Genomic DNA, 57,671 nt, shown 5'->3' with positions numbered 1-57,671 from the left:
CTAGCATAACCAAAATAAGGAATAACAGCGGTAATACGACCTGCAGATGCTCGACGCATTGCATCAATCATAACAAGCAATTCCATTAAATTATCATTGGTTGGTGCACAAGTTGATTGAATGATAAAAACATCCTCACCACGGACATTTTCATTAATTTGAACGTTCACTTCTCCATCGCTAAAACGACCAACAACAATATCACCAAGAGAAGTATAAAGACGATTAGCTATACGCTTTGCTAGCTCAGGTGTAGCATTGCCAGCAAAAAGCTTCATATCAGGCACGAGAAATCCTCAAGCATGTAATCATGATTACGTATCCGTAATCGGTTAAATCGGAGTGACAATTATATAATCATTTGGTGATCATGCTCAACCACATTATAAAAAATTATCAAAATAATTTAACCTGCCTAGCAAAATAGTGTAAGAGTCCATGGGTAATCAATATGTTTTTTGACGTCAACTTAAAATCGAGTAAACTAAGTAATCATCGCTATTTTAGGGTAGCTTTCAATTAGTTTAAATCAATTTTACAACACAAGTAGATAATCTAATGGCAGAACAATTACATACAGATATTGAAGAACAAAAACCGAAACGAACAATACGCAGTTTTGTGCTACGACAAGGTCGTTTGACCAAAGGTCAAGAACAAGCATTACAAAATTTATGGCCCGTCTTTGGTGTCGAATATAATGCGGGATCGCCCATTCACTTTGAACCTAATCAACACGTCGTTTTAGAGATTGGATTTGGTATGGGCGCATCACTCATCGAAATGGCAAAAAATGCCCCCGAGAAATCTTTTTTAGGTATTGAAGTACATAAACCGGGTGTCGGAGCTTGTTTAATGGCGATCGAAGAAAATCAATTATCAAACTTAAATGTGATGTGCCATGATGCAGTCGAAGTTTTAGAAAACATGATTGCAGATAATTCATTAGATAAGGTGCAAATATTCTTCCCTGACCCTTGGCATAAAGCAAGGCACAACAAGCGTCGAATTATTCAGCCTGCTTTTGTCGAACTTATCAGACGTAAATTAAAAGTTAATGGTATTTTACATCTAGCAACAGATTGGCAACATTATGCCGAACATATGCTTGAGCTGTTAAATCAAGCGACAGGTTATAAAAATTTATCATCAACAGGAGATTATATTCCAAGACCAGCAGACCGACCTATTACCAAGTTTGAAAAAAGAGGTCAAAATCTTGGTCATGGTGTTTGGGATTTACAGTATCAAAAACAATAACGTTATTAAGGAGCCGTTATGGAAAATCAAACTCTTGATTTCATTTATCATCGTCGTTCAATTCGTGCTTATAAACCCACCCCATTGACGCAAAAGCAAATAGCATCGATGATTCAAGCAGCACAATCGGCTCCGAGTTCTAACTTTCTTCAATGTTCAACCATTATTCGTATCACAGACAGTGATAAGCGAAAAAAATTAGCTCACTATTCAGGTGATCAAAATTATATTTATCAAGCTCCCGAATTTTGGGTGTTTTGTGCCGATTTTAATCGACATTTTCAAATTGATGCAACGATTCCTCTTGAACGAGCCGAACAACTTTTAGTCGGTTGTATTGATACCGCCTTGATGGCGCAAAATACGGTTATTGCAGCGCAATCGTTAGGATTAGGTACAGTCTATATTGGTGGTTTACGTAATAATATATCTGAAGTGACACAATTACTAGCCTTGCCAAAATATGTTATCCCCCTTTTTGGTCTCTGTATTGGGTATCCAGATCAAGAACCCGAAATGAAACCAAGATTACCGAGTGAATTAATCTTTTTCGAAAATCAATATCAACCAATCAATCAGACATTATTGGCACAGTATGATGAGCAAATAGAGGATTATTATCAAACTCGTAGTTCTAATCAAAAAGAAGGCGGATGGAGTAACAAAATAGCTGAAACGATCTACAAAGGACAACGAGAATTTATTCTCAACTATTTACATCAACAAGGCTGGGTGAAACAATAATGAACAATCACTATCAATTGGATAAAGTCGTCATATTAAGCCGACATGGAATCCGTACACCATTACAAAATACACTTGAATTTTTAGAACAAGCCACGCCGTTTAAATGGCCTAAATGGGATCATCCTTATGGTTATCTAACTACCCGAGGCGGTGCGCTAGAAGTTTATTTTGGACGATACTTAGCGACATGGCTTGAAAATCAACATATTCAATACCAAGCAACTTCTTCTGATGTGTTTGTGTATGCAAATAGTTTACAAAGAACCGTTGCTACAGCTCAATTTTTGACAGCAGGTGCTTTTGCCGGATATGACATCCCCATCAATCATAAATACCCTATTGAAAAAATGGATTCCATGTTTGATCCTAGTTTACGTAACGATTCTGACGAATTTAAACAAGCTGTTATTAAGGACATTGATGAAACTGTTACAGCAGAATCAATCTATAAAAATTTAGCGCCTGCTTATGAAATTTTAGCCGATATTTTAGACTATAAACATTCTAAATTTTATGCACAATATCAATGTGATTTAGCCGATATTCCTGTTGAAGTTTATTTGAAAAAGCATGAAGAACCTGCTCTGTTAGGTGCATTAGCGATTGGTGTTAGTGCAGTAGATGCATTTTTATTACAATATTATTCGGGCTTTCCCAAAGAACAGATTGCGTGGGGAAGAATCAACAGCCAAGCACAATGGCAACAACTTATTCAGATACGTAATCAATATCTAAACTTAGTCTGTCGAACTAAAACGCTTGCCAAACATTCCGCTGCAGAATTGATTAATATGATAAACAATCTTATGCATCATGATGATCGAAAAATTCATTTACTTGTGGGACATGATAGTACCATCGCTTCATTATTCGGCGCATTAGACTTTGAACATTATCAGTTACCGAATCAATATGAAACAACACCAATCGGTGGTAAGGTAATTTTACAACGTTTTCGTCATTTAGAGTCTGGAACACACTATTTTAAAGCCGAATACGTTTATCAAAGCTTTGAACAACTATTTACCGGTGCTCAAATCAGTATGAATAACCCACCACAACATTTTACGTTGCAGCTTAAAAATGCCATGCAAAATCAAGATGGATTTTATGACTGGCATGATTTTGAGCAGCGTTTAAACATGTTTAAAGGATGATTTAATCAATTCACTTCTCACGTCAGCATTTATCCTACATGGCGTGAGATGATTTTAACATTTAGCTCCCTGTTATGGTTAAATACCTCTGTTATATTATCTCACCTAATCACTAGCCCCTACCTTATCTTCAAGGAGTGGATAAAATAGATAAAAACGGCTTCTTGTTTGCCAATGTAATCGATACCATAAAAGTTATCTTATTTTCGCTCAACATGTAAACTGCATATTAACGCTATATTTCATTTCGTTATAAGCAGAATCGCCTCATGAATAAATTGATAATATTAAATAGAATAGAGTTATCTTCTTGGATTCTTTGAGTTGAATTAAAACATCGTCATCAACAAAACATCTTACTCATAAACAACAAAAATAATGTAATCGATTTCATAAAGTGTTATCTAGATCACTTTTTTCATTATTTTATGGTGATACTATCCACCATAAAAGAGAAGCAAGTTCATCCATAAAAAAATATGTAAACGATTTCCTAATGAATGAAGGTTCATTCAAATTCGATTAAAGGAAGTAAATTATGAATCAAAATACTAAGTCAGCAAGGCATAATAAGAATTATTGGATTTTCAGTTTTTATTTCTTTCTCTACTTTTTCATCATGGGTGCCTATTGCCCATTCTTTCCCGTTTGGCTGAAAATGAACGGGCTTGATGAAGCAAAAACTGGCTATGTTTTTTCGTTTATTTCATTTTTTGCACTACTCTTCCAACCTTTATTCGGTTTAATTTCAGATAAATTAGGACTAAAAAAACATCTCCTTTGGCTTATTACTCTACTGTTAGTCTTGTTTGGACCATTTTTTATTTATGTGTTAGGGCCACTTCTACAATTTAATGTTACTGTCGGTGCGATAGCTGGAGGGTTTTATCTTGGCATGGTTTTTAGTGGTGGTGCGCCTGCTATTGAAGCCTTAGTTGAAAAAATAAGCAGACGCAGTGGATTTGAATTTGGGCGTTGCCGTATGTTTGGCTGTTTTGGTTGGGCAATTTGTGCATCATTTGTTGGAATTATGATTTCGAAGAACATTAATGCGGTTTTTTGGCTCTGTTCTGGTTTTGCATTATTTCTACTTATTTTAGTGAAATTAGCCGATCCCGCTAAAACTTCCACCACCGATATCGTTGAACAAATGGGATTAAATAAGCCTGAATCCTTTAATTTTAAACTCGCAGTCGATTTATTAAAAATGCCGAAACTTTGGTGTTTTATGCTTTATATAATTGGCGTCGCCTGTACTTATGATGTTTTTGATCAGCAGTTTGCAAACTTTTTTACGTCGTTTTTTTCCAGTGAACAAGTCGGTCAAGAAGCCTTTGGTTATGTCACAACTCTCGGTGAAATTTTAAATGCAACCGTCATGTTTTTTGCTCCATGGATTGTGAAAAAAATTGGTAGCAAAAATACGTTATTAGTTGCCGGTGCTATTATGTCAATTCGTATAACTGGCTCAGCATTTGCCAGCAATGCAGTTGAAGTTATTATTCTAAAAACCTTACACATGTTTGAAGCGCCACTATTACTTGTCGGGGCATTTAAATATATTACAAAACACTTCCCTCTACGATTATCGGCAACCGTTTATTTGATTGCATTTTGTTTTGCTAAACAACTTTCAACGATGTTTATGTCCACACTTGCAGGTCTAATGTATGTCGAAATTGGATTTACAGGAGCCTATCTGGTGCTTGGTTTGATTGCATTTAGTTTTACATTTATTTCATCTTTCACTTTATCCGGACGAGGACCTTGGGATCTATTCATACCTAAAAATAAACACCCGTCTGAAATACAACAATAACCAAATTTTTAACAATTTAAGATAAATTGAGGTTTCTATATGAAAGTATTCGTTACTGGTGGTTGTGGATATATAGGAAGTCATACCTGTGTTCAATTGATTAAAGCAGGTTATACGCCAATTGTGATAGATAATTTATTCAATAGTAAAGCATCGGTATTAAAAAGAATCCAACAAATTACGTATCAGCCAATCAATTTTTATCAAGGTGATGTACGAGATGCCAATTTATTAGCGCAAATTTTTAATGAACATGATATTCAAGCAGTGATCCATTTTGCGGGTTTAAAAGCCGTCGGTGAGTCGGTATATAAACCACTTGAGTATTATGAAAATAATGTCTATGGTAGCATTGTGTTAATGAAGGCAATGCGTGATGCAGGCGTCAAACAATTAGTTTTTAGTTCATCCGCAACCGTTTACGGTGAATTAGCCCCCGTACCTTATGTTGAAACCTTGCCACAAGGTTTACCAACCAGCCCTTATGGAAAAAGTAAGTTAATGGTCGAACAATGTATTATGGATTTGGCTATTGCCGAACCTGATTGGTCATTGACTTTACTACGCTACTTTAATCCTGTGGGGGCTCATCCTAGTGGATTAATAGGCGAAGATCCTCTTGGTATTCCTAATAATCTTATGCCATTTATTACCCAAGTTGCTGTAGGAAAAAGAGAATCATTGGCGGTGTTTGGAAATGATTATCCGACGCAAGATGGAACGTGTGTTCGTGATTTTATTCATGTTGTTGACTTAGCTGATGGTCATATCGCCGCATTAAAAGCTGATCATAATCAACCCGGTGTCCATATTTACAATCTAGGATCAGGTGTTGGGTATAGTGTTTTACAAGTCATCGAAGCATTTGAGAAAGCGTCAGGAAAACCGTTAAAGTGGCATTACGCACCCCGACGTGCGGGCGACCTACCCGCATTTTGGGCAGATGCAAAAAAAGCAGAACAGATACTCGGGTGGAAAACCCAATTAACGCTTGATGATATGGTCAAAGATTCTTGGAATTGGCAATCGAATAACCCACAAGGTTATCCTCAAGATTAATGAAAAAGATGAATACCAGCAATATGTTAAAAGAGGCAAACATGCAAATATTTAATCCTGTTGATCATCCCCACCGTCGTTATAATCCATTAACGGCTCAATGGGTCTTAGTGTCACCGCATAGAGCCAAGCGACCTTGGCAAGGTCAACAAGAAACACTAAATCAAGAACAAAAACCCAGTTACGATCCTAACTGTTTTTTGTGCCCCAGCAATAAACGGGTCACGGGTGATAAAAATCCGGACTATACAGGTACTTTTGTATTTACTAATGATTTTGCCGCATTAATGGATGATACCCCTGATTCGCCGCCAGCTGATGATCCTCTTTTTCAAATGCAAAGCGCCAAAGGAACCAGTCGAGTAATCTGTTTTTCCCCCGATCATAGTAAAACCTTGCCAGAATTAGACTTAAAGGCAATTGAGGGAGTAATTAAAACTTGGATATCACAGCAAAAAGAACTAAGCCAAAATTATCCTTGGGTGCAAATATTTGAAAACAAAGGTGCAGTAATGGGATGCTCTAATCCTCATCCACACGGACAGATTTGGGCAAATAGCTTTATACCGAACGAAATTAAACGTGAAGACGAGAATATGCGTCATTATTTTGAAACTTATCACCGAAATTTATTAGTTGATTATGTTGAAAAAGAATTGATCTATCGTGAGCGAATAGTCGTTGAAACTGAACATTGGCTTGCTGTCGTGCCTTTCTGGGCAATATGGCCTTTTGAAACGTTATTATTACCCAAAACGCATATTGCACAATTAACGTTATTAACCGAAAACCAACAAATTGATTTAGCGGTTGCGCTGAAAAAATTAACAAGTCGTTATGATAATTTGTTTAATTATTCTTTCCCTTATTCTATGGGATGGCATGGCGCGCCATTTGTGAAAGATAAAACTGAATACTGGCAAGTACATGCACATTTCTACCCACCTTTACTCCGTTCAGCGACAGTCAAAAAATTTATGGTCGGTTACGAGATGTTAGCTGAAGTGCAGCGGGATTTAACACCTGAACAGGCAGCTGAAAGACTGCGCAATGTCAGTGATGTTCATTATAAAGATAAAAAGGATAAATAGATGAAAGCATTAATCGATAAAACTAAACAAGCTTTTGCAACCCTATTTGGTTATCAACCCGATATCACTGTGCAAGCACCAGGACGAGTCAACTTGATTGGTGAGCATACCGATTATAACGATGGTTTTGTATTACCTTGTGCGATTAATTATGGCACAGTAATAAGCTGCCATAAACGTACCGATAAATTAATACGTGTAATTGCCGTTGACTATGATAATCAACAAGATGAATTTTGGCTAGATTCCCCTATTGAGAAACATTCACAATATCAATGGGCTAATTATGTTCGAGGTGTAGTAAAACATTTAAAAAACTATGCAAATACACTTTATGGTGTTGATTTAGCAATTAGCGGTAATGTCCCCCAAGGTGCAGGATTGAGTTCATCGGCTTCGCTTGAGGTGGCTATCGGCAAAATGTTTCAAGTTCTAAATAATTTACCTTTAGATGGCACTAAATTAGCATTAATCGGTCAGGAAGCGGAAAATCAATTTGTTGGTTGCAATTGTGGAATTATGGATCAATTAATATCGGCACTTGGACAAGATCATCATGCTTTACTTATTGACTGCCGTACGCTCTCTGTTCATCCGGTTTCAATACCCGATGATTTAGCTGTTGTTATTATTAACTCAAATATTAAACGTGGATTAGTCGATAGCGAATATAATACTCGTCGTAGGCAATGTGAAGCAGCAGCAACAGCGCTGGGCGTAAAAGCATTACGAGACGCCACATTATCAGATTTATTGAAAATTAAACCAACGCTTGATCCTACCGTTTTTAAACGTGCACATCATGTCATTACCGAAAATGAACGGACTTTACTGGCATCTCATGCACTTGCACGTCGTGATTACAAATTACTATCGACATTAATGGCGCAAAGTCACAATTCAATGCGTGATGACTTTGAAATTACAGTACCTGCTATCGATTATCTGGTGAACATTATCAACAAGGTTATTGGTGAACAAGGTGGAGTTCGTATGACAGGTGGCGGTTTTGGCGGCTGTGTTGTTGCACTGATAAATAAAAATAAAGTTGATGCAGTAAAAACCGTTGTAAGCAATAATTATCAGAATAAATTTGGTATTAAAGAAGATATATATATCTGTCAACCAAGTGAAGGAGCGCACGCCATATGTCTTTAACAACGATCATTACACTATCTAATAAGCAAGGGATGCAGATTAAATTATCTAACTGGGGAGCGACTTGGCTTTCTTGCTTAATACCGGTTGATAATAAAAATCGTGAAGTACTTCTTGGTTGTAGTTCGTTAGCGCAATATCAACAACAACAGGCTTATTTAGGTGCAACTATTGGGCGTTATGCTAACCGTATTGCTCATGCATCTATTGAATTAGGCGATAAACGCTATCCGCTTGTGGCCAATGAAGGTAAAAATCAGCTTCATGGCGGAAAGTTAGGCTTTGATAAGCAATTATGGCAAATTGATGATCAATCTAATCAACAAGTCATTTTCAGTTTAATTTCTTGCGATGGTGATCAAGGTTATCCCGGTGAACTGAAAGTTCAAGTGACCTATCAACTTACCGATAATAATCAAGTTATCATCATGTTCAATGCCTCTACCACGCAAACTACTGTGGTAAATTTAACCAATCATGCTTATTTTAATTTAGATGGCGAAATAAGTAACACTATCCTCAATCACACTTTACAAGTCAATGCTAACCAATTTTTGCCCGTTGATAATCATGGCATACCTGATGACAATTTAGCTAGTGTCGCTGAATTTGATATGGACTTACGCCAAGCAAAACGATTATCAGACCGATTAGTTGAAAGTTCTGAACGACAAAAAACAGGTGGCTATGATCATGCGTATTTACTGGACAAAACCCAGACAATTGCCGCGCAATTAACCTCATCCGATAATAAAGTGACCATGAATGTCATAACGACCAAACCAGCGTTACAAGTTTATACCGGTAATTTTCTGCAACATACACCTAACCGTCATAATGGGGAATATGACAATTATGCAGGTATCGCGCTAGAAGCACAATTTCTACCAGATAGCCCACATCACCCCAAATGGCCACAACCTAGCTGTTGGTTAACACCTGATGAAACCTATCAATATCAAACTATCTATCAATTTTTAATTGAATAATATTATATCAATTGAGTATGTAAACGGAAAAATGAACACTTAATGCTATATGAGCTAACACCAATGAAGTTAAGTCCAACTGGATTTAATGGGACTTACTTCCACGGTAACACCTCAATTTTATTCAATGCGCGTTTATAACCAACGATGAATATTCCGATAAAACCATCAAAGCTTTTTGTCAAGTTACCCTAACAATTTTGATAAGAATTCGGTATGATAGAGCTATCATGGCAAATGGACATTATGATTGATGAAAAGTAAAATTTTAACTGCAATTTTTCCGGGAACGTTCGATCCAATTACTAACGGGCACATCGATTTGATTACTCGAGCTTCGCTGTTGTTTCCTCGATTAATTGTTGCAATTGCGGAAAATCCGAATAAAAAAACGTTATTTAGTTTGAAAGAACGGGTCAATTTAGCATCCAGTTCAGTTGAACACTTACTTAATGTGCAAGTGATTGGATTTGATAATTTAATGGCAGATTTTGCACAAACTCATAATGCAACGGTCATTGTTCGAGGTGTTCGAACCACTCAAGATTTTGAATACGAAAGACAATTAGCCGAAATGAATCGCGCATTAAAACCGGATTTAGATACTTTATTTTTAATGCCATCAATGACTATTGGTTTTATTTCTTCAACCATTGTGAAAGATGTTGCTTATCATGGTGGCAATATTACCAATTTAGTTCCTTTACATGTCAAAACAGAATTGTTAAAACGGTTAACATAACGTTGAATTTATATGGTTATTTTTTATACTCCACCTTCAAAAAAACAAGCTCCACAAAAATTAACGGTCACCATCTCAGCGATAGATGCCTTCGGACAAGGAATTGCAAATCACAAAGGCAAAACTATTTTTGTTAAATCAGCCTTACCCGATGAAACTGTTGATATCCAGTTGACAGAAAATAAAAAAAATTATGCTAAAGCGAAGGTCATCAAATACCACAATCAAAGTGCCCAACGGGTAAAACCATTATGTGGCTATTATCAAAAATGTGGTGGCTGTGAATTGCAGCATATTTCAACGGATTTGCAGCAAAGTGCAAAGTATCATGCGCTCATTAATCTGATACAAAAAGAAAGTGGGCAATCGTTAACCCATATCACTCATTCAGCACCGCTTATTATTGCTGATCAACCTTATCATTATCGCCGACGAGCCCGACTTTCAATAAATATTGTAAAAGGTGAATTATTTATTGGTTTTCGTCAGGCTGAATCAAATCAAATTATCAATATTGAACACTGTCCAGTGTTGGTCGAAAGCTTGGATCAGTTACTCGCTCCTTTGCAAAAAATATTACGTCAAATTAAATCAAGAAAATCGCTTGGGCATATTGAATTGGTTGCTGTTGATAGTGGCATTATCATGGTATTAAGGCATACTTTGCCTATGACCAATGAAGACACTCAGTTACTATCAAACTTCGCTGAAAAAAATGGTATTTCACTCTACTTTCATGGCATAGATTTACAGCACATTACCGGCCATACGGAACATTATTATCTAATCAATCAGTTAAAGCTTACTTTTAGTCCTTTGAATTTTATTCAAGTCAATAGCAACGTTAATCAAAAAATGATTGAACAAGCGCTTGATTGGCTAACATTAACATCAACCGATAAAGTTTTAGATCTCTTTTGTGGTATGGGTAATTTTTCATTACCTATGGCTACCTATTGTCAATCATTAACGGGCGTTGAAGGCGTAGAAGAACTAGTTGAAAAAGCGAAATTAAACGTTATATTAAATAGCAACAAGGTTTGTGCCGAAACTCATTTTTTAACGAGTAATTTAGAGGATAATCAACAATTTTTTACATGGAATCAATCACAATTTGATAAAGTTTTATTAGATCCTGCCAGAACTGGGGCATTTAATGCAACGTCAGAAATTGTTAAAATGGCTCCGTCAAAAATTGTTTATATCTCATGTAATCCCGCAACATTAGCGAGAGATAGCAAAGTGTTAACTCAAGCGGGTTATAACATTGCTCAAGTAGCAATTTTAGATATGTTTCCACAAACTAAACATATTGAATCAATGTTGTTGTTAACCAAATCAGGATCATAATTATGGTATCAATTAGAGGAGCACACCAACATAGTGAAGAGCATTACTCTCTTGCACAGTTTGATGTCGAACAATGGGCAAAACAAGAATTACAACTGACTAACGCGGATAGTTATCAGACGTTTAAACAAGTCTGGGATTTTTGCTTTGAAAGCAGTGCCGGTGCAGCTGAGCAAGTCTACTGTTTTCAAAATGCCGTTGAAATGGTTGAAATACTATCCACACTTAATATGGATATCAACAGTTTATGTGCGGCTTTGTTGCTCCCTTTCCTTGAAACTAAGATTATACGTCGAGAAGATATTCCTGAAGATTTTGACCGTGAAATGATGCACATTATTTCTAGCATTGTTCGAATGAAAGAAATTCGTCAACTTCGCGCCATCCGCAATGGCAGTGCAACGTCTGAACAGATTGATAGCATCCGCCGTATGTTATTGGCAATGGTTAATGATTTTCGCAGTGTAGTGATAAAAATTGCCGAACGCATCACTTATTTACGTAATCTGTTAAATGCTCCACAAGAAGAACAAGTCCTAGCTGCTAAGGAGTGTTTTAACATCTATGCACCTCTTGCCAACCGTTTAGGAATTGGTCAATTAAAATGGGAGCTGGAAGATTTTTGTTTCCGTTATCTCTATCCGAATGAATATCGCTTTATTGCTAAAAAATTACACGAAAAACGCCTTGATCGTGAATCCTATATCAATCATTTTGTTAAGCATCTACAAGCGTTAATGAATAAAGATCATATTCGTGCAGAAGTTTATGGACGCCCGAAACATATTTACAGTATCTGGCGAAAAATGGAACGCAAACACCTTGAATTTGAAGATCTTTATGATATTCGTGCTGTACGGATTATTTGTGATCGTATTGAAGATTGTTATAACGCATTAGGTATTGTCCATAGTCATTATAAACATATTGCTAAAGAATTTGATGATTATGTTGCCAACCCCAAACCAAATGGTTATCAATCAATTCATACCGTAGTGTATGGCCCCGAAAATAAAACGATTGAAATTCAAATTCGAACTGAGCAAATGCACAATGATGCTGAATTAGGCATTGCTGCGCACTGGAAATATAAAGAAGGCAGTACTGATAAAATGACTGCTTATGATCAGCGAATTACTTGGCTACGAAAATTATTAACATGGCAACAAGAGATGTCTGAAAGCGGTGAAATACAAGAAGCCGTACGTAGCCAGATTTTTGATGATAGAGTCTATGTCTTTACGCCTAAAGGTGATGTGGTTGATTTGCCTACTGGTTCAACACCGCTTGATTTTGCCTATCATATTCACAGTGATGTAGGTCATCGTTGTATTGGTGCAAAAGTTGGAGGACGAATTGTACCATTTACTTATAACCTAAAAATGGGCGATCAAGTTGAAGTAATCACTCAAAAACAACCTAATCCAAGCCGAGATTGGTTGAATCCAAATACCGGATTTGTAAATAGTAGTCGGGCACGAGCTAAAATTCAGGCATGGTTCAAAAAACAAGATCGACATAAAAATATAGCAGCTGGTCAACAAATTTTAGAAGATGAGCTGGAACCTTTAAATATCAGTTTGAAAAGCGTTGAAAAAATGCTGATTGATAAATATAACGCCCATTCCTTTAATGAAGTTCTTGCAGGTATTGGTAGTGGTGATGTCAGAATAAATCAATTGGTCAATTTTGTTAATGCCCAAGTCAATAAACCTACCGCTGAAGAAGAAGACGAAGCGGCATTAAAACAAATTGTTCAAAAATCCAATTCACAAACGAAAAATACCCACAAAATCGGTAATAAAAAAGGAAGTGAAATTATTATTGAAGGTGTCGGTAATTTAATGTGCACTATTGCAAATTGCTGTCGTCCTATTCCCGGTGATCCAATTGTCGGTTTTGTAACTCAAGGGCGAGGCATTTCCATTCATCGGGCGGATTGTGAACAGTTACAGGATTTAAAAAATCACGCTCCTGAACGAATCACTAGTGCGGTTTGGAGTAATGAAACCAATTCAAGTTATACCATGGTGATACAGATCATCGCTAACGATCGGAGTGGCTTATTACGTGATATCACAACCATTTTAGCTAACGAAAAAGTCAATGTGCTTGGATTAATAAGTCGAAGTGATATGAAGCAACAATTGGCTAATATTGATGTCGACATGGAAATCTTTGATCAAGACTCGTTAAATCGTATACTTAATAAAATAAAACAGCTACCCGATGTCATTGAAGCAAGACGCCACCAAGGGTGAGCGATTTGCTAGGCTACCCTAAGTCTTGCTTAATAAAACATCATTCCGTTAGAAAGTTGAATTACGTTCTAACACTTCAAAGTAATAATCGTAAGAATTTTTATCATCAGCTTGATGATGTTCTTGGAAAACTGATTGCCAAGTTTCGGGGGCGTAATTAGGAAAATAAGTATCACCTTGTAAATCAGCATCAATATGCGTTAAGTAAAGTCTATTGATAAATGGTAAAACTTGCTGATAAATATTGCCACCACCAATGATAAAGACTTCCTGACATTGTTGACTATTGGCCACTACCAGTGCCTCATCAATAGATGTGACCCAACTTATATTAGGGTTTATATTTGATTCGGCTTCGGTTTTTGCTTGCCTTGAGATAACAATATTATGTCGATTGGGTAACGCTTTGCCGATAGATTCAAACGTTTTCCTGCCCATAATAACAGGTTTATTAAGCGTATTTTTTTTAAACCATGCCAAATCAGCAGGTAAATGCCAAGGCATCTGATTGTTAAAACCAATAACACGATTATGTGCCATGGCAACAATGATACTAAGTGTCATGTGAGTTTGTTTATACATAACCTAAAGCTTTAATTCGTTGATTTACATTTTCGGGAAAAACAGTTTGCGCCCAAAGTCGTTGACTTAAAGAAAGCAAAGACTCTTTTTGCCCATTAACAATCCAATTAGCAAGTTCAGTTGCAACATCAGGATAGACCGTTGGTTTTGGCGAAGGTAAATCTAACCAATACTTAAGTTTAATGCTATTTAAGGTTTCCATCACCGTTGCCATATCTAATGTATGTAAACATTGAGCATTATAGATTTGTTCAAACTGACCCGAGACAGGTTTAGTCAAAATCTTTTTACCCAAAACTAATGCTTCAGATATTAGTGCAAATCCCGTGTTAGAAATAATCCCCGAACAGCTTATTACCGCATCCATAAAACCGTCACGACAAAGAGGGTGCAAAGTAACATTATCGTTTTGTGATAATTGCTTTATATTTGGATGAAAACAGATAAATTGATGTTTAGGAAATTGTTTAAGTAATTCAACAATTTCAGCCATATTTTCAAATGGCAAATAAACAACAATGGAACCATTTTCGGTAGGCGCTACTTGAAATGAATCAATCATGGGTGGCAATAATTTATGTCCAAAATGAAACCAGTGTAAACCAATTGGCTTGGTTACTGGCGCATAATACTTCATGATCACATTTGCAATCAGTCCATATTCTTTGGGTTTTAAATACTGACAAACCGCCTGATTACTGATACCTAAGCATTCTCGATGCTGATGATGAGCAGCCCAAGCGCTTACCGGCTCAAAATCACTAATAATACAATCATACTTTGATAAGTCCAGTTCGCGAACATCTTTAATTAACCGAAAAGCACGGATGCGTTGAACCGTTTTACGAAAATTTATCTTTCCATTGACTGTTGCAAAGGTAACACCCCGAAAAGTCTTATAATGACCAAAAACGTCCATATCAAAATAATCTTTTGGATCACGCCCACTAAAAATATACTCAACATCAGCGCCTGCCTTTTTTAGCGCTTTGGCTAAAGTTCGACATCGGCTAATATGACCATTTCCTGTTCCTTGAACACCAAAAAGAATTTTCATATTGTAATGATTAGTCAATTAAAATTACTGCATATCATACCAGAAGCCTAAACAATTATCTTGCTTATTTTAAACAATAAAGGGGAATTTTGAGACAAATTTGAAAATGAGTTTAAGGGTCAATCGCAATACGAATTTCATTAATTCGCCAAACTTAAAAAAAGTCTATATCTTATTTATCTAATTAATAAATTTATTCAATTTGTTAACTATCAATTATGTTGTTTAAAAATAAGAAATGTTTAAAAAACGTGCTATATAGTGACGTTTGAAGTACAATACTGCTTATTAGCGATTTGATGCGTTGTGAGATTGTAATATGTCAGTAAGGATCCTCAATATACAATTTAAAGGCATCGTTGTATTAACAGCGGTTTTGTTGCTGTTTGGTTATTTTTTACTACCATTATCAAAAATGGGAAAGTCTTTTGACTCGACTTGTTATTCAACGACTCATTCCATTTTAACATTCGATCAAAGCTCGGATCCTCATCACGCTAAATCTTTATCATCAAAAATAAATTGTTCATTAATCAATCATTGTGCTGTATGTGGTGCAATTGTTTCAAGCTATGCCATTAACCTCGATAGGCAAATCAACTTTACACATTTTTTGTCATTTAAATTCATTGCAAATGATAATGAATTTATTCCTGAATTAAGACCACCACGAATTGCTTAATAAGTTATCGCTATTAGATAGTAGTTGTTAATCACTATCAGTTATAAATAAACGTTATCTATCGTTATGTTTGCTCACATCACGATTTTCAGCGTTATTGTTAAATCAGTTAATTTATTATGGGAATATTATGAAACGTCGACATTTTTTAATGAATTTTACGGCTGCTGTAGGTGGATTAGTTGCAACCAAAGCCATTGCTAAAATGGAACATACCAAGATGACGGGTATGACCTGCGAACTCAATTCTGATGATTGTAACAAGGGGGATAATATGCACGAACATATGAATATGAACATGAATATGAATCACGATCAAAAACCACAAAAGCTTTTGCCTACTTCCTCACTAAAACAGAACGACAATTTACCCAGCTTGATCAATTTAAAAAATGAAAGTAATCAACCGGGAGTATTTGAAGCGACCTTACACCTCAAACCCGTCAAAATTGCCTTAACACCTGAAATTACGACGGAATTTTGGGCATATAACGGTATGATTCCCGGCCCTAAAATTGAAGTTAACGAGGGTGATCACGTTAAAATCACGGTAAAAAATGATCTGCCACAAGCCACAACCGTGCATTGGCATGGGTTACTTATTCCATCGAATCAAGACGGTAACCCTCAAGATGCCATTCCAGCGGGAAAAAGTCGTGTTTATGAATTTGACGTTCCTAAAGGAAATGCAGGCACATTTTGGTATCATCCTCATGGACATGAAACAGTAGCTGAACAAGTTTATCGAGGTTTAGCTGGAACATTCATTGTTCGAAGTAAAGATGATCCTTTAAATTCTCTTCCTGAACAACACTGGTTCTTTTCAGATTTAAAATTAACGGATAAAGGTGAAATTGCCGATAATACCATGGTTGATTGGATGAACGGTCGTGAAGGTCAATTTGTATTAATTAACGGGAGTTATCGACCTAAAATTAAAGTTGATTCAGCAACACGTGTAAGAATCTGGAACGCTTGTTCAGGTAGATACCTTAACTTATCCATTCCTGATTGTGATGTCTTTTTAGTGGGGACTGACGGTGGATTATTGTCTGAACCTGTATCACTAAATAAACCATTACTGTTATCCCCTGCCGAACGGGCAGAAATTGTTATTCTACCTAAAAAAACGGGGACGGTTTATTTGCAATCTATCGGTTACGATCGAGGCAAAATGGGCAATGTACCACCTGAACAAGATATGTTACTTGCAGAGTTAGATTTAACGCAGTCAAACTCAATCACCTTGCCATCAACACTTCGTACCTTACCAAAACTTGGACAAGCCACCGCACACAAAAAACTGGAATATACCGAAGTGATGGACATGAAAGAGCCGCGTGGCGGAATGTTATTTTTAATCAATGGCAAACGCCATGATATGAATCGTATCGATCTTGAAAGTAAAATTCACGAGGTTGAAGAATGGACTATTCATAATAACTCTCATATGGATCATAACTTTCATATTCATGGTGCACAATTTATGGTCGTTTCACATGAATTTAATGGTACCAAAATACCCCCCCAATACGTGGCATTAAAAGATACAGTAAATCTTCGACCCCATGAAACAATCACGATAAAGATTCAACAAAATATGCCCGGATTACGCATGTATCATTGTCATATCATTGAACATGAAACACTGGGTATGATGGGTCAATTGATGGTAAAATAGTTTTTTATCTTTATCTATCTTGTCATTAAACGTTCGACAAGATAGATAAATTTCCTTTTTAACTGAATCTTCATTTTCTTGATAACAATACAAGTAATAAATGTTTTTCATTTTGGCAAATAATGCTAACATATTGCCACTATGATCATGACTAATTTCTGGCAAATACTCAGTAAACGCTTAACAATCAAAACAGCTCTATCGCACTTATTATTAGGTGTAATTGCTACTGGGTTTAGTTTATGCCAGCAAGAAGCAATCCCCAATGAATCAACGGTTTCTCACGTTGGGATTATGGCGAACAATGAAATCGTTCAAGATCAACAAATATCAACCCGAAAGGTGTCACCATCGTTAACCAACCCCCAAAAATTCAGTACCAATACTGTCTTTATGGCGACTAATTACGATATTTTATCCACCAATAAACCCATTCAAATAACTTCACATAATGCGATAAGAGCAGGCCCTAAAAACACTATTTAATTTAAGAGTTTATTACTTAATTTTTATGTTTTTATCTAAGGTGTCGACCTTACATTCCCTATTAAAAGAAGAAAGAGAAATTTATGTTATTAAAATTATTAACTAAAGTTTTTGGTAGCCGTAATGAACGTGTGCTAAAAACCCTGCGTAAGCGTGTTGAAAGAATTAATGCATTAGAACCTGCAATGGAAGCATTAACTGATGATGAACTTAAAGCAAAAACAGTTGAATTTAAACAAAAATTAGCATCAGGTACCCGTTTAGATGATATTTTAGAAGAAGCTTTTGCCGTTGTCCGTGAAGCCAGTAAACGTGTTTTTGGTATGCGTCATTTTGATGTTCAGTTAATTGGTGGTATGGTTTTAAATGAGCGCTGTATAGCCGAAATGCGTACAGGTGAAGGTAAAACGTTAACCGCAACATTACCCGCTTATTTAAACGCATTAACAGGCAAAGGTGTGCATGTCGTCACGGTCAATGATTATTTAGCACAACGTGATGCTGAAAATAATCGTCCTTTATTTGAATTTTTAGGTTTAACCGTTGGTATTAACCTGCCCAATATGCCGCCAGCAATAAAACGAGAAGCTTACAGCGCTGATATCACTTATGGTACCAACAACGAATATGGATTTGACTACTTACGTGACAATATGGTGTTTAGTAAAGATGCGCGTGTTCAACGACCATTACATTATGCTTTAGTCGATGAGGTTGACTCTATTTTAATTGATGAAGCAAGAACGCCGTTGATTATTTCTGGGCAAGCCGAAGACAGCTCAGATAAATATGTGAGTGTTGATAAAATTATCCCTCATCTTATTCGCCAAGAAAAAGAAGACTCAGATCAGTTTCAAGGAGACGGTGACTTTTCAATTGATGAAAAATCACGTCAAGTTAATCTAACTGAACGAGGATTAATTAAGGTAGAAGAACTACTAATTAAACAAGGTATCATGAAAAATGATGAGTCGCTTTATGCGCCAAGTAATATTGTGTTAATGCATCATGTCAATGCGGCACTACGAGCCCATCATTTATTTCATCGTGATGTCGACTACATCGTTAAAAATAACGAAATTATTATTGTCGATGAGCATACTGGACGAACAATGGAAGGACGTCGTTGGTCTGACGGCTTACATCAAGCGGTTGAAGCAAAAGAACATGTTAAAATTCAGAATGAAAACCAGACGTTAGCTTCAATCACTTTCCAAAACTATTTCCGTCTATATGAAAAATTAGCCGGTATGACGGGTACTGCCGATACTGAAGCCTTCGAATTCCATCAGATTTATGGTTTGGATACCATTGTTATACCAACTAACCGCCCAATGCAGCGTAAAGACCAATCCGATTTAGTCTATATGACTGAAAAAGAGAAGATTGCAGCCATTGTCGCTGACGTACAAGATTGTGTAAAACGAGGCCAACCAGTACTAGTGGGGACTGCATCGATTGAAAAATCAGAATTGGTATCCAATGCATTTAAAAAAGTTGGCATTAAGCACAACGTATTAAATGCCAAGTTCCATGCCCAAGAAGCAGAAATTATTGCTAATGCAGGGAGTAAAGGCGCTGTCACTATTGCAACCAATATGGCGGGTCGAGGTACCGATATTATGCTTGGCGGTAACTGGCAAAGCGATTTAGCAAAACTTGAAAATCCAACTCAAGAAGATATCGAAAAAGCTAAACAAGCATGGCAAGTTAAACATGAAGAAGTTATTGCACTGGGCGGGCTTTACATTTTAGGTACAGAACGACATGAATCCCGTCGGATTGATAATCAGTTACGCGGTCGTGCTGGTCGTCAAGGAGATCCGGGCGGTTCACGTTTTTATTTATCGCTTGAAGATCCGCTGATGAGAATCTTTGCGTCAGAACGTGTTGGTAATATGATGCGTAAATTGGGTATGAAAGAAGGCGAAGCGATCGAACACCCATGGGTCAATAAAGCGATTGCGAATGCTCAAAAGAAAGTTGAAAGTCGTAACTTTGATATTCGTAAACAATTGCTTGAATATGATGATGTTGCCAATGAGCAACGTAAAGCAATTTATCGTCAACGAAATGAGATATTGGATAATACTGAAATTAAAGATACCATTACCGTAATCCGTGTTGATGTATTTAATGCGCTCATCGATCGTTATATTCCACGGGAATCAATCGAAGATATGTGGGATGTACCAGGACTTGAATTAGCGCTAAAACGTGATTTTGATTTGGATCTTCCAATTGCTAAATGGTTGGATGAAGAACAAAATCTTTATGAAGAGTCACTTCGAGAACGTATTATTCAAATTGCTCAACAAGCTTATGAAGAAAAAGAGCAAGCAGCAGGTTCAGAAGCATTTAGACATTTTGAAAAAACAGTTATGTTACAGACGCTTGATAACTTGTGGAAAGAACACTTGGCTGCGATGGATTATCTACGTCAAGGTATTCATCTACGAGGTTATGCGCAAAAAGATCCTAAACAAGAATATAAACGTGAATCCTTTAACATGTTTGAAGACATGTTAGAATCACTAAAATATGAAGTTATTGGGATATTAAGTCGTGTTGTTATTCGTTCACAAGAAGAAGTGGAAGAAGCAGAACGTCAACGCATTGCTGAAATGGAAAAACTATCAGCTAAGCAACATGCAAGTCATGAATCAGCTTCTAATATCGAAGGTGAAGGTGAAAGCGAAAACAATACAAGCTCAACTCAACCTAGAGTTCGCACTGAAGCCAAAGTGGGACGAAATGATCCATGTCCTTGTGGTTCAGGTAAGAAGTATAAACATTGTCATGGTGCTGTTCAATAAGCAAAAAATTTAGTATCATCAAACATTATTGATGATTTAATCAGCGATTATCATCGTCGTTTAAATTCAAGGGAAAGTGTTCACTTTCCCTAATTTTACGGATAGATAAACAGAATTATGAGAAAACATACTGAAATAGCAATAGGAATTATACGTTCGGAAAATTGTCAAATTTTTATTACCCAACGTGGAGAAGACTCTCATTTAGCGGGTTTTTGGGAGTTTCCCGGAGGAAAAATAGAAGTAGGTGAAACACCTTATCAAACTTTGCAACGCGAGATTGCTGAAGAAGTTGATATCCAAATCCATGATGCTCAATTTTTAAAAGTAGTGAAACACAGCTACGATGATCGTGATATTACCATTCACGCTTATTTAGTGGAAGAATGGGACGGCGTTCCATTTGCTAAAGAAGGACAACCCAGCCGATGGGTAGATCAAGAAGAATTGAATGCGGATGAATTTCCTGATGCAAATCGCCCTATAATCGAAATGTTAAAGAATCTCGATAAACAAATTTAAGAAGTAATTGCCATAAATTGTTAAAATCACATCATTTTCAAATTAGCTATGCGCTTTTTTAGACTTTTGGTGAATTCTTTGTTCAGCTAACGCTAAAAAAATAATCCCGATGATTATACTTATTGCGCCTATAAAGCGTGTTAATGTAATCTTTTCATTAAACACCATTACCGACACTAACATTACCGTAACAACTTGTAAATGCGAGGCTGCAAAAGCAGGGCCAACTGGTGCTTTTTTTAACAGTACCATCCAGGTCACGAACGCACCGGTATAACCTATCATGACTAAATAAGCCCAACAGTGGCTAAAAATACGTAATAACCAATCAACACTCAATTCGAAAGGCAAAGCCGATATTGCTGTCAGCTTAAAACTGGTTTGACCAAAAGTATCAAAAAAAAGCAGTAATATAAAACCAATTAAATAGAATTTTTTCATTCCGTGAGTCCTACTAAAACTACTCCTGCTGTAATAAAAAATATCCCTAACAACCGAAAACACGTTAGGTGCTCTTTAAATAAGATTCGTCCTGCTAACATGACCGTTATCATATTAAACGAACCCAATAAAATACCTTGTGACAAAGGCACTTCGCTTAAAAAAGCTAACCAGAAAATAAAACCAACAAAATAAGATCCAAAACCAATCCAAAGCCAAAAATTACCAAATAGTTTATGCCAATAATCCAAACCTTGATTATGCTTTGAGGTAATCGCTGCATATTTAAAGGCGATTTGACCGACCGTGTCACAGCCGATATTCAATAGCCAAAGAAAAATAATTAAGGTTGACACGACTGACACACTCCATGAATTTCCAACACGCTGTGTTTAATCAAAAATTGACTTTGTTGTGCCAGTTGTTTTAGTTGTTGTTCAATATTTGCTGAGTGTTTTTCAAAAATTTGTCGGCATTTATCACAAATAAAGAGAATTGAAAGATGATCGGGGTCTTGAAAATGTGGGCAAACAATATAACTATTGCTTGATTCAACTTTATGTATAAAGCCTTGCTCAAGCAGAAATTCAAGGGCACGATAAATAGTCGGTGGTTTGGCTTGAGGTTCACTGACTTTTAATAAATCTAAAAGATCGTATGCACTCATAGCCTTATTTGCCGTTAACATGATATCTAAAACTGTACGACGTTGGATTGTCAATTTAATACCGCGTTTTTTGCATAAGGTTTCAATCTTTTCAATTATCAGATTATGCATCGTGTTTCCCTTGCCAGTAATCATTATTTATTTAATGCTGCTCTTCTTCGTCTTATTTCTTTAGGATCGTTGATTAAAGGGCGATAAATTTCAATACGATCACCCTCTTTCACTAGTTCATCAAGCGAACAACGTTTTCCATAAATACCAATTAGATGATCATCTAATTGAATGCGACAAATAGATAAGATATTGGATTTTACTATTGCTTGCAAGATATTCGTCGACTCTTCAACCTGACAATCAATTATTGTCGGATTATTCGGTAACGCATACACAACTTGAACCGTTATCATATTAATAAATCTGCCTTGCTCGATTGGAAAACGCTTTAACCATATTTATCATCACATCTTTAAACATTGGGGTAAAAGTCATGTCTAATAATTTATTTTGAAATTCAAAATCTAAACTAAAACTGATTTTACTTTGGTTGTCAGAAAGTGTAGTAAACTGCCATTTGCCCGAAAGGTGCTTGAATGGGCCTTCTAAAAGGGTTAAATCGATTGAATTAGGTTCATTAATTTGATTTAATGTGGTAAATGATTTTTTGAAACCAAATTTTTCAACTTCAATAAATGCAGCAATAATATTATCCTGTTTTCTAATAATTCCCGTTGCGATACAATCGGGAACAAATTCAGGATATCGCTCAATGTCATTGACTAATGAAAACATTTGTTCAATTGAATACGGTTCAATAACTTCGTGAAATATATGTGCCATAACATTAATTAATTAAAAATAAAATTTGTGGCATATATTAACACGTAACTCTATAATAACGCACATTATGACTAAGAAAAAATCACACAAACCCGGTTCGGCAACCATTGCATTAAATAAACGCGCACGCCATGAGTACTTTATTGAAGAGGAAATTGAGGCGGGATTATCCCTACAAGGTTGGGAAGTTAAATCCCTGCGTGCAGGAAAAGTAAATATTAGCGATAGCTATGTACTGCTTAAAGACGGGGAAGCATGGTTATTTGGTGCAACCATTACACCATTAAATGTGGCTTCAACACATGTTGTCTGCGATCCCATGCGTAACCGTAAATTGCTTTTGAATGAACGTGAATTAAATTCGCTATTTGGTCAAATCAATCAAAAAGGTTACACAGTTGTTGCGCTTTCATTATATTGGAAAAATGCTTGGGCAAAAGTCAAAATTGGTTTGGCTAAAGGCAAGAAAGAGTACGATAAACGAACGGATATCAAAGAACGGCAATGGCAGGTTGATAAAGCGCGTATCATGAAAAACGCTAATCGCTAATCATCTTATTATTACTTTTGTCTCTCATCGTAAAAGCTATGGATGGCGTTTAATTTGTGGTTTGATGAAAATCGCGTTATGCTTTAGCGCTTTAAAATTAAGCAGATCATCTATAGTGTTTACACACGTCAGTGCCATAGTTTGAAAATCTTGTGCAATAGCATCAATCGGATAATAAGAGTAATCCAGATAAATATTATAATCATACGAACATAAGCAAATTTGGTCTGGATTAACTTTAACCTCGACTAAATAGCTCAACACTTCCTGCAATAAATTACCGGACGGAGTAAAAATAGCTTTCGGTAAACGCCCTAATTTTTGATGCAATCGTTTGAGTAAGTCATAACCTTTATTTGGGCAATAACTATCACAAATGATCCAGTCAGAAGCTGGCGTTAAGCCTGCATTCGTTAAACCTTGTTTAAATCCTTGTAACCGAGCACGAATTGAAGTGAGTTGTGCATCACAACCAATAAAATAAAACTCATTTAATTTTTTTGCATAAGGTTCGATTAATTCAGCTACCGATCCTATTGCCTCACTTGTAATAAATGGAAGTGTGGTATGCTCAATATAACGATCAAAAAATAACACCGGAGTATGTTGATTAATACTAATGTAAAACTCATCGCTATCTAGTGATGTGACCACTATCATTGCATCCACTTTTCGTTCAACCAAATTTTGCGCTACATTAATTTCAACCTCTTTATTATAGTGGCTACAAGTAATTAAAAGCTGAATATTTTTTTCCCGAAATGATGCTTCTAAATGGTGTAAAAACATCGAAAAAAACGAGTTCGACATATCAGGAACAATGACACCAATTGTATTGGTACTCTTCGCCTTGACTAAGTATCGACGAATATGCGATTGCTCTTTATACTGCTCAGCTATTGCAAGCACTTTTTGGCGTGTAAGAGATGAGATTCGATATTTTTTATCTCGTTTATTAAAAATATGGCTGACGGTCGTTGCCGAAACGCCAGCCAAACGAGCAATATCATTGATTCTTAATTTATTACTCGCCATATTTCACCTTCCAGACTATCGTGGTGTGCGTTGTTGTTTATTGGGAAAAGTCGGGTTGTGATTTTCCGACGGATTTTGATACCAATACGCCACGCTGGCAATATCATCACAACGTTCATACAATCTTATATCATCATTTCCGATCTGTTGAAAAGCTAACTTAATATTTTTATGGAAAGCAACCGGATCAGGTAAATGCCAACGGTATAAACCATGCATCGGAAGTGCATCATCGCCGAAGCCATGTACCGGATTTGAATCACCTGTTTGAAAAAAATCCCGTGTAGCATCTCGATTAGTTTGATAAGGATAGCCCATAAACAGTGTTTGAAAACATTTTGCTTTAGGCTTACCTTGACTGTCACGATTATGAAATGCCCATGCCCCACCAAAATAGTCTTCTGAGCCAGTTGAATGTTGTGTTGGATACGCACTATCATCATCCAGATAAAATTTGAACTCGCCTTCTCCCCACCAATACCGTTCTAATGCGGTTAGGGCTAAATACGTCCCCACATAATAGCCATGACCTTGTACGTTATCTAATATGACATAATCTTGTGCATACTGAGTTACTCGCTGACGACGCCATTGTGCATGAAAATAGAGAGGATGTTCGAACGGTTTTGGCATGATGGCATAATTAATAGTGAAAAAGAAATGTTGTAAATCTGCTTCATGCTCGTTGTGAATTTCTATTCTGGCTTTTTTATTGAATGGCATTCTAAAATAACAGTTAAATCCCCCTGTTGGATTAACCACAATCGGTAATGAATTGATATCACATCTTGCTCCAAATCCATTACAGAAAAAATCACCAATTGGGCTTTCAACTGACGGTATTGTTTCGTCATCCCAGTAGATACGAATAACCACATCACGCAAGACAAAACTACCACGATGTGTTCTATCGGTTAAGGTAAACCACATATGTCTAATTTCAGCAGGCCCGCTAATTTCTGCAATAGTTATTTTTTCCCCTGCGGGAATCGAGATACACCCTTGTCCTTTACGGCTAGGACCTAAAGCACTCGCTTTCATACAAGACTTACCCTTTTCGCCTGTCATATTTTCAGGTGAAATAGTTCGAGTTTGTTCAAAGTTAAATTGTGTCACTGAATTGAATATATTCATTTTTAATCCTTAATATGTCTTAATAAATTCTTATTATTACCGTCTAAAAGATATGTGTTTTTATTAATCTTTTTTTAATGTGTTTGCTTTTTGGTCTCGACTTAAGAAGAAAATGGCAAAAATCATAAAACCTAAAACCACCAAACCTAAATTATTAAACGTCGTTGCGGCGCCAGCGGTATCATAAATGTCGCCAACATAAGTTGAGAACAAAATAACCCCAACTGAACCTGCGACTTGATAACCAATCAGAAAAACAGTGGCAGAAAGACGAGCATTAAAATTGTTATCAATATACTTAAATACTGAGACTAAAATGGTTGAAATTTCTAAACAATGCATCAGCTTAATAATGGATATAATGACAATGCTATCAACATGAGCAGTTAAAAATATTCGTGATGCCGATATAAATGCAGCAAAAATAAGTGCATTTTTTGCGCCCACTCGATTAACAACAAAAGGAACACAAAACATGACTGCAGCTTCTAAGAACACTTGAAAAGAATTTAATAAACCATATAAATGATAACCATCATTTACATCGGTAAATTGTTGTGTGAAATAGACAGGAAACAGTTGCTGATCATAAATATTATAAAGGCTATAAGTGCCTAATACATAAATAACAAATATCCAAAACTTTTTGAGCGTAAACACAGAAAGGATTTCATTAAAGGTCAATTTTTCTTTCTTTTGAAATACCACACTTGAGGATTGAGTTAAGTCAGGTTTGAAATTGAGATTTAAAATCATAAAACAGAGACCGACAATTGACGCTGCCCAAAAATTAAGATGGGGATTAATACTTATTAAAATTCCGGCGATAAAAGTCCCTACTGCATAAGCAATACAGCCCCAAGTTCGACATTGTCCAAATTCAAATCCAAACGCCCGACTAATCTTTTCACAATATGAATCAATCAGTCCCATACCTGCCACCCAACCAAATCCTAAAAAGAAACTGCCAAAAATCACACCAACATAAAAGTTATGCTTTAAAAGTGGTTCATAAATATAAATTAATGCAGGTGCTGCGCAGGTGATAATAATACTTTGAAACCAAATAAGGTGTTTTTTTAAGACTAATTTATCTTGATAAACACCATATATAATCATGATAATTAACGAAATAAAGTAGTTAAATGAATAAATGATACCCGTTTGTTTCGCTGTTAAACCAATCTCTTTACTAAGCCAAATTGAGTAAAAAGAGAAAACAAAACTGCCTGCTGCGTAATACATAAAGCTATAACAGGAAGCAAACCAATAAGTTGGTTTTTTATAAAATTCACTTGTCATAATTTATCCTATGAAGAGTTAACCACTGATAAGGAATATAAAGAGCTAAAAATTTAGCTTTAATGGGTTTATTGGATAAATGTGATCCACATCAAAAATTATTTCTAAGACTTGCAATAAACAGCAAAATTCATCATGGTGTTTTGTTAACAATAGGTAAATCTAAAAGTAAGATAATCATTATGCTGATAAATTCAAAAAAATTTGAACGTTGAACTTTAAAACAAGATATCAGACAACTTTTTAATTCATAAATCGCAACAAGATGGGTTTACCCATTGAATGATTAAAAATGTTTTAATTAGACGCCATTAACTGTGTTTTAAATGATCAAAAAATGAGGAATGTCGATTCAGCAACATGCGTGAGACGATAAAATGTAACACGGTTAAGTATCCCTAAAAAATCTAACTTATAACTGCAAGATAGTTAACCTATATTAGATATATAAATTTAGTGAAAAAGACATCAAATTTAACTCAAACATATATGACAATCTAAAAAGTTGACACACATGATATAGCTAAAATATAACAACAATTTAAGATGGTTTATCGACTTGTCAGTTATGTAAGAATTGATAAAAATAGTATAAAAAAAATTAGAGTTACATTATTTAACTCTAATCAATTAGATGTTATTTTAAGGTTATATTTAAACGACTTAGGTATTTTAAAAAAATAAATTATGACCGAAAAACAAAATGAATATCACAGGCTTTATCAAGTCATCGCATCAGAATTAAAAAATCGGATTATTAGCGGTATTTACCCAATAGGAAGCAAATTACCTTCAGAAAGATTGGTGTGCGAAGAGTTAAAAGTTAGTCGTTCTGTCGTAAGAGAAGCAATAATCATGTTAGAAGTTGAAGGTTTTGTTGAAGCACGTAAAGGATCGGGTATCCACGTTATTGGCAATAGCTCGCTTAAAAACCTTTCATCAACTTCAGGAGGATTAAATTTTGTAAAAAGTGGGCCTTTTGAACTGTTGCAAGCACGCCAACTTATTGAAAGTAATATTGCTGAATTTGCTGCCACACAAATCACCAAGGGAGATATTGTTAAATTATTAGAAATTCAACATAATGCTCAAAAAGAAGATCATCATCGCGATCCCTATTGGGATATTAAATTCCATACTCAGATTGCCATGATTACTCGTAACAGTGCTTTAACTATCATTGTTGAAGAGACATGGCAACAGCGCACGTTAAATCCTTTATGGAAAAAACTTCATGAAAATATGCCAGAACAAACCATTAATAATTGGGCAGATGAACATAACCAAATTTTGGAAGCTTTAATTAATCGAGATCCTAAAGCAGCAAAATTAGCGATGTGGCAGCATTTAGAAAACACTAAAAAAGCACTTTTTGATGCTGCAAATAAAGATTTTGAAACAAGACGTGATCACTATTTATTTTCTGATAATCCCGTCATTAGTATCAATAACAATGAATTAGACTAAACTAAACAAATCATCAAGCTTTAACTCACTCGTAGCTATCAACTAATTAAAAATAAATTTAGCAAAATTAATTGACGCTATCTTGTGTTTAAGGCTCAAAATGATAATCGATAATGACTTTTATTACTTTAAACGCATTGATCACTTATCGTTGATCGTCAATTTGAATGCCTAAAGGCGGTTCAAAATGAAACTTACTGAGTTCTACTTTTCCAAGTTTTTGGTGCGATAGATCATAAAAACTGCGTTGTCCATCTTCCTCAATAATCGTAAAATTGGAAATCATTCCGCTTGGTAACACTGAAATGATAAAATTCTGACTTGAACTGTCTGTTGGCTTTAAAGTGAATGAATCTTGTTTACGTGTAACTTGATAGTGGTTCCAAATAGGATTATGACTATCGGTAATTAAAAGCATTAAACGATTATCAACGGCTTTTTTTAAATCCATCACTGTGACTTGTTCGACTGTTGGCGTATAGACCCACATATTACTTCCATCCGAAATAATAGTTGTTTCCTCTGGCTCTGTCATTCTCCAATTAAAATAGTAAGGTCTTGTTACCCAAAGATCCCCCTTTCCTTCTTGAACTTGCTGATTATCTGCTGTTTTTACATCTTGTGAAAAGCGTGCATAAAATCCGTCAACTTTGTCTAAACGCTGTTGTAAGACCTCTTTATCACCTGCCCAAGCGGATACGCTAACTAATAATCCCATTAATACTAAAAATTGTTTCATAACGAATCCTTACTTTTTTTATCTATAACAAAGCGTTAAATAGTGTTCGTAAATCTGATTAGGTCAAAATATTACCGTTTTTCGTTAAGTTCGAAAAGTTATTTTCTTTTCTTTTTCACTTATCAATTAACAAGTATATAATATAATGAATTTTTCAAACTTGGATACCACCTGTTATGCCTAGCATGTCATTTGATTTTACGACCGATGAATTTCAGCCTTTAGCGGCAAAAATGCGTCCACGTAATTTATCAGAATACATTGGACAAACTCAGCTACTAGGAGCAGGAAAACCATTACCGAAAGCCATTGAAGCCGGAAACCTTCATTCAATGATCTTATGGGGGCCTCCGGGCACTGGGAAAACCACATTAGCTGAAATTATAGCGCATCATGCTCATGCTAAAGTCGAAAGAATTTCGGCAGTCACATCCGGAATCAAAGATATTCGTGAAGCCATTGAGTGTGCAAAAATCAATCAGCAAGCGGGTATCCGTACGATCTTATTTGTTGATGAAGTTCATCGTTTTAATAAAAGCCAACAAGATGCATTTTTGCCTTATGTTGAAAATGGTACAGTTACTTTTATTGGGGCGACAACTGAAAATCCGTCATTCGAACTCAATTCAGCGCTGTTATCACGAGCTAGGGTTTATTTACTCAAATCATTAACCAATGCCGATATCGAAAATATTTTACAACAAGCCATTGATGATCCGGTTCGAGGTTATGGCAATAAACATGTCGTGTTACCACCAGAAACAAAAAAACAGATTGCTGAATTTGTCGGGGGGGATGCCAGACGTGCACTGAATACACTTGAATTATTAGTGGATATGTCCGGTGGCAATGAACTAACACCAGCGTTACTCAAAGAAGTCATGGGTGAGCGTAGTGCCAGATTCGATAATCAAGGTGACCGATATTATGATTTGATTTCTGCCGTCCATAAATCAATTCGTGGTTCTGCGCCTGACGCTGCATTATACTGGTATGCAAGAATCATTACTGCTGGTGGTGATCCCCTCTATGTTGCTCGTCGATTACTGGCAATTGCCTCTGAAGATGTCGGCAATGCTGATCCAAGAGCAATGCAAGTTGCATTGGCGGCGTGGGATTGTTTTACGCGTGTTGGCCCCGCCGAGGGAGAACGCGCCATTGCGCAAGCTATAGTTTATTTGGCTTGTGCACCGAAAAGTAACGCCGTCTATCTTGCTTTCAAACAAGCTATGAGTGACGCGCAGTCTAAGCCAGACTATGATGTACCTGAACATTTACGTAATGCACCAACCAGTCTAATGAAAAATTTGGGCTATGGAGCACAATACCGTTATGCACATGATGAACCTAATGCTTTTGCAGCAGGTGAAAATTATTTTCCGCCTGAAATGGCCGATAGTAAATATTATCAACCAACTGATCGTGGTGCAGAAAAAAATTATGCCGATAAACTTGCATGGTTAGAAGCCCAAAATAAAGCAAGCGCAATTCAACGTTATAAAAACCAAAAATGATTCATAAGTAAAACCTTTCTAAACCATTTTATTTTATTACAGAAAAAAACGTTTACTAACCGATAGTTAACAAAATAAAAAAATGTTAACTGACTAATAAATACACTATATATAGTAATAAAATGATTAATAGGCACTATATATTGTATATTTTGACAAATATCAATTATGATAAGCTCCACAAAAAACGGGATAAAACTGGATGGAAAATGAATAAATCAATATTTGTGACCAAGCGAGATGGTAAGAAAGAACCTATCAATCTTGATAAAATTCACAAGGTAATTACATGGGCAGCAGAAGGATTAGAAAATGTTTCGGTATCTCAAGTTGAATTACGTTCACATATTCAATTTTATGATGGGATCCGAACATCTGATATTCATGAAACAATTATTCGAGCTGCCGCCGATCTTATATCGCAAGATTCACCAGATTATCAATATTTGGCTGCACGTTTAGCCATTTTTCATTTACGTAAAAAAGCGTATAACCAATTTACTCCTCCACCACTTTATGAACATGTAAAAAAACTAGTGGCAAGTGACCGTTATGACAAACACTTACTTGAAGATTATACGCAAGAAGAGTTTGAACAAATGGATAAAATTATCGATCATTGGCGTGATATGTCTTTTTCGTACGCAGCAGTAAAACAGCTTGAAGGAAAATACTTAGTTCAAAATCGGGTAACAGGCGAGATTTATGAAAGTGCACAGTTTTTATACATTTTAGTCGCAGCTTGTCTTTTTGCTAATTACCCTAAAGATACGCGTCTTAGCTACATCAAACGCTTTTATGATGCAGTCTCAACTTTTAAAATTTCATTACCAACGCCAATTATGGCCGGTGTTCGCACCCCAACACGCCAATTTAGTTCATGTGTACTTATCGAATGTGATGACAGCTTAGATTCTATTAATGCGACGGCAAGCGCAATTGTCAAATATGTGTCACAACGTGCAGGCATTGGTGTTAATGCGGGCAAAATTCGAGCGCTTGGTAGTTCGATTCGTGGTGGTGAAGCTTTCCACACCGGTTGTATTCCTTTTTATAAATATTTTCAAACAGCGGTAAAATCCTGTTCACAAGGCGGTGTTCGTGGTGGTGCTGCAACGGTATTTTACCCGCTTTGGCATTTAGAAGTCGAAAGTCTATTGGTTTTACGTAACAATCGAGGTGTTGAAGAAAACCGTGTTCGACATTTGGATTATGGTGTTCAGATTAATAAATTAATGTATCAACGCTTAATCCAAAACGAAAACATTACCCTTTTTAGCCCGTCAGATGTTCCGGGTCTATACGAGGCGTTTTTTGCCGATCAAGCAAAATTCGATGCGTTGTATCATCAATATGAACAAGATGTAAACATTCGAAAACGTGTAGTAAAAGCGGTAGAACTCTTTGCCCTGTTAATGCAAGAACGTGCATCAACTGGACGTATTTATATCCAAAATGTTGACCACTGTAATACTCACAGTCCATTCAATGCTCAGCTTGCGCCTGTACATCAATCTAATTTATGTATGGAAATTGCGTTACCAACTAAACCGCTGAATAATGTCAACGATGAAAAGGGTGAAATAGCACTATGTACACTGTCCGCTTTTAATTTAGGTGAAATTCAATCGTTAGATGATTTTGAAGAGCTTGCCGATTTAACGGTTCGTGCCCTTGATTCACTGCTTGATTATCAGGATTACCCTGTTCCTGCTGCTCGCAATTCATCTATTAATCGCCGTACATTAGGCATTGGTGTCATTAACTATGCCTATTATTTAGCAAAACATGGGGTAAAATATTCAGACGGCAGCGCTAATAATTTAACCCACCGCACGTTTGAAGCGATGCAATATTATCTTTTAAAAGCATCAAATAACCTAGCGAAAGAAAAAGGTGCATGTAACTTATTTAACGAAACGACCTATTCACAAGGGATATTACCGATAGATACCTATAAAAAGGATCTTGATACCATTACAAAAGAGCCATTACATTATGATTGGGAATCACTGCGTGAATCAATTAAAACTCATGGTCTACGTAATTCAACCTTATCGGCGTTAATGCCTTCTGAAACGTCTTCGCAAATATCTAATGCGACTAATGGTATCGAGCCACCTCGAGGGTATGTCAGCGTTAAAGCATCGAAAGATGGCATCTTAAAGCAGGTAGTACCTGACTATAAAGATTTAAAAAACTTCTATGAACTACTTTGGCAAATTCCTAATAACACGGGTTATTTACAATTAGTTGGTATTATGCAGAAATTTATCGATCAATCAATTTCGGCTAACACCAATTATGATCCGACAAAATTCCCGAATGACAAAGTACCGATGAAACAGCTACTTGCTGATTTATTAACCGCATATAAATTTGGTGTCAAAACACTCTACTACCATAACACACGCGATGGGGCTGAAGATATTCAAGGGGATATTGCACTAACTGAAAGTGATGACGGTTGTGAAGGCGGGGCTTGTAAAATTTAATTGCCCTTTTAGACAAAAACAAAGCATCACTTTAAAAACATTCAATGGGGGATTTTGATCCCCCAATATTGCCCCTTTTCCGCTGTCGACAGGTAGTGGTAAAAGTAACTAAATTCAGTTAGGAGTACGATTATGAATATGAATTACAGTACCTTTTCGCATGTACATAACGATCAGCTTAAAGAACCCATGTTTCTTGGTCAACCGGTTAATGTGGCGCGTTATGACCAACAAAAATATGAAATGTTCGAAAAATTAATCGAAAAACAACTTTCGTTTTTTTGGCGTCCGGAAGAAGTCGATATATCTCAAGACCGCATTGACTATGCGGCACTACCCGAACATGAAAAACATATTTTCATCAGTAATTTAAAGTACCAAACATTATTGGATTCGATTCAAGGTCGTAGTCCAAACGTTGCTTTACTCCCTTTAATTTCAATTCCTGAACTTGAAACTTGGGTAGAAACGTGGTCGTTTTCAGAAACAATTCACTCTCGTTCTTACACACACATCATACGTAACATTGTCAATGATCCCTCGGTGGTATTTGATGACATTGTGACAAATAAAGAGATCCAAAAACGTGCGGGTGACATTGCGGGTTATTATGATGATCTGATTAGTTATGCAAGCTATTACAATTTATTGGGTGAAGGGAATCACACGGTTAACAATAAAACCATTACTATAAGCTTACGTGAATTGAAAAAGAAACTGTACCTTTGCTTAATGAGTGTTAATGCCCTTGAAGCCATTCGTTTTTATGTCAGCTTTGCTTGTTCATTTGCTTTCGCTGAACGAGAACTAATGGAAGGAAATGCAAAAATCATCAAACTCATTGCCCGTGATGAAGCCCTACACTTAACGGGAACTCAATTTATGATTAATACGCTTCGTAGTGGTGAAGATGATCCTGAAATGGCTGAAATCGCAAAAGAGTGTGAACAAGACTGCTATGACCTGTTTTTACAGGCAGCGAATCAAGAAAAAGAGTGGGCAGCATACTTATTTGAAGGTGGTTCAATGATTGGTTTAAATAAAGATATTTTATGTCAATATGTTGAATACATCACCAATATTCGTATGCAAGCGGTCGGATTGAAATTGCCTTACGAAGTAAAATCTAACCCGATTCCATGGATCAATAACTGGTTAGTATCCGACAATGTACAAGTTGCTCCACAAGAAGCCGAAATGAGCTCTTATCTAGTCGGTCAAATTGATTCTGAAATCAATGAAGATGATTTGAGTGATTTTACTTTATAATTTACGCTGTCATTAAAACTTCCTATCCTGACTTGCACAGGTTTAGTACTAAAGCCTGTGCATGTTTTGCCTTCATTGGTTAACCAAATCCAAGTAATTACAATCCAATTTCTTTTTTTAATTTATATTACATTTCTTAATGTTTGATTAATAATCTTTTTAATTGTATTATTTAACCAATATTAGTTAAATAAATCAAAAGGAAGTAAGAAGTAAAATGAATAAATTCATGATAAGTTTAATTGCTATTACGTTACTATCAGGTTGTAAAGTTGAATTAGCACCGACAGTAAACCTTAGCGATGTGCAAAGTGAAACAGCAAAAACCGTACAGTCAAAAATATTGATTGAAGTTTCATCATGTACTGACTTTAAAGATTCACGACAAGAATCATCCACGTTAATAAAAGCCAAAAATGAAATTCAAAAAATTTTTGCGGATGCAAAATATATTGAATGTTATCGAGAAAAAATGGATTCTAAAGCAGTATTTGAAATACCGATTATGGTAGGAGGAAAAACGGGTAATGGCGATATCCAAATACGCAATAACGAGTCAGGTGGTATGGTTGTTGAAATGTCAAAAAAATTAGAACAAAAGATCAGTAATCACCAAAATTCGACATTTCGCAAAATCAATACATTAATCAGTATTAACGTCAATAATGATTTGAATCAATCACAACAAATTATTGGTTATGCTATCTATCTTGATAACAATGCGATTCCTGTATCTAAGTATGATTTAAAACCAGGTCAGCATACGATTAAATTATCTGATGTTTCGGTCTCTGCAATATTAACTAAGGGTTCCGCTTTAGTTTATGAAAATGCTAATGATTCAATCGATACAAAAAATTAGCTTTAACTAAAATAAAAGCCCATCAACGCTTTTATTTAGTTTATGATATTTAAAATGTAAGGTAAAAACTATCGAATTGCTTTTTAGCTTGACGAAATTATGTTGTTTTTTTGGGGTATAAATCATAATAGATAACAGTAAATGTTTTCGTGTTAATTACTATCAATATTTGAAGCATAATTAAATAAAACTGTGTTATATTGTAGTTGCACTAACGTTTGAAACAGTACTATTCATCGATCTTGAAAAAACTTACTTCATTTTTACTTACATTAATTATAGGTTTTAATATGAAAAAACTTTTATTGAGTAGTCTTGTCGGTTTAGTTTTGGTTGGTTGTGGTGAAAAAAAAGTAACTGAAGAAATGCTTATTGGTGAGTGGGATTGCACATTTTCAGGGCAAGAGGCAAAATGGGAAAATGGTAAATTTTCTGACTATGCACCACTCAAACAAGATAAAGGGATGATTAAGTATTTTATGAAGGACAATACCTTATTTTTCAATTTTGGTACAGATACATCTTATCCATATAATTTAAAAGCTTATTATAATGATTCAATGGATATAAAATCCAATAATGGTGTTACATCAAAAACGCAAAAGACCATGAACTATTTATCACCAGACAAATTCAAAACAACGGAAGTAACTGAAATTCTTATCGATAATGCTCCAAACGCAAATCGAAAAATGAATGTAGAAATAAATTGTGATCGTGTAAAAAATTAAAACAAAAGTTCAAGCAACAAACTAAACTGTTGCTTGACAGTCTGTGAAAATCAGGTAACGATATGATTATTGAATGGTCTTAATTTTATTCCCATGACGCAAGTGCATTTAATTTATCCTATTTCACCACTTGATTTTAGTGATGCTGAGATAAATATTAACTTTCTCAAACAACACCTTGACCAATTTCAACAATGGTCGATGAAGCAATTTAAACAAAATGCAGATATTGATGAATTAGTGCATCTACGCAGTCAATTTATCGATAAATTACTTGCACGATTATGGTGCTATTTTCAAATTCCCGATCAAACTTCATCAACTTTAAAAAATAATCGTATTGCATTAATCGCTGTCGGGGGGTATGGGCGAGCAGAGCTACACCCTTTGTCAGATATTGATATTTTGATATTAAGTGATTACCCGCTTAATTATGACATCGAAAAACAAATCGGCAAGTTAGTACGGCTGCTTTGGGATCTTCATTTGGATATAGGTCATAGTGTCAGAACGCTAAAAACGTGTTTGCAAGAAGCTAAAAACGATATTACTATCATGACCAATTTAATTGAATCAAGATGGGTTGCGGGTAATAATCCATTATTACAAACCCTTCGACAACACATTTTTAGTGATAAAATTTGGCCTTCTCCTGCTTTTTATCGTGCTAAAATTGCCGAACAACAAGCCCGGCATCAGCAATATCACAGTACAACTTATAATCTTGAACCTGATTTAAAAAATAGTCCGGGCGGTCTACGGGATATGCAAATTATTCAATGGATTGCGATTCGTCACTTTGGCGATGAATTTTTGCAAAAAATTGCTGATTTTCATTACCTCACTCCAGAAGAGGTAGACGAATTTAGAACTTGTCGTAAATTTTTATGGCGTATTCGTTTTGCCCTTCACAGTGTCATTACTCGCTATGACAACCGATTGCTTTTTGATCGTCAATTAAGTATCGCCAAGCTTTTAGGCTATCAAGGTCAAGGAAATGCACCTGTTGAACAAATGATGCATGATTACTACCGAATTGCACACAACGTTACTGAACTCAATCAGATGTTACTGCAATTATTTGATGAGTCTATTCTTGAAGTTAATCCAAGCAATAAACCCTATGCTATCGATGAACACTTTCAAATCCGAGAAAAATTAATTGATGTAAAAGATGATAGTATCTTTAAAAAAGATCCGACAATGATATTACAGCTGTTTTACACCATTTTGCTCAATCCTCAAATCATCGGTCTCTATTCTAATACCATTCGTCAGTTACGCTCTGCAAGGCGAAAACTTACCACATTATTATGTGAACATCCTAAAGCCAGAACACTATTTATGTTAATCATTAAGCATCCGGATGCCATTGCAAAAGCAATTTTACCCATGCATCGTTATGGTATTTTAGCGGTCTATATACCTGGTTGGAAACATATCGCTGGTATGATGCAATTTGATCTATTTCATACCTATACAGTTGATGAACATACGGTACGATTATTAATAGAGCTTGATAGTTTAAAATCAGAACAAGGGAAACAAAAGCATCCTAATAGCTCAAACGTTTTTGCTAAATTATCCAAACCTGAACTGTTAATTATTACGGGTTTATTTCATGATATCGGTAAAGGTCGACATGGTGATCATTCTGAAATTGGTGCTAAATTAGTTGAAAAATTTTGTCAATTACATGAGCTTGAAACAAAAGATACTGATCTGATTATTTGGTTAGTACGCTATCATTTACTGATGTCAGTCACGGCACAAAATCGAGACTTACAAGATCCTGCTGTGATTCAAGAATTTGTTCAACAAGTTAAAAGTCGGCGTCGCCTTCAATATTTACTCTGCTTAACCGTTGCTGATGTGTGTGCGACGAACGAAACACTTTGGAACAGTTGGAAGCAAAGCTTAATACGTCAACTGTATTTTAATGCCGAACACTTATTTGATATTGGAATAAACCAAATACCGGAACAGCGGAGTATTGCTCGTCAACACAAGCAAGAAGCACTATCCATCTTAATCGCTCAAAATTATGATGAGCAACACATCAAAAACTTTTGGCTAAACTATCGGGTGGATTACTTTTTGCGCTACACTACCGAACAGATTGTGTGGCATGCTCAAAATTTGTTAAACCACGACTTAACGCAAACACTAGTTATGATCAATCCGACGCCGTATCATGGTGGTACAGAAATCGTTATTTACTCACCAGACCGACCTTATTTGTTTGCTACCGTCTGCAACAACTTAAGTATGCACAATTTAAATATACTTGAAGCGCTTATCATCACTAATAAACAAGGATTTGCGCTTGATACCTTTATTGTACTGGAACCTAACGGCAATACCGTTCAATCTGATCGCCATGAAGGTATAATAAATGCACTTGAAAAAACATTACAACAACCGACTTATAAAGGTGTTACGGTAAAACCGCCTAAACAACGATTACGCTATTTTTCAGTGCCGACACAAATTAACTTTTTATCATCCTTTAACGAAAGTCAAACCTATATGGAATTGATTGCTTTAGACAGACCTGGACTTTTAGCTTGTGTTGGAGAAGTTTTTGCGAACTTAGAAATATCTTTAAGGAGTGCCAAAATTGCCACTATCGGCGAACATATCGAGGATCTGTTTATTTTGACCGACAAACATAACCATGCCCTTGATGATGATACTTGTCATAAACTAAAACAATCCATCATTGTTGCGCTCGATGCAATGAATTAATCACATAAATTAAAGATAATAACTATGCAATTTTTTACTATTTTGTTTCCTATTTTTTGTATTTTCGTGGTGGGATTTATTGCGCAGAAAAAATTACATTTTGATGTGGCAAACCTGTCCAAAATGTCACTGTATGTGCTTTCACCCTTTTTGGCATTTAAAACATTTTATACACATACCTTAACAACAGAATACTTATTCTATATTTGCTATATTTTTGGTCTCTGTTTTGCTCTAGTCATCATTATTTCGATTTGGTCTATTTTGATGAAATATTCCAGCAAAGAACGCTGTGCAATGATTTTAAGCGCTTGCTTTATGAACAATGGTAATTATGGCACACCCGTATTGCTTGTCTTTTTTGGCACAATAGGATTTGATCTGGGCGTAATTATGATGGTGCTACAACAATTTGTCATGAGTACTGTTGGTATCTATTATGCGGCAAAAGGTAGCGCACGAGATGATATCGTTACGCAAAAAGATGTCATTAACAAAGTTATTCGAATGCCTGTGGCGTATGGGGCGTTTTTAGGTATCCTTTTTCAACTTTGTAACATTCCCTTATCTAAATCGATTATGACGTCCATTGGGATGATTGGTGACGCATCCATCGTGGTGATTATGATTATATTAGGTATGCAATTAGCGAAAATAAAAATCACCCAACTGGATTATCCTAAATTATCTTTTGCACTCCTCACTCGGATGATTCTATCGCCAATTGTTGCTTGTGCCATGGTCTACTTCATGCCTATTGCACCGGTATATAAGCAAGTGCTAATAGTACTAGCGGCAATGCCAAGTGCGGCAAACACGACATTAATGTCGGTACAATTTGACACACACCCTGAACTTGTATCAAGTGCCACTTTTTTCAGTACTTTAATCAGTTTAATTACTCTGCCGATTGTTCTATCCTTAGTTGGGGCGCCCATTCCTTACTGATTCATGATCTCTCGATAAGAGAGATCTTATCTTTTACCATCAAAAACCATTTTTTTGATAAACGTTATCTGGATTCGGCCCTACGCGTTGATTTTGGTTAAGTCCATTAATCGCTTGTATTTCATCTGAAGTGAGTTCGAAATCAAAAATATTAGCATTCTGCACAATTCGATCCGGATGTGCTGATTTAGGGATCACAATGTAACCATTTTGAATATGCCAGCGTAATGTCACTTGTGATGCTGATTTCTGATATTTATTACCAATTTTAATAAGAAGCGGATCATTAATGACTTTGTTACGAGCCAACGGTGACCAAGCTTCAATAGCAATCTTTTGTTGTCGTAAATATTCCACTAATTCGATTTGAGTTAAATAAGGATGAATCTCGATTTGATTAAGCATGGGTTTAATATTTGCTTTGGTTGAGAGTAATTCTAAATGCGAGATTTGAAAATTACAAACGCCGATTGCCCGCACACGCTTTTCTTCATACAGTTTTTCGAACGCCTTCCATGTATCAAAAAAAGTGTCACTTAATGGCCAGTGAACTAAAAAAAGATCGAGGTAATCAAGCTGTAAATCTTTTAGCGACTGATCAAAACCCGCTAATGTTTTATCATAACCTTGATTGCTATTATTGATTTTAGTGGTAATAAACAATTTATCACGTGCGACATGGCAATCTTTAAGAATTTGCCCGAGTTGCTTTTCGTTCTGGTAAAGCTGAGCGGTATCAAACGCTCGATACCCCGCATTAATAGCCACATTTACTGCACATGATAATTCATCAAAATCAGTTAATTGATAAGTGCCAAAACCGAGTTGCTGCATTGCTACATGATGACTAAGCATTACTTTACTGTTGATCGAAATCGTCATGATAACCCCTTATATTTTATTCAGATTATTGATCAATTATATCGATCATATCGATATTATCAATTAATTTAGAGTATTATCTCTTCTTCATCACCATCCCACTCTTTTTCGAATTGATTCACAAACTCAACCAATATAGCGTGACGTTTTAATGCGATTTTTTTTGCAATTTGTGTATTCATCCTATCTTTGAGTAAAAAGAGTTTTTCATAAAAATGGTTTATTACTGTATTAGGTTGTTTATAGTTTTCTTCATTTAATGATGTTCTGGGTAATATAGTGGGATCATACATAATATTGTGCTTGTTACCCCCATAGTAAAACGTCCGAGCGATACCAATAGCACCAATGGCATCTAATCGATCTGCATCTTGTACAATTTGCCCTTCTAACGACAATTCTTTTTTTTGAGTAAGATTTTTTCGATATGACATATTTTCAATAATGTCAAAAATATGTTTAATTTCGCTTTGACTGATCGTTTGTTGAATTAAAAAATCGTGTAACTCACTCATGGCGTGATTCACATCTGATACCACTTTTTCATCGATAACATCATGAAGATAGGCACTTAAAATCACGATAAAGTAATTGGCTGTTGGCTCATGTTTTAAAATTTGTTTTGCCAATTTAACTACTCTTTCAATATGCGCCATATCATGACCAGAAAAATCGTCAGCAAGTTTTTGTTTAACAAAAGTTTGAACATTATTGATAATTTTTTGTTGATCGACCATTTTCTTTGATTCCTGACTCATTCGATTTATCACTTCCTTAATGTGGGACACTATTTTGAGATATGATTAACATTTAGGTCAAATTATGCTTGATGCCATTGATAAGCGAATAAACTAAGATGACCTAAAATTTTAGTTAACAAAAAAGAGGCGATTTTTTTCTACTTTTTTGATTTGATAGAATGATATAAATCAAACTATCTTTTTAATTTAACTTTTCGCTCGGATAATAACACACCACAGAGCGTAAATAATGTGCCAAACGCAGCAAGCCAAGTAAACGGCTCATTCAATATAATTACCGCACCAATAATCGTTAACACAGGAACCAGATAGAGATAAATGCTAATCTTTACAGCCCCCACTAATTTCACCGCATAATTCCAAGATACAAAACAAATTGCAGATGCCCCTACGCCTAAAAACAGGATATTAAATAGATTGGTTGTATTGCTAAATCGAGCTAAATTTAGTTTAAAATCGAATAAATAAAGTGCTGGAAGCATGAGCAATAAACCATAAAAAAAGAATCGTCGGGTTAATAAAATCGTGTTATACCCTCGATGACTACTTTTTTTAGTTAAAATCGAATAACATGCCCAAAATAAACAGGCTAACATAGCGAGCAGATCACCAAGCGGATTCATGGCAAGCACATATTTGCCATTAAAGCAGATTAATCCAACGCCAATCGAGGCAAATAAACAACCAACGTAAAAACGCTTAGGTGGTGTTTCAGCCTTGAGAAAAAACATAGCTAATAGCGCAGTAAATATGGGGGCTAATGTTGTGATAATTCCTACATTTGAAGCAGTAGTATAGGTTAATGCAATATTTTCACATAAAAAATAACAGGTAATCCCACATAATCCAGCACATAAAAACATGAACTCTTGTTTTACTCCTTGCCAAACTAACAAACGAGGGCATAGAATCCAGAGCGTTACATAACCCAGTAAAAAACGAAAAAATAAAATCTCTATCGGTTTAAACTCAATTAATAATGTTTTGGTGGAAATAAACGTCGTTCCCCAAAAAAACACAGTCATTAATGCAATTAAATGCCCCTGTGTTCTTTTTGTTAATAACATAAAGACCTCAATCTTACAGCAATGTAGCCCTTTCTGAGTAAATTTTTACTCACTTTTCAAAGGCATTGATAAATATATTAGGAATAATACAAAAATTATGTCTAGTGCTTACTTGATTTTGTTAAAAATAATGCTATTTAAGAATATGCACTTATACTAACGCTATGCTCTTTTGTGTGCAAAAAATTTCAAGTCATTATAATGATAGGTAAATATGAAGTAGAAAGATGACAGATAAAAAAAATCCACCCGAAATTCGAGTGGAGGGCAAAAAATGAAAAAACGTAATCTGTTAATATAGACAAGCAAAAACCCAAAAAGTTCAATTTAATTTCAGATATTTTTGAAATTTTATTAAAATAATTTTTAATTATTTGATTTATTTTTATTTGTTTAATTAAATTTTTTTCAAAAAAAGTAAAATTTTTTACTTTTTCAACATCCACTAATTAATCATGTCAGCTTTGTAACCCATCCCCTCTAACGCTAGTTATAAAGTCACATTTACAAATGAAACTATTTAACGCTTTTAATAAGAGCAAAACTATCATAAAACAAACATTTGATTGCCTAACCCAAACTAAGCTAACTTGTATTCATGCTTGATTTCACCTATAATGTCCCGATATTGTATTACGTTACTTATCACAATTGGGGCTGATTCTGGATTCGACGGGATTTGCGAAACCCAAGGTGCATGCCGAGGTGCGGTAGGCCTCGTAAATAAACCGCAAAAAAATAGTCGCAAACGACGAAAACTACGCACTAGCAGCTTAATAACCTGCATAGAGCCTTCTCTCCCTAGCCTCCGCTCGTAGGACGGGGATAAAGAGGAGTCAAACCCAAACGAGATCGTGTGGAAGCCTTGCTTGGGGCGGAAGCATTAAACTTAATCAAGCTAGTCTATCGGTAGCGTGTTTGTCCGCAGCAGGTAGGCGAAATTTAAAGACAAACTACGCATGTAGTACCAAGGATGTAGAAATTTCGGACGGGGGTTCAAATCCCCCCAGCTCCACCACTATTTTTATAAAACAAATCAGTTAAATAATAAAATAGTGTTTATTTACCCCCAATAATTAGCTTCTTCTCTTGCAATATTTTAATTGCTTCTAATATGTTGGAAAACTCTTTGTTTTGCATAATCATGTATAGTTGATTTGTACTCACCCATATAACGCCAAAACCTGTAACAATTGGCACTATATCACCAAATGTTTCATAGCCCAAAGCAAAACTCTTTAGCCTTAATTAAACAATCGGCTAGCTCAATTAGGTGACCTATTTTTTCTTTTTTTCCTTTCTCATATGTGTCCTTTTAAAAATAAAAAAACCGCATTAGGCGGCTATTTATCAGTATTAAACTGAAAAGTTACAAATATCATTTTTTAAGATGTGCTTTTAATAAATCAGCACCTACATCCTTTAAAATAGATAAAGCTTGACTAAATCCGTTTAATTTCTATTACATAGGGTACTATTGTGGCATTTATGCTAGTTGAAACTTTTCTTTTAATCTTTTTAAAAGAAGGCTTTCAATGTAAAAATAAAAAGAAATCATTAACTGTTCGAGTAGAATATTATATTCTAATATAATAAAATCCCTTATATTGAATATATTATTTATTTTTTGTACTACCTTTTCACCATTACAATCCAAATTAAAAAATGTCTTGTATAAATTATATAAATCTTTTTCGTTTACTGATTCAATTGCAAATACTTTATCTGTATTCTGTGAAACATATGGTATGTTATGAGTTAAAAATAAATCATGTTTATGAGAATTATGTAATCGATTTAGTAATTTTAGAAACAGTGTATGCTCGATATGTTGGTCTTGAAAGTTAATAGTTTCTTCTTTATCTTTATTTTTTTCTCTTATACTTTGAGATTTTAATAATTGTCCTATCGATTCGATCTTAGTGTTGTTATTTCTAATGTAACAGTCATACTGAATAATATTATCTATAATTCTTTTCATATTAAAAGTAAGACTCATTAATTCATAATTTAGTGTTTCATCACTAAAAAAGCAGGAAGATAAGCATATTTGTTGTATATTAGTGTTTATAAGCTTGGGATATTTTTCAAAAAATAAATATGAAAATGCATTATAAAATGAATAAAACTTTATAAATTCATAATCTAAATTTCTGCTCATATATAACATAAATTTATTCTTTATTGCAAAATATTCTTCCGTTCCCTTTTTTATTAACTCTAAGGAATAATTTTTTCCATAGCCTGTTTGATACCTCACCTCTAAATCGGGGTTAGTTAAGACAGTATCATCACGAGGAAGTGTTAGAATAACGGCTTGAGGAACATCAATATTTTTAGTCATTATCAAATTCCTATTATTATTACTTTGAACTAAATTATATTTTTTCTACAAAAAATATAAAGATTATATATTAAATTAACTTAATATTCGTTTTAGTTAAAAGTAATTAGGTGCTAAAGCTATGTATTCTTAACTAAACCCACAAACTTCTTTCACTTTTTCTAAAAACAATTTACTTGCATTCTTCGGCATAGCTAAGTAAAAGTAATTTGAAACATTAACCGGTTCGATCACTATGCCAAAATCAAACAACTCTTCATCAAACACAATATCCAGTGATTTTACCTACTATGCTCCATGGGGAAATTTAGCCACATTTTATAAAGGTTATGGTCAAGCTGATGGTGTTTATGCATTAGGCAGGATTCAAGAAGGAAGAGAACAACTTGCGCAACTCAGGCAAAATATTACTGTTACATTAGAGTATATAGATTAAACATGCATTGATAAATATGGATATCAAGTAGTGCTTAGAGAGGTATCTTATTTTATTTCCCTAAAATCTATTTTTCTTCAAAAAAGAATAAGAGAATTTGGTTGTTTTAATAAAAGTAAAATGAAGTAATATTAAGGTTTATAAGCACCACTTCAATTCCCGTCTACCCGCCACTTTAATTGACAGGTATAAATTGAAGAAAAATAGTAGTTAAAATGGTACAGATCTTAGAATTATTTCTACTCTGCATAATTAGGGAAAATATTATTAGATTAGGATTTGCTACAGATATTGCATTTTCACATTCTTCTATTTTTTTATCTATTTTGAAATTATGGTATTTAAAAAATATTAAGCTAATTTTGATTCTGTTTCAAAAATTCACCGTTTGTATATCCTCACTTCAGGCAAATAAAAAAGCAGTTAACGGGATTTAAAATAATAGTTTTTTCATTGTTTATTCTCTGGAAATATTCATCAATTAAAACTATATTGTTTTGTTTTTTAATTTTTAAATTCAATTGCTTATGTAAATTAATTAGAGTACATTGATCAGTGTCAACGAACATTGATTTTCAATTAAAAGTTTAATGTTTTACATGAAATAAAAAAATAATTAACCAAATAGGTTGAATTAACCTTCATTTATAGTAAAATAGCACTTGTATTTGAAGTTCAAATACATTAATAGGAGATATAAATATGGCACTCACAGAATTTGGCAAAGTAGTCAGAAAAGCGAGAATTGATACAGGTTACACTTTGTTAACCATGTCTCAAGAACTTAATACTACCCCTGCTTATCTCAGTGGGCTTGAAACAGGGCTAAAAAAAATCCCTAAAAGTTGGGTTGTGAAAATATCTGATTTTTTCATATCCAAAAATCATGAAATAAAAAATCTACAACAATTGGCTGATGTATCTAATGAAAATGTTGCTATTGATGGCTTACCATTACAACAACAAATGTTAATAGCAGGGTTTGCAAGATCATCATTTACTGTTGAAGAATTGCATAGATTTGCAAATTTATTAGAAAAAATAAATGAAGATAGGGAATAACAAATGGTTGAAGAGTATCAAATGCGGGGAAATCGTGTTGCACCAATGGAAGCGAAAGATATTGCAACAAAAGCTATAAAGTTTTGCAAAATATTCAAGCTTTCAAAAGATTCTGGATATAATTTTGATGTTGTTTTTGAAAAGCTTTCTTACTTTGGAATTACGTTAAAAGTTATTAGCAATAAGCAATGGCGAGATTTGACATATAATTTGACGGATGGGCATTGTGATCCTAATCACCTAACAATAAGCATACCCAATAAAACGTATGTCTTAGCTTGTAAAGGTCACCAAGAAGCCCTTTTTACTATATTTCACGAGTTAGGGCATTTATTGTTAGGTCATAAAGCTGTTTTACACCATTCATCGATAAAGCCTAAGTGTAATGAAGATGCAGAATGGCAAGCGGATTTATTTGCTGAAATTGTTTTGCGTGAAATAGACAAATCGCAAAATCAAATATCATTTGATTTTGGAATATAAAAAGCACCAATTTATGATCAGTGCTTTTTATTTAAGGGTGTTAGTTATATATTTTGCGGATATAAAACTAGCTTAACATTAACCATAAGAACACTAAGGTAGTATCAAATGATTATTTTGAATAACGTCGTAAGATTATACTCTTTATTTTCGATGAAGCAAGACTTATTTATACTCTAAGGTGTTCTCCTTCACATATAAGGAGATATCACATGAAAGATTTTATTTGTCCTAAGTGTGGTAATACCTGTGATGTTACATTTACGCCATATGTGGTGAAAAATGGTAAAACTATTTATCCTAAAAATAAAAGAGTTTTTGCCATTCCAAATTGTAACTGTACAGCTACAAAAAATAAATCGGTTTAATGCTTAATTAAATTAACAGCATTTCCGCAATGTCGTGTATTGAGTGTAAACATTACATGTTTGCTCATATGCATTAACCGCAAATTTTGCTGACATAACCATGTTGTAAAGTTGTTGATGACCAGCCATCAACAACTTTACAACATTAATTAACTGTTACTACACAATTGAAAAATCGACATTGGTATTTATTTTTAATTTGCGCTTTACGCTTAAGTTGTAATAAATTTTTTGAATGGATGTCATCACAATTATGAAGCCGTTAAACTCACAAACGCATTAGGCTTTTGTTTTTTTAGCTTGTTATATTGAATAATAAAATCGGCTAATTCATCATCTTCAGCATAAAAATAAGCGCTAGGTACATCAAGAACTTTTGCGAGACGTTTTACAAGAGTAAAATCAGGTGAATGAACTTCATTTTCATAAGAACTAATGCAGGAACTTGCTGATTCTTCCTCTAATCCTGCTTTCACTCCAAGTTCAGTTTGTGTCAGATCTGCATTAATTCTAGCTATTTTTAATCGCTTACCAATCATGATTATTGCTACTCATCTTATATAGTTTTGATTAATAATTATCCTCTTCTTCGATTTGAATTTCGTAATGGAATACTTTAATAAATCATGTATAACTTGAATTTTGATTTTAATTTAATCTAAATTAAAATTTTCCATTAATAATTAATGTAATTGATGAATTTAGGAGGTGTTATGAATAGCAAGAAAGACTGGCATCCTGCCGATATTATTGCTGTATTGAAAAAGAAAGGAACAACGCTATCTGCATTATCTAGACAATCTGGCTATGCACACCTTCAACACTGGCCAACGCACTTGTACGTCCATGGACAAAAGGCGAGCTGATTATTGCCAATGCATTAGGTGTAGAGGCTAAACGGATTTGCCCCTCTCGTTATAGAAAGAAAATTTGGGTATTGCGAAGTAAAGAATGTGTATAGAAACAATCTAATATCTATTACGGACAATACTAAAAACTCGGGTTCAATAAAATGCACGGTTCACGGCACTCTTTTCACTTTACACGATAAAAAACGCTTACTGGTTGGGAATCACCGAGAACCAAGAATTAACTAGTAAAAAGCTAATGCCTGAGTAGCAGATTAGAAAACAATTGGCTACGCTAGCAGAGAACTTGGGCATGAGTAGATTACGGGGTTAGGGTTTATTTAAGATAACTCAGCTAATTTATTTAATAAGTTATGAGCAATATTCTCTAATAATGATGCATTTAAATTGTAAATTAATTAATGTATAGCAATACTATTTTTACAGTATATAACTACTAATTACATTCATCAGGATAACAAAATATAGTAAAATATGGACTATTATGCATTAATGTACCATTATTCATACAGAGTATTATATGATATTAGCTAACATTCTTCGTGATTCAGACTATAAACTAAACCAATTTAAAGATGAAAAAATTACCAAATTAGAACAAAGCATTGTTTTCAAACAAGATAAAAAAGGCAGTGATATTGCCTATATTGAATGTCTAATTCGTAAAAAACAAATTAAATTGACACCAGAAGAGGTTGTTCGCCAATTATATTTAATGGTATTAATCGATGATTACCAGTATTCAAATAGCCGTATAGCAGTAGAGGAATCTGTTTCTTTTGGGCGAGAGAAAAAACGTGCCGATATTGTCGTGTTTGATGCACAACAACTTACGGTTCCTTATATCATTATTGAGCTCAAAAAACCTAAATTAAAAGATGGTAAAGAACAACTAAAATCTTACTGTAATGCTACAGGAGCGCCTATTGGAGTATGGACAAATGGCGAATCCATCTCATATTACAACAGAAGAGATCCTAACTATTTTATTGATATTCCATCAATACCAAAATCAACGCAAAAACTAACCGATATTTTAACCGAACGTTGGACCATTCAAACTTTAGTTGATAATGATAAATTAATTAAAGAGCGTAAATCTTTAAAAGACCTTATTTTAGAGATGGAAGATGAAGTGCTGGCTAATGCTGGTGTTGATGTTTTTGAAGAGCTTTTTCAACTGATTTTTACCAAACTATTTGATGAATTATCCAGTACCCGAAATCCATCAAGAAACCTTGAATTTCGTAATTACGGTGAAACAGGTGCTGAGCTTAAAGAAAAGATACAACGCTTATTTGACGAAGCTAAACAGCATTGGGAGGGAGTTTTTGATAATAGAGCTAAAATCACGTTAACATCATCACATTTAGAAGTATGTGTATCCTCCTTACAAGGAATCAAATTATTTAACTCTAATTTAGATGTGGTAGATGAGGCTTTTGAATACTTAATCAATAAAAGCAGTAAAGGGGATAAAGGACAATATTTTACGCCTCGTTATGTTATTGATATGTGCGTTAAAATGCTTAATCCACAAGCACACGAATACATGATTGATACTGCTGCGGGTAGTTGTGGTTTCCCTGTGCATACTATCTTTCATGTATGGAAACAGCAGTTAAAAGAGAGAGGACTGCCATTAAGTCATCTATTTACAGCTGAGAAAAAACTTCCCGAACAGGAAGATTATGTGCGTTCTAAAGTATTTGCCATTGACTTTGACGAGCGCGCTGTACGTGTAGCCAGAACTTTAAACCTAATTGCTGGTGATGGTCAAACCAATGTTATGCATCTAAATACCTTAGATTATGACCGCTGGAATGATTACTACAATAATGTTGAATGGACAGATATTTACGGCACAGGTTGGAAAAATATTCGTAAATTATTAGTCAATCCTAAATCTTATAATGTAAATGGTGAAACAAAATTTGATTGCCGAGATTTTAACTTTGACATTATTATGGCAAACCCGCCTTTTGCTGGTGAAATCAAAGAGAGTCGTTTACTAGCTAAGTATGAACTAAGTAAAAATTCTAAAGGTAAACAGCAGGCAAAGGTTGGACGCGATATTTTATTTATTGAGCGTAACTTAGACTTCTTAAAACCAGGTGGGCGTATGGCGGTTGTCTTACCACAAGGCCGTTTTAATAACAGTTCAGATAAATATATTCGAGAATATATTGCTGACCGTTGCCGAATCTTAGGTGTTGTAGGTTTGCATGGCAATGTTTTTAAACCACATACAGGCACTAAAACCAGCGTATTATTACTACAAAAATGGAATGATGATCCAAATCTTGGTCCACTTTGCCCTCGTGTCGATGACTACCCTATCTTCTTTGCTACCATGCAAGAACCAAGCAAAGATAATAGTGGTGAAAAAATATATGTCAAAAAACAAGATTATCCAGAATCAGCACAAAAAATGCAGGAAGAACAACAATCCGCCGAACCAGTCGATAGTTATAATGATGATAGTATCGATATGGAACAATACTTATTAGATAGTCATGGTCATTTGATTGTTAAACATGATTTATTTAACCATGAAGGTTTAACTCAAGATGGTATTGCGGAAGCCTTTATTGAATTTGCGAAAAAGGAGAAGCTAAGTTTTTTTTAAATAGCCCTTTTGATAAAGCGAAGTATGAAGCTTTGTTGGAAGGGCTAGAAATACAAGAAATTAGGTTGTCTAAAATAACTACAAATGATTCTTCAATTAGAATAGATAGCGAGTACTTTAAAAAAGAGTTCATTGATATAGAAAATTACTTTATAAAGAACAATTTTTCCTATCTTCATGAGCTAGCAAATATATCTGATGGAGACCATGCAAAATTTCCTGAAAATCAGAAACAAGAAGTGCGTTACTTACAAGCTAAAGACATTAAAAATAGCTTTATAGAAGATAAGACGCCTATTTTTGTAAGTAGAGATTATTTTTTGAAAAACAAACGCTCCCATATTTCAAGTGAGAATATTTTACTTTCTATTATGGGTAATGTTGGCGATATAGCTTTAACTCCTCTCAATTTTGAACCCTGTATGGCGAATAGAGCTATTGCTATATTAAAAAATATTAAAAATGTAGATGTATATTTCTTATTTTCTTTTTTAAACTCTGAAATTGCTAAAATACAAATTGAACAGCAAAAAAATGGAGGGGTTCAAGAACGCTTAAACTTAGAATTGCTATCTAAAATAAAGATTCCATTACTTTCCAATTCTTTTCAAAAAAATATAGGTGGAATTGTCAAAAAATCAAATAGACTAAGAAAAAATTTCATTACATTTTATTTTAATGCAGAGAAAATTCTTTTAGATGACTTAGATTTCAGTAAACTTTCTTTTATTAAAAAGAATAATGTAAAATTTTTAAAAGAAAGCTTTCTAACAACAGGCCGTTTGGATGCTGAATATTATCAGCCTAAGTATGATGAATACTTGAATTTATTAAAAAATTATCACAACGGTTTTAAAAAATTAACTGATTTGTGTGAATTAAAAAACGATAATTACTTGCCTAATGATGAAACTCAATATAGATATATTGAATTGTCTAATATTGGTAATAATGGTGAGGTGACAGGATGCACTGTTAATTTTGGAAAAGAACTTCCATCTCGCGCTAGAAGAATAGTAAAAGAGGGTGATGTATTAATTAGTTCAATAGAAGGATCGCTCTCTTCTTGTGCATTAGTTACAAAAGAATATGATGGTGTGATTTGTTCAACTGGATTTTATGTAGTGAATTCAAAAAAAATAAATTCAGAGACATTACTAATTTTATTTAAATCAGAATTGATGCAAAATCTTTTAAAACAAGGTTGTTCAGGCACAATTTTGACAGCAATCAATAATGATGAATTTAAAAATTTATTACTTCCAGTAATAGATGATAATACTCAACAAACGATAGCGAGTTTGATACAACAATCATCTAAACTTAAAAAACAATCCGAACAACTTTTAGAGGTTGCTAAAAAAGCGGTAGAAATAGCGATTGAACAAAATGAAGCAACAGCGATTGATTATATCAACTCATACAGTGAGTTAATGCAAGAAGATATAAACTTGCACTAAACTATTTTTGTAATGTAAAAACTCAGCAGACTTGAATTTATCTGCTGAGTTTAATATCCGCATTGATAAGAAACGTACAAACAGTAATTCACTTTGGTCATCAATAAAAGATTATTCAAGATAGTTTTGGCAGATTTAAACGTATTATTAAGTATTTTGCTATTCAAGCAAAATACTTACAACACCTGCTTTACCAAACTCATAATATATTCTAAATTCTTAGTATCAGTTACCGTCAATTCATAATCTCCATTTCCCCAATGACCAACATTCGAAACGTCTTTAGTGAGTTTTTTGGGATCATCCAGTTCATCTTTTTTGGCGTTAATCCATATCTTTAAAGATTTACTTTGAATATGAATATCAACAATATTATTTTTACCCTGTTTAAAAGCAATATAAAATTTTTTAGGTGAAATTTCTAGATCTGTCGATAACGCTAAAATAGCATTCTTAAAGCTTTCATAAAGCTCTAGAACATCATCTGATTTATCATTCAAATGATAATCTTCATCATAAACAACTAACGCTTTAGTTACTTTATCTAATGCCGAATCTTTAGTATGTTGCACTTGTTTAATACTTGGTGCTGACTTAGAACGTTTAATAGGGTTAATCGAAATTAAGTCATTATCAAACCGTTTAATTTCCCATAGTTCTATGGCTAAATCTTTAAAGTTAGTCGATTGTTTTTGATAATCAGTAAATGCAGGGGAAACAAAAATAATTTTACTTTGCGACCAATCAATTTGATGACGTTTTAAATTTGCTTGGCAAGATTCATTATACTCGACAATAAAATCAGCTTGATAATCCAGCATAAGATTTAAGTAGGTTACACCCTGATCGATAACACTAAAATTACGTTCACGTTTATATTCAATAATGACAAATGCATTTGCTTCGGTATCATAAGCCAAGGTATCAATGCGGTAATCTTTGATTTTGAATTCAGATTTTACAAAGGTTAAATTACCAATAATATCTAAATTATGTTCGAATAATGACTGGATCTCTTTTTCTAGTTTGAACGGCTTTTCTTTTAAGATAGTCAATTTTTGATTTTTATTTCCGAAAATTTGCATTATTACTTCCTAATCAATCACATCACTTTTCATAGAATAAACGATTTCGTGTTTTTTTGCATTATTTATAAAAAAATAAAGATATTATGAATATCAATCCAATGATCCCCCTAAATTGGACCACGAAAAAATGAAACTATATCTAATTTCATTAACCAGATAACTATGAAATAGTTCAACGTTCACCAGCTCATCAATGCATCATTTATTGATATTCAATCAACAAAAGAAAAGTGGTAATATCTTTATGATTTTATATTAATCAAGCGTTTTAGTTATATAATTGATATTACACAAATGTATAATTAAATATTGTACTCTCCTCTTCTCTCGGATACCAAAATCAAAACAGTCAAACCACTAGAGAAAGCATATGCCTAACAAGTTGGCATAAGATTATCTTCTGCTCATTAAACCTACTGGTACAAAGATCTGAAAGATTAACTGTTAATGGCTCGTTTCAGAAAAAACGAGCTTTTGTTAGTTTTCCCGAATTAAATTTAGCTCAATATCGTATAAAACGCATTACAAAAGAAGTTATTATCTAAAGGTAATAATCCTCAAACCTATAAAAATTTGAACAACGTCATTCATTAGAATGAACAATAGAATACTTTTGAGAAGGTCGCCATATCTGCATTAAAAGATGGAAGAAGAATTTGATCCTAATGCTATTGAAGCAGCATTAGCTGATATTGTAGTTAATAAAATAAGACGCAAATATCATCGATCAACTTATCTAAAACAAAATTATAAACAAATCTAACTTTTTGTAAAATTTAGTATTTATTTATAAACGATAACCAATTATAATGTCAAGATTATACAATTAAGGAGATAATGATGGTTAAAAATTCAGACTTAAAAAAAATTATAAACATGGTTGCTGAAGAGCAAAATTATAACGTTAAGGAGGTTAATACAAAAACCCAATTATACTTAGATGGTTGGCATACTGTTGCATTTGAAATTAGAGAAAATAGCACAGGATACTTACAGGCACATCCATGGGAATCTGTTGATGAAAATGGTGATGGTCGATATGGAAGGGCTGTGTATTCGCTACGCTCAGTTAGTGATGTTATTCAATTTTGTTCCATTTTAATTTCTAGTTCAAAAATTCGAGCTAAAAGAAAGGAATAAATTTACTAACTATTTCTTACATCGCATACTTATAAGGTTTAATTAGTAGATTGTTAGAGCAATTTGTATCACACTCTATTAACCAAAATTTGCAATCATTAAATTGACTCATTTCGTCATGGGTATATTTTGACCAGTATTGATATCCCGATAACCAAAACAAATAGTCCATTGAATTACATTTTCTAATACTGGTTAAAAGGTGAATTTAGTTAATATTTTCATTCCGTGCTTCTTGGTTTCATCAAATAATAAGCTAAGGGTTCATGATATAATTCACCGTCATCGCCTTTGATAAAGGTTATCGTAGCAGGGTAAGTTTTATTGGGTAGAAATACAGAACTTCTACCATATAATTTATTAATCTTATCTTGCCCATTTAATGCCCAATCAGGGGTATCCAATACTTGAAAATCGATATCGACATACACATTTGTCTGATTTCGACGATATAGCCCGTTTTCATACGTTTTTTCTGTTATATCCGTTACTTTTACTATTTTTTTGGGGCCATAACAAAAAGAGCTATAGTAAATAGTTTTCTTACCATTATTATTAATATATTGATACCAATATTCACGCCCCAAATCGGTTAAATCATAGCGATAAATGCCTGATTGCCCTTCTACTGGCATTTGGTTTAATAAGCCTAATTCAGCAAACAGTGGTAAGGTTTTCGCTAATTTACCTTTATTCCAACTCGCCCATTGACTATCACTTTCTAATACCGGTTCATCGGTATACGGAAATTTAACCGCGCCTAAATAATAACAAAAATTGCCTTTGGTTTTGGTTAACGACATTGACCTTTCATATTGTTTTTGAATGAGCTCCTTTAGTTTTTCTTTGTTGTAGCAACCTAACAGTGAACAGGTGATTAATGTCAGTAAGGTGAATTTAGTTAATGTTTTCATTCCGTGCTTCTTGGTTTCATCAAATAATAAGCTAAGGGTTCATGATATAATTCACCATCATCGCCTTTGATAAAAGTTATCGTATCAGGGTATGTTTTATTGGGTAGATAAACGGAATCTTCACCATATACATTATCAATCTTTTCTTGACCATTTAATGCCCAATCAGGCGTATCTAATACCTGATAATCAATTTTTACATACACATTTGTCTGATTTTTTCGATATAACCCACTTTCATACGTTTTTTCTGTTATATCTTTTACTTTCACTATTTTTTTAGGACCATAGCAAAAAGAACTATTGTAAAAAGGTTTCCTTCCGCTATTCCCTCTATTATCAATAGATTGAAACCAATATTCACGCCCCAAATCGGTTAAGTCATAGCGATAAATGCCTGATTGCCCTTCTACCGGCGTTTGGCTTAATAACCCTAATTCTGCAAACAGTGGTAAGGTTTTCGCTAATTTACCTTTATTCCAACTCGCCCATTGACTGTCACTTTCTAATACCGGTTCATCCGTATACGGTAGTTTTACTGAACCAAGAAAATAGCAAAAGTCGCCTTTGGTTTTGGTGATTGATCTTGCCCTATCATATTCTTTTTGAATATGCTCCTTTAGTTTTTCTTTGTTGTAGCAACCTAACAGTGAACAGGTGATTAATGTCAGTAAGGTGAATTTAGTTAATGTTTTCATTGCGTGTTTCTAAGGTTTCATCATAAAGAGGGTTATGGGTTCATGATATAATTCACCGTCATCGCCTTTGATAAAGGTTATCGTATCAGGGTATGTTTTATTGGGTAGAAAAACGGAACTTCTACCATATAACTCATTAATCTTATCTTGACCATTTAATACCCATTCAGGGGTATCCAATACTTGATAATCTATTTTTACATACACATTTGTCTGATTTTTTCGATATAACCCACTTTCATACGTTTTTTCTGTTATATCTTTTACTTTTACTATTTTTTTAGGGCCATAGCAAAATGAACTATTGTAAAAAGGTTTCCTTCCGCTATTCCCTCTATTATCAATAGATTGAAACCAGTATTCACGTCCCAAATCGGTTAAGTCATAGCGATAAATGCCTGATTGACCTTCTACCGGTGTTTGGCTTAATAAGCCTAATTCAGCAAACAGTGGTAAGGTTCGTGTCAGGTCTTCTTTATTCCAAACCGTCCATTGACTGTCACTTTCTAATACCGGTTCATCAGTATACGGAAGTTTTACTGAACCGAGATAATAGCATAAATTGCCTTTGGTTTTGGTTAACGACATTGACCTTTCATATTCTTTTTGAATGTGCTCCCTTAGTTTTTCTTTGTTGTAGCAACCTAACAGTGAACAGGTGATTAATGTCAGTAAGGTGAATTTAGTTAATGTTTTCAATGTGGTTCTCCTGATATTCTTAAAATCCGCCCAATTTGGAGTGATGATGTTTGTAACTGTCAATAAACACCAACGGTTTATTGGTGACGGTTTGATTTTTGCTATTTGTCGACGTTTTGCCCTGTGGCCAGTAATTAATTTGTAAATAAAGCTCTTCAATGCCGTCATAACAAAACTCGCCCATTTTATAAAGAATTTTAAAATAACCAAGATTTTGTTGTTTTGAATCAACCGCATTACTGTAAGCTTCAACTTTACCTATTTGGTTTATATCAAGTTCAGTTTCGTTATCAACAGGTTTTAATGGGACTTCCCGTTTAATTAATAAATCCGTGGCTGAGCTATCGGCAAAGGTTAAAATTGGGTATAGTTTTCCTTTGCTTATGTGCAAGGTAATGGGCTCTTGATAGTCATAATTATAAGTGCGAAGCACCCCTTCGTAATGGCTCACGTCAGAATCATAATGAGGCAATGCCACCGACAGATAAATTTCGCGACTTCTGGCTTTAACACCCATTGCTTTTATTCCTGCAAGGTCAGGACAATCTTTATTTTTATATATGACTTTATATT

The 57,671-nt window shown here is 34.6% G+C and carries 54 protein-coding genes, 1 other RNA gene and 1 pseudogene (1 of these 56 running past the window's edge); 34 read left to right on the top strand and 22 right to left on the bottom strand.

What is annotated here, in order from left to right; genetic code table 11:
- Positions 1 to 287, bottom strand: partial view of a ribose-phosphate pyrophosphokinase gene (locus J3U14_RS03035; RefSeq protein ID WP_065558808.1) — the 5' portion only. The gene continues 661 nt to the left of window position 1, outside the view; only the first 287 of its 948 coding nucleotides appear in the window; the start codon lies at positions 285 to 287; the stop codon falls past the left edge of the window.
- Between the two features lie 271 nt (positions 288 to 558).
- On the opposite strand from J3U14_RS03035, the gene trmB reads away from it, so the two are divergent.
- From trmB to relA, 11 genes are all read left to right on the top strand, one after another.
- Positions 559 to 1,260 (top strand): tRNA (guanosine(46)-N7)-methyltransferase TrmB, encoded by a 702-nt coding sequence (gene trmB / locus J3U14_RS03030; protein ID WP_267349772.1) that lies wholly within the window; start codon positions 559 to 561, stop codon positions 1,258 to 1,260.
- An 18-nt stretch (positions 1,261 to 1,278) separates the two neighbouring features.
- Positions 1,279 to 2,004 (top strand): oxygen-insensitive NADPH nitroreductase, encoded by a 726-nt coding sequence (nfsA, locus tag J3U14_RS03025; protein WP_220215615.1) that lies wholly within the window; start codon positions 1,279 to 1,281, stop codon positions 2,002 to 2,004.
- Positions 2,004 to 3,164 carry a histidine-type phosphatase gene (locus J3U14_RS03020; RefSeq protein WP_267349774.1) on the top strand — a complete coding sequence of 387 codons (1,161 nt, stop codon included), beginning with the start codon at positions 2,004 to 2,006 and terminating at the stop codon, positions 3,162 to 3,164. Before nfsA ends, J3U14_RS03020 begins: the two co-directional genes overlap by 1 nt.
- 538 nt (positions 3,165 to 3,702) lie before the next feature.
- A complete protein-coding gene (locus tag J3U14_RS03015) occupies positions 3,703 to 4,983 on the top strand; it encodes an MFS transporter (protein WP_267349776.1) in 1,281 nt (426 codons plus the stop codon).
- A 39-nt stretch (positions 4,984 to 5,022) separates the two neighbouring features.
- The gene (gene galE / locus J3U14_RS03010) at positions 5,023 to 6,042 is read left to right on the top strand and encodes a UDP-glucose 4-epimerase GalE (protein ID WP_267349778.1); all 1,020 of its coding nucleotides are present in this window, start codon (positions 5,023 to 5,025) and stop codon (positions 6,040 to 6,042) included.
- Positions 6,043 to 6,083: 41 nt separating this feature from the next.
- Positions 6,084 to 7,133: a galactose-1-phosphate uridylyltransferase gene (gene galT / locus J3U14_RS03005; RefSeq protein WP_267349779.1), complete on the top strand. Its 1,050-nt coding sequence runs from the start codon at positions 6,084 to 6,086 to the stop codon at positions 7,131 to 7,133.
- Complete coding sequence (gene galK, locus J3U14_RS03000; RefSeq protein WP_267349780.1) at positions 7,134 to 8,291, top strand: galactokinase; 1,158 nt, start codon at positions 7,134 to 7,136, stop codon at positions 8,289 to 8,291.
- Positions 8,282 to 9,280 carry a galactose-1-epimerase gene (galM, locus tag J3U14_RS02995; protein WP_267349782.1) on the top strand — a complete coding sequence of 333 codons (999 nt, stop codon included), beginning with the start codon at positions 8,282 to 8,284 and terminating at the stop codon, positions 9,278 to 9,280. The genes galK and galM overlap by 10 nt, the downstream gene beginning before the upstream one ends.
- Positions 9,281 to 9,533: 253 nt before the next feature.
- Positions 9,534 to 10,022, top strand: coding sequence for a pantetheine-phosphate adenylyltransferase (coaD, locus tag J3U14_RS02990; protein WP_267349784.1), 489 nt, complete (start codon positions 9,534 to 9,536; stop codon positions 10,020 to 10,022).
- A 12-nt stretch (positions 10,023 to 10,034) separates the two neighbouring features.
- Complete coding sequence (gene rlmD, locus J3U14_RS02985) at positions 10,035 to 11,372, top strand: 23S rRNA (uracil(1939)-C(5))-methyltransferase RlmD (protein WP_267349786.1); 1,338 nt, start codon at positions 10,035 to 10,037, stop codon at positions 11,370 to 11,372.
- 2 nt (positions 11,373 to 11,374) lie between these two features.
- Positions 11,375 to 13,633, top strand: coding sequence for a GTP diphosphokinase (gene relA, locus J3U14_RS02980; RefSeq protein WP_267349788.1), 2,259 nt, complete (start codon positions 11,375 to 11,377; stop codon positions 13,631 to 13,633).
- Positions 13,634 to 13,681: 48 nt separating this feature from the next.
- Here the strand turns inward: relA and folA are convergent, their stop codons facing one another.
- Both folA and J3U14_RS02970 read right to left on the bottom strand, forming a co-directional pair.
- Entirely contained in the window at positions 13,682 to 14,197 is a 516-nt protein-coding gene (gene folA / locus J3U14_RS02975) for a type 3 dihydrofolate reductase (protein WP_267349875.1), read from the bottom strand.
- A 10-nt stretch (positions 14,198 to 14,207) separates the two neighbouring features.
- Positions 14,208 to 15,272, bottom strand: coding sequence for an MJ1255/VC2487 family glycosyltransferase (locus J3U14_RS02970; protein ID WP_267349790.1), 1,065 nt, complete (start codon positions 15,270 to 15,272; stop codon positions 14,208 to 14,210).
- 319 nt (positions 15,273 to 15,591) lie between these two features.
- On the opposite strand from J3U14_RS02970, the gene J3U14_RS02965 reads away from it, so the two are divergent.
- From J3U14_RS02965 to mutT, 5 genes are all read left to right on the top strand, one after another.
- Entirely contained in the window at positions 15,592 to 15,954 is a 363-nt protein-coding gene (locus J3U14_RS02965; protein WP_267349792.1) for a hypothetical protein, read from the top strand.
- A gap of 130 nt (positions 15,955 to 16,084) precedes the next feature.
- Positions 16,085 to 17,635 (top strand): multicopper oxidase family protein, encoded by a 1,551-nt coding sequence (locus tag J3U14_RS02960; protein WP_267349794.1) that lies wholly within the window; start codon positions 16,085 to 16,087, stop codon positions 17,633 to 17,635.
- A gap of 147 nt (positions 17,636 to 17,782) precedes the next feature.
- On the top strand, positions 17,783 to 18,121 hold the full coding sequence (locus J3U14_RS02955; protein ID WP_267349796.1) for a hypothetical protein: 339 nt from the start codon (positions 17,783 to 17,785) through the stop codon (positions 18,119 to 18,121).
- A gap of 83 nt (positions 18,122 to 18,204) precedes the next feature.
- Positions 18,205 to 20,937: a preprotein translocase subunit SecA gene (gene secA, locus J3U14_RS02950; RefSeq protein ID WP_267349798.1), complete on the top strand. Its 2,733-nt coding sequence runs from the start codon at positions 18,205 to 18,207 to the stop codon at positions 20,935 to 20,937.
- Between the two features lie 117 nt (positions 20,938 to 21,054).
- A complete protein-coding gene (gene mutT / locus J3U14_RS02945; protein ID WP_267349800.1) occupies positions 21,055 to 21,459 on the top strand; it encodes an 8-oxo-dGTP diphosphatase MutT in 405 nt (134 codons plus the stop codon).
- 42 nt (positions 21,460 to 21,501) lie between these two features.
- Here the strand turns inward: mutT and J3U14_RS02940 are convergent, their stop codons facing one another.
- From J3U14_RS02940 to J3U14_RS02920, 5 genes are read right to left on the bottom strand one after another with little or no spacing between them, the layout of a single operon-like run.
- Positions 21,502 to 21,900, bottom strand: a complete 399-nt coding sequence (locus J3U14_RS02940; RefSeq protein ID WP_267349802.1) for an EamA family transporter — start codon at positions 21,898 to 21,900, stop codon at positions 21,502 to 21,504.
- A complete protein-coding gene (locus tag J3U14_RS02935; protein ID WP_267349804.1) occupies positions 21,897 to 22,256 on the bottom strand; it encodes an EamA family transporter in 360 nt (119 codons plus the stop codon). The genes J3U14_RS02940 and J3U14_RS02935 overlap by 4 nt, the downstream gene beginning before the upstream one ends.
- Complete coding sequence (gene zur, locus J3U14_RS02930; protein WP_267349806.1) at positions 22,244 to 22,678, bottom strand: zinc uptake transcriptional repressor Zur; 435 nt, start codon at positions 22,676 to 22,678, stop codon at positions 22,244 to 22,246. Before zur ends, J3U14_RS02935 begins: the two co-directional genes overlap by 13 nt.
- A gap of 23 nt (positions 22,679 to 22,701) precedes the next feature.
- Positions 22,702 to 22,974: an RnfH family protein gene (locus J3U14_RS02925; protein ID WP_267349808.1), complete on the bottom strand. Its 273-nt coding sequence runs from the start codon at positions 22,972 to 22,974 to the stop codon at positions 22,702 to 22,704.
- A gap of 1 nt (position 22,975) precedes the next feature.
- Positions 22,976 to 23,404: a type II toxin-antitoxin system RatA family toxin gene (locus tag J3U14_RS02920; protein ID WP_267349810.1), complete on the bottom strand. Its 429-nt coding sequence runs from the start codon at positions 23,402 to 23,404 to the stop codon at positions 22,976 to 22,978.
- 67 nt (positions 23,405 to 23,471) lie between these two features.
- Between J3U14_RS02920 and smpB the strand changes: the two genes are divergently transcribed.
- Positions 23,472 to 23,954: an SsrA-binding protein SmpB gene (smpB, locus tag J3U14_RS02915; protein WP_267349812.1), complete on the top strand. Its 483-nt coding sequence runs from the start codon at positions 23,472 to 23,474 to the stop codon at positions 23,952 to 23,954.
- 36 nt (positions 23,955 to 23,990) lie between these two features.
- On the opposite strand, the gene J3U14_RS02910 is transcribed toward smpB, so the two are convergent.
- From J3U14_RS02910 to J3U14_RS02900, 3 genes are all read right to left on the bottom strand, one after another.
- Positions 23,991 to 24,989, bottom strand: a complete 999-nt coding sequence (locus J3U14_RS02910; RefSeq protein ID WP_267349814.1) for a substrate-binding domain-containing protein — start codon at positions 24,987 to 24,989, stop codon at positions 23,991 to 23,993.
- Between the two features lie 15 nt (positions 24,990 to 25,004).
- Complete coding sequence (locus tag J3U14_RS02905) at positions 25,005 to 26,123, bottom strand: glycoside hydrolase family 172 protein (RefSeq protein ID WP_267349816.1); 1,119 nt, start codon at positions 26,121 to 26,123, stop codon at positions 25,005 to 25,007.
- A 63-nt stretch (positions 26,124 to 26,186) separates the two neighbouring features.
- The gene (locus J3U14_RS02900; RefSeq protein ID WP_267349818.1) at positions 26,187 to 27,425 is read right to left on the bottom strand and encodes an oligosaccharide MFS transporter; all 1,239 of its coding nucleotides are present in this window, start codon (positions 27,423 to 27,425) and stop codon (positions 26,187 to 26,189) included.
- 687 nt (positions 27,426 to 28,112) lie between these two features.
- On the opposite strand from J3U14_RS02900, the gene J3U14_RS02895 reads away from it, so the two are divergent.
- The gene (locus J3U14_RS02895) at positions 28,113 to 28,892 is read left to right on the top strand and encodes a GntR family transcriptional regulator (protein WP_267349820.1); all 780 of its coding nucleotides are present in this window, start codon (positions 28,113 to 28,115) and stop codon (positions 28,890 to 28,892) included.
- Between the two features lie 145 nt (positions 28,893 to 29,037).
- Here J3U14_RS02895 and lolA read toward each other — a convergent pair whose 3' ends face one another.
- Entirely contained in the window at positions 29,038 to 29,631 is a 594-nt protein-coding gene (lolA, locus tag J3U14_RS02890) for an outer membrane lipoprotein chaperone LolA (RefSeq protein ID WP_267349822.1), read from the bottom strand.
- 176 nt (positions 29,632 to 29,807) lie between these two features.
- Between lolA and J3U14_RS02885 the strand changes: the two genes are divergently transcribed.
- The 7 genes from J3U14_RS02885 (at position 29,808) to J3U14_RS02855 (ending at position 40,198) form a co-directional block, all read left to right on the top strand.
- A complete protein-coding gene (locus J3U14_RS02885; RefSeq protein WP_267349824.1) occupies positions 29,808 to 31,145 on the top strand; it encodes a replication-associated recombination protein A in 1,338 nt (445 codons plus the stop codon).
- Between the two features lie 209 nt (positions 31,146 to 31,354).
- The gene (gene nrdA / locus J3U14_RS02880; protein ID WP_065558836.1) at positions 31,355 to 33,640 is read left to right on the top strand and encodes a class 1a ribonucleoside-diphosphate reductase subunit alpha; all 2,286 of its coding nucleotides are present in this window, start codon (positions 31,355 to 31,357) and stop codon (positions 33,638 to 33,640) included.
- A gap of 138 nt (positions 33,641 to 33,778) precedes the next feature.
- Entirely contained in the window at positions 33,779 to 34,909 is a 1,131-nt protein-coding gene (gene nrdB / locus J3U14_RS02875; RefSeq protein WP_065559020.1) for a class Ia ribonucleoside-diphosphate reductase subunit beta, read from the top strand.
- 217 nt (positions 34,910 to 35,126) lie between these two features.
- Positions 35,127 to 35,771 (top strand): DUF7424 family protein, encoded by a 645-nt coding sequence (locus J3U14_RS02870; protein ID WP_267349831.1) that lies wholly within the window; start codon positions 35,127 to 35,129, stop codon positions 35,769 to 35,771.
- Positions 35,772 to 36,061: 290 nt separating this feature from the next.
- Positions 36,062 to 36,502: a hypothetical protein gene (locus J3U14_RS02865; RefSeq protein WP_267349833.1), complete on the top strand. Its 441-nt coding sequence runs from the start codon at positions 36,062 to 36,064 to the stop codon at positions 36,500 to 36,502.
- Between the two features lie 69 nt (positions 36,503 to 36,571).
- Positions 36,572 to 39,250 carry a bifunctional uridylyltransferase/uridylyl-removing protein GlnD gene (gene glnD, locus J3U14_RS02860; protein ID WP_267349835.1) on the top strand — a complete coding sequence of 893 codons (2,679 nt, stop codon included), beginning with the start codon at positions 36,572 to 36,574 and terminating at the stop codon, positions 39,248 to 39,250.
- Between the two features lie 24 nt (positions 39,251 to 39,274).
- Complete coding sequence (locus J3U14_RS02855; protein WP_267349837.1) at positions 39,275 to 40,198, top strand: AEC family transporter; 924 nt, start codon at positions 39,275 to 39,277, stop codon at positions 40,196 to 40,198.
- A 39-nt stretch (positions 40,199 to 40,237) separates the two neighbouring features.
- Here the strand turns inward: J3U14_RS02855 and J3U14_RS02850 are convergent, their stop codons facing one another.
- The 3 genes from J3U14_RS02850 to J3U14_RS02840 form a co-directional block, all read right to left on the bottom strand.
- A complete protein-coding gene (locus J3U14_RS02850; protein ID WP_267349839.1) occupies positions 40,238 to 41,080 on the bottom strand; it encodes an aldo/keto reductase in 843 nt (280 codons plus the stop codon).
- Positions 41,081 to 41,148: 68 nt separating this feature from the next.
- Positions 41,149 to 41,838 carry an HD domain-containing protein gene (locus J3U14_RS02845; protein WP_267349841.1) on the bottom strand — a complete coding sequence of 230 codons (690 nt, stop codon included), beginning with the start codon at positions 41,836 to 41,838 and terminating at the stop codon, positions 41,149 to 41,151.
- Positions 41,839 to 42,014: 176 nt separating this feature from the next.
- Positions 42,015 to 42,908: a DMT family transporter gene (locus J3U14_RS02840; protein ID WP_267349843.1), complete on the bottom strand. Its 894-nt coding sequence runs from the start codon at positions 42,906 to 42,908 to the stop codon at positions 42,015 to 42,017.
- A 653-nt stretch (positions 42,909 to 43,561) separates the two neighbouring features.
- Here J3U14_RS02840 and ssrA point away from each other — a divergent pair.
- Positions 43,562 to 43,926: a transfer-messenger RNA gene (gene ssrA / locus J3U14_RS02835) on the top strand.
- A gap of 468 nt (positions 43,927 to 44,394) precedes the next feature.
- Here ssrA and J3U14_RS02830 read toward each other — a convergent pair.
- Positions 44,395 to 45,252, bottom strand: coding sequence for a hypothetical protein (locus tag J3U14_RS02830; RefSeq protein ID WP_267349845.1), 858 nt, complete (start codon positions 45,250 to 45,252; stop codon positions 44,395 to 44,397).
- A gap of 235 nt (positions 45,253 to 45,487) precedes the next feature.
- Between J3U14_RS02830 and J3U14_RS02825 the strand changes: the two genes are divergently transcribed.
- From J3U14_RS02825 to J3U14_RS02810, 4 genes are all read left to right on the top strand, one after another.
- Positions 45,488 to 45,688 (top strand): cyclophilin-like fold protein, encoded by a 201-nt coding sequence (locus tag J3U14_RS02825; protein ID WP_267349847.1) that lies wholly within the window; start codon positions 45,488 to 45,490, stop codon positions 45,686 to 45,688.
- 702 nt (positions 45,689 to 46,390) lie between these two features.
- A complete protein-coding gene (locus J3U14_RS02820) occupies positions 46,391 to 46,750 on the top strand; it encodes a helix-turn-helix domain-containing protein (RefSeq protein ID WP_267349849.1) in 360 nt (119 codons plus the stop codon).
- Positions 46,751 to 46,753: 3 nt separating this feature from the next.
- A complete protein-coding gene (locus tag J3U14_RS02815; protein ID WP_267349851.1) occupies positions 46,754 to 47,233 on the top strand; it encodes an ImmA/IrrE family metallo-endopeptidase in 480 nt (159 codons plus the stop codon).
- Positions 47,234 to 47,445: 212 nt separating this feature from the next.
- Positions 47,446 to 47,601 carry a hypothetical protein gene (locus tag J3U14_RS02810; RefSeq protein ID WP_267349853.1) on the top strand — a complete coding sequence of 52 codons (156 nt, stop codon included), beginning with the start codon at positions 47,446 to 47,448 and terminating at the stop codon, positions 47,599 to 47,601.
- A gap of 251 nt (positions 47,602 to 47,852) precedes the next feature.
- On the opposite strand, the gene J3U14_RS02805 is transcribed toward J3U14_RS02810, so the two are convergent.
- Positions 47,853 to 48,140 carry a helix-turn-helix domain-containing protein gene (locus J3U14_RS02805; protein ID WP_267349855.1) on the bottom strand — a complete coding sequence of 96 codons (288 nt, stop codon included), beginning with the start codon at positions 48,138 to 48,140 and terminating at the stop codon, positions 47,853 to 47,855.
- Positions 48,141 to 48,314: 174 nt separating this feature from the next.
- On the opposite strand from J3U14_RS02805, the pseudogene J3U14_RS02800 reads away from it, so the two are divergent.
- From J3U14_RS02800 to J3U14_RS02790, 3 genes and pseudogenes are all read left to right on the top strand, one after another.
- A pseudogene (locus tag J3U14_RS02800) lies at positions 48,315 to 48,562 on the top strand (helix-turn-helix domain-containing protein).
- A 428-nt stretch (positions 48,563 to 48,990) separates the two neighbouring features.
- The gene (locus tag J3U14_RS02795) at positions 48,991 to 51,099 is read left to right on the top strand and encodes an N-6 DNA methylase (RefSeq protein WP_267349857.1); all 2,109 of its coding nucleotides are present in this window, start codon (positions 48,991 to 48,993) and stop codon (positions 51,097 to 51,099) included.
- Positions 51,100 to 51,164: 65 nt separating this feature from the next.
- Positions 51,165 to 52,559: a restriction endonuclease subunit S gene (locus tag J3U14_RS02790; protein WP_267369565.1), complete on the top strand. Its 1,395-nt coding sequence runs from the start codon at positions 51,165 to 51,167 to the stop codon at positions 52,557 to 52,559.
- 176 nt (positions 52,560 to 52,735) lie between these two features.
- On the opposite strand, the gene J3U14_RS02785 is transcribed toward J3U14_RS02790, so the two are convergent.
- Entirely contained in the window at positions 52,736 to 53,644 is a 909-nt protein-coding gene (locus tag J3U14_RS02785; protein WP_267349861.1) for a DUF5655 domain-containing protein, read from the bottom strand.
- A gap of 843 nt (positions 53,645 to 54,487) precedes the next feature.
- On the opposite strand from J3U14_RS02785, the gene J3U14_RS02780 reads away from it, so the two are divergent.
- Positions 54,488 to 54,787, top strand: a complete 300-nt coding sequence (locus tag J3U14_RS02780) for a hypothetical protein (RefSeq protein WP_267349863.1) — start codon at positions 54,488 to 54,490, stop codon at positions 54,785 to 54,787.
- A 221-nt stretch (positions 54,788 to 55,008) separates the two neighbouring features.
- Here J3U14_RS02780 and J3U14_RS02775 read toward each other — a convergent pair whose 3' ends face one another.
- From J3U14_RS02775 to J3U14_RS02760, 4 genes are all read right to left on the bottom strand, one after another.
- Positions 55,009 to 55,701, bottom strand: a complete 693-nt coding sequence (locus J3U14_RS02775; protein WP_267369564.1) for a hypothetical protein — start codon at positions 55,699 to 55,701, stop codon at positions 55,009 to 55,011.
- A complete protein-coding gene (locus tag J3U14_RS02770; protein ID WP_267369563.1) occupies positions 55,698 to 56,399 on the bottom strand; it encodes a hypothetical protein in 702 nt (233 codons plus the stop codon). Before J3U14_RS02770 ends, J3U14_RS02775 begins: the two co-directional genes overlap by 4 nt.
- Positions 56,400 to 56,408: 9 nt before the next feature.
- Complete coding sequence (locus tag J3U14_RS02765; RefSeq protein WP_267369562.1) at positions 56,409 to 57,098, bottom strand: hypothetical protein; 690 nt, start codon at positions 57,096 to 57,098, stop codon at positions 56,409 to 56,411.
- A 19-nt stretch (positions 57,099 to 57,117) separates the two neighbouring features.
- Positions 57,118 to 57,671: hypothetical protein (locus tag J3U14_RS02760; RefSeq protein WP_267369560.1), on the bottom strand; the 554-nt coding region annotated here is incomplete at its 5' end.

Source organism: Gilliamella sp. B3801 (assembly GCF_026536645.1).
Classification (GTDB): Bacteria; Pseudomonadota; Gammaproteobacteria; order Enterobacterales; family Orbaceae; genus Gilliamella; species Gilliamella apicola_I.
This window is presented reverse-complemented; position numbering and strand designations above follow the sequence as displayed.

Excerpts from the sequence above, each read along its gene's own strand:
- J3U14_RS02775 (WP_267369564.1), bottom strand. The coding sequence starts at position 55,701 with ATGAAAACATTAACTAAATTCACCTTACTGACATTAATCACCTGTTCA.
- J3U14_RS02910 (WP_267349814.1), bottom strand. The coding sequence starts at position 24,989 with ATGGCGAGTAATAAATTAAGAATCAATGATATTGCTCGTTTGGCTGGC.
- J3U14_RS03015 (WP_267349776.1), top strand. The coding sequence starts at position 3,703 with ATGAATCAAAATACTAAGTCAGCAAGGCATAATAAGAATTATTGGATT.
- nrdB (WP_065559020.1), top strand. The coding sequence starts at position 33,779 with ATGAATTACAGTACCTTTTCGCATGTACATAACGATCAGCTTAAAGAA.
- relA (WP_267349788.1), top strand. The coding sequence starts at position 11,375 with ATGGTATCAATTAGAGGAGCACACCAACATAGTGAAGAGCATTACTCT.
- nrdA (WP_065558836.1), top strand. The coding sequence starts at position 31,355 with ATGAATAAATCAATATTTGTGACCAAGCGAGATGGTAAGAAAGAACCT.
- J3U14_RS02770 (WP_267369563.1), bottom strand. The coding sequence starts at position 56,399 with ATGAAAACATTAACTAAATTCACCTTACTGACATTAATCACCTGTTCA.
- J3U14_RS02955 (WP_267349796.1), top strand. The coding sequence starts at position 17,783 with ATGACTAATTTCTGGCAAATACTCAGTAAACGCTTAACAATCAAAACA.
- J3U14_RS02830 (WP_267349845.1), bottom strand. The coding sequence starts at position 45,252 with ATGACTAAAAATATTGATGTTCCTCAAGCCGTTATTCTAACACTTCCT.
- J3U14_RS02810 (WP_267349853.1), top strand. The coding sequence starts at position 47,446 with ATGAAAGATTTTATTTGTCCTAAGTGTGGTAATACCTGTGATGTTACA.
- J3U14_RS02845 (WP_267349841.1), bottom strand. The coding sequence starts at position 41,838 with ATGAGTCAGGAATCAAAGAAAATGGTCGATCAACAAAAAATTATCAAT.
- J3U14_RS02965 (WP_267349792.1), top strand. The coding sequence starts at position 15,592 with ATGTCAGTAAGGATCCTCAATATACAATTTAAAGGCATCGTTGTATTA.
- J3U14_RS02905 (WP_267349816.1), bottom strand. The coding sequence starts at position 26,123 with ATGAATATATTCAATTCAGTGACACAATTTAACTTTGAACAAACTCGA.
- lolA (WP_267349822.1), bottom strand. The coding sequence starts at position 29,631 with ATGAAACAATTTTTAGTATTAATGGGATTATTAGTTAGCGTATCCGCT.
- secA (WP_267349798.1), top strand. The coding sequence starts at position 18,205 with ATGTTATTAAAATTATTAACTAAAGTTTTTGGTAGCCGTAATGAACGT.
- galK (WP_267349780.1), top strand. The coding sequence starts at position 7,134 with ATGAAAGCATTAATCGATAAAACTAAACAAGCTTTTGCAACCCTATTT.
- trmB (WP_267349772.1), top strand. The coding sequence starts at position 559 with ATGGCAGAACAATTACATACAGATATTGAAGAACAAAAACCGAAACGA.
- mutT (WP_267349800.1), top strand. The coding sequence starts at position 21,055 with ATGAGAAAACATACTGAAATAGCAATAGGAATTATACGTTCGGAAAAT.
- J3U14_RS02970 (WP_267349790.1), bottom strand. The coding sequence starts at position 15,272 with ATGAAAATTCTTTTTGGTGTTCAAGGAACAGGAAATGGTCATATTAGC.
- J3U14_RS02780 (WP_267349863.1), top strand. The coding sequence starts at position 54,488 with ATGGTTAAAAATTCAGACTTAAAAAAAATTATAAACATGGTTGCTGAA.
- J3U14_RS02885 (WP_267349824.1), top strand. The coding sequence starts at position 29,808 with ATGCCTAGCATGTCATTTGATTTTACGACCGATGAATTTCAGCCTTTA.
- J3U14_RS02895 (WP_267349820.1), top strand. The coding sequence starts at position 28,113 with ATGACCGAAAAACAAAATGAATATCACAGGCTTTATCAAGTCATCGCA.
- J3U14_RS02940 (WP_267349802.1), bottom strand. The coding sequence starts at position 21,900 with ATGAAAAAATTCTATTTAATTGGTTTTATATTACTGCTTTTTTTTGAT.
- J3U14_RS02840 (WP_267349843.1), bottom strand. The coding sequence starts at position 42,908 with ATGTTATTAACAAAAAGAACACAGGGGCATTTAATTGCATTAATGACT.
- J3U14_RS02785 (WP_267349861.1), bottom strand. The coding sequence starts at position 53,644 with ATGCAAATTTTCGGAAATAAAAATCAAAAATTGACTATCTTAAAAGAA.
- J3U14_RS02865 (WP_267349833.1), top strand. The coding sequence starts at position 36,062 with ATGAAAAAACTTTTATTGAGTAGTCTTGTCGGTTTAGTTTTGGTTGGT.
- folA (WP_267349875.1), bottom strand. The coding sequence starts at position 14,197 with ATGACACTTAGTATCATTGTTGCCATGGCACATAATCGTGTTATTGGT.
- zur (WP_267349806.1), bottom strand. The coding sequence starts at position 22,678 with ATGCATAATCTGATAATTGAAAAGATTGAAACCTTATGCAAAAAACGC.
- J3U14_RS02920 (WP_267349810.1), bottom strand. The coding sequence starts at position 23,404 with ATGGCACATATATTTCACGAAGTTATTGAACCGTATTCAATTGAACAA.
- J3U14_RS02960 (WP_267349794.1), top strand. The coding sequence starts at position 16,085 with ATGAAACGTCGACATTTTTTAATGAATTTTACGGCTGCTGTAGGTGGA.
- J3U14_RS02870 (WP_267349831.1), top strand. The coding sequence starts at position 35,127 with ATGAATAAATTCATGATAAGTTTAATTGCTATTACGTTACTATCAGGT.
- galM (WP_267349782.1), top strand. The coding sequence starts at position 8,282 with ATGTCTTTAACAACGATCATTACACTATCTAATAAGCAAGGGATGCAG.
- J3U14_RS02855 (WP_267349837.1), top strand. The coding sequence starts at position 39,275 with ATGCAATTTTTTACTATTTTGTTTCCTATTTTTTGTATTTTCGTGGTG.
- galT (WP_267349779.1), top strand. The coding sequence starts at position 6,084 with ATGCAAATATTTAATCCTGTTGATCATCCCCACCGTCGTTATAATCCA.
- J3U14_RS02805 (WP_267349855.1), bottom strand. The coding sequence starts at position 48,140 with ATGATTGGTAAGCGATTAAAAATAGCTAGAATTAATGCAGATCTGACA.
- J3U14_RS02900 (WP_267349818.1), bottom strand. The coding sequence starts at position 27,425 with ATGACAAGTGAATTTTATAAAAAACCAACTTATTGGTTTGCTTCCTGT.
- rlmD (WP_267349786.1), top strand. The coding sequence starts at position 10,035 with ATGGTTATTTTTTATACTCCACCTTCAAAAAAACAAGCTCCACAAAAA.
- nfsA (WP_220215615.1), top strand. The coding sequence starts at position 1,279 with ATGGAAAATCAAACTCTTGATTTCATTTATCATCGTCGTTCAATTCGT.
- J3U14_RS02795 (WP_267349857.1), top strand. The coding sequence starts at position 48,991 with ATGATATTAGCTAACATTCTTCGTGATTCAGACTATAAACTAAACCAA.
- smpB (WP_267349812.1), top strand. The coding sequence starts at position 23,472 with ATGACTAAGAAAAAATCACACAAACCCGGTTCGGCAACCATTGCATTA.
- coaD (WP_267349784.1), top strand. The coding sequence starts at position 9,534 with ATGAAAAGTAAAATTTTAACTGCAATTTTTCCGGGAACGTTCGATCCA.
- J3U14_RS02850 (WP_267349839.1), bottom strand. The coding sequence starts at position 41,080 with ATGACGATTTCGATCAACAGTAAAGTAATGCTTAGTCATCATGTAGCA.
- J3U14_RS02820 (WP_267349849.1), top strand. The coding sequence starts at position 46,391 with ATGGCACTCACAGAATTTGGCAAAGTAGTCAGAAAAGCGAGAATTGAT.
- J3U14_RS02825 (WP_267349847.1), top strand. The coding sequence starts at position 45,488 with ATGCCAAAATCAAACAACTCTTCATCAAACACAATATCCAGTGATTTT.
- galE (WP_267349778.1), top strand. The coding sequence starts at position 5,023 with ATGAAAGTATTCGTTACTGGTGGTTGTGGATATATAGGAAGTCATACC.
- J3U14_RS02925 (WP_267349808.1), bottom strand. The coding sequence starts at position 22,974 with ATGATAACGGTTCAAGTTGTGTATGCGTTACCGAATAATCCGACAATA.
- J3U14_RS03020 (WP_267349774.1), top strand. The coding sequence starts at position 2,004 with ATGAACAATCACTATCAATTGGATAAAGTCGTCATATTAAGCCGACAT.
- J3U14_RS02815 (WP_267349851.1), top strand. The coding sequence starts at position 46,754 with ATGGTTGAAGAGTATCAAATGCGGGGAAATCGTGTTGCACCAATGGAA.